The sequence below is a fragment of the Pseudomonas sp. NBRC 111133 genome (assembly GCF_001320605.1).
GTDB lineage: Bacteria > Pseudomonadota > Gammaproteobacteria > Pseudomonadales > Pseudomonadaceae > Aquipseudomonas > Aquipseudomonas monteilii.
On the sequence record NZ_BCBJ01000075.1, the window covers coordinates 1 to 56799 of the forward strand.

General features: G+C 62.1%; 52 protein-coding genes, 1 other RNA gene and 1 pseudogene (1 of these 54 only partly in view). 28 read left to right on the top strand and 26 right to left on the bottom strand.

All coding sequences use genetic code 11. The features are described 5' to 3' along the window. Positions 1-30 precede the first annotated feature (30 nt). The 14 genes from ccmA to APH36_RS17455 all read left to right on the top strand — a co-directional run bounded on the left by ccmA (position 31) and on the right by APH36_RS17455 (position 10427). A complete protein-coding gene (ccmA, locus tag APH36_RS17390) occupies positions 31-663 on the top strand; it encodes a cytochrome c biogenesis heme-transporting ATPase CcmA (protein ID WP_060499612.1) in 633 nt (210 codons plus the stop codon). Next, complete coding sequence (gene ccmB / locus APH36_RS17395) at positions 651-1328, top strand: heme exporter protein CcmB (protein ID WP_374754800.1); 678 nt, start codon at positions 651-653, stop codon at positions 1326-1328. The genes ccmA and ccmB overlap by 13 nt, the downstream gene beginning before the upstream one ends. A gap of 46 nt (positions 1329-1374) precedes the next feature. After that, complete coding sequence (locus APH36_RS17400; protein ID WP_016711759.1) at positions 1375-2142, top strand: heme ABC transporter permease; 768 nt, start codon at positions 1375-1377, stop codon at positions 2140-2142. After that, entirely contained in the window at positions 2139-2315 is a 177-nt protein-coding gene (ccmD, locus tag APH36_RS17405) for a heme exporter protein CcmD (RefSeq protein ID WP_012273475.1), read from the top strand. The genes APH36_RS17400 and ccmD overlap by 4 nt, the downstream gene beginning before the upstream one ends. Next, a complete protein-coding gene (gene ccmE / locus APH36_RS17410; protein ID WP_060499613.1) occupies positions 2312-2767 on the top strand; it encodes a cytochrome c maturation protein CcmE in 456 nt (151 codons plus the stop codon). Before ccmD ends, ccmE begins: the two co-directional genes overlap by 4 nt. Then, positions 2764-4752: a heme lyase CcmF/NrfE family subunit gene (locus APH36_RS17415; RefSeq protein ID WP_019096398.1), complete on the top strand. Its 1989-nt coding sequence runs from the start codon at positions 2764-2766 to the stop codon at positions 4750-4752. Before ccmE ends, APH36_RS17415 begins: the two co-directional genes overlap by 4 nt. Next, the gene (locus APH36_RS17420) at positions 4749-5285 is read left to right on the top strand and encodes a DsbE family thiol:disulfide interchange protein (RefSeq protein ID WP_060499614.1); all 537 of its coding nucleotides are present in this window, start codon (positions 4749-4751) and stop codon (positions 5283-5285) included. Before APH36_RS17415 ends, APH36_RS17420 begins: the two co-directional genes overlap by 4 nt. Then, the gene (locus APH36_RS17425) at positions 5282-5758 is read left to right on the top strand and encodes a cytochrome c-type biogenesis protein (protein ID WP_060499615.1); all 477 of its coding nucleotides are present in this window, start codon (positions 5282-5284) and stop codon (positions 5756-5758) included. The genes APH36_RS17420 and APH36_RS17425 overlap by 4 nt, the downstream gene beginning before the upstream one ends. Next, positions 5751-6944: a c-type cytochrome biogenesis protein CcmI gene (ccmI, locus tag APH36_RS17430; protein WP_060499616.1), complete on the top strand. Its 1194-nt coding sequence runs from the start codon at positions 5751-5753 to the stop codon at positions 6942-6944. The genes APH36_RS17425 and ccmI overlap by 8 nt, the downstream gene beginning before the upstream one ends. A gap of 12 nt (positions 6945-6956) precedes the next feature. Then, a complete protein-coding gene (locus tag APH36_RS17435; protein ID WP_060499617.1) occupies positions 6957-7373 on the top strand; it encodes a hypothetical protein in 417 nt (138 codons plus the stop codon). 455 nt (positions 7374-7828) lie between these two features. Then, a complete protein-coding gene (locus APH36_RS17440) occupies positions 7829-8617 on the top strand; it encodes a PhzF family phenazine biosynthesis protein (protein ID WP_060499618.1) in 789 nt (262 codons plus the stop codon). Between the two features lie 54 nt (positions 8618-8671). Next, positions 8672-9079 carry a GFA family protein gene (locus APH36_RS17445; RefSeq protein WP_060499619.1) on the top strand — a complete coding sequence of 136 codons (408 nt, stop codon included), beginning with the start codon at positions 8672-8674 and terminating at the stop codon, positions 9077-9079. Between the two features lie 112 nt (positions 9080-9191). Then, positions 9192-9530, top strand: coding sequence for an FKBP-type peptidyl-prolyl cis-trans isomerase (locus APH36_RS17450; protein ID WP_019099528.1), 339 nt, complete (start codon positions 9192-9194; stop codon positions 9528-9530). 234 nt (positions 9531-9764) lie between these two features. Then, entirely contained in the window at positions 9765-10427 is a 663-nt protein-coding gene (locus APH36_RS17455) for a hypothetical protein (RefSeq protein ID WP_060499620.1), read from the top strand. 95 nt (positions 10428-10522) lie between these two features. Here APH36_RS17455 and APH36_RS17460 read toward each other — a convergent pair whose 3' ends face one another. The 3 genes from APH36_RS17460 to APH36_RS17475 all read right to left on the bottom strand — a co-directional run bounded on the left by APH36_RS17460 (position 10523) and on the right by APH36_RS17475 (position 13692). After that, a complete protein-coding gene (locus APH36_RS17460) occupies positions 10523-11251 on the bottom strand; it encodes an aspartate/glutamate racemase family protein (protein WP_060499621.1) in 729 nt (242 codons plus the stop codon). 16 nt (positions 11252-11267) lie between these two features. Then, positions 11268-12800, bottom strand: a complete 1533-nt coding sequence (locus tag APH36_RS17465) for an NCS1 family nucleobase:cation symporter-1 (RefSeq protein WP_060499622.1) — start codon at positions 12798-12800, stop codon at positions 11268-11270. Positions 12801-13254: 454 nt separating this feature from the next. Next, the gene (locus tag APH36_RS17475; protein ID WP_043197208.1) at positions 13255-13692 is read right to left on the bottom strand and encodes an Lrp/AsnC family transcriptional regulator; all 438 of its coding nucleotides are present in this window, start codon (positions 13690-13692) and stop codon (positions 13255-13257) included. A 133-nt stretch (positions 13693-13825) separates the two neighbouring features. On the opposite strand from APH36_RS17475, the gene APH36_RS17480 reads away from it, so the two are divergent. Together APH36_RS17480 and APH36_RS17485 are read left to right on the top strand one after the other, a co-directional pair. Beyond that, on the top strand, positions 13826-14722 hold the full coding sequence (locus APH36_RS17480) for a DMT family transporter (RefSeq protein WP_060499624.1): 897 nt from the start codon (positions 13826-13828) through the stop codon (positions 14720-14722). 33 nt (positions 14723-14755) lie between these two features. Continuing rightward, a complete protein-coding gene (locus APH36_RS17485) occupies positions 14756-15682 on the top strand; it encodes a class I SAM-dependent methyltransferase (protein WP_060499625.1) in 927 nt (308 codons plus the stop codon). Positions 15683-15759: 77 nt separating this feature from the next. On the opposite strand, the gene APH36_RS17490 is transcribed toward APH36_RS17485, so the two are convergent. The 8 genes from APH36_RS17490 to gcl form a co-directional block, all read right to left on the bottom strand. Then, entirely contained in the window at positions 15760-16758 is a 999-nt protein-coding gene (locus APH36_RS17490; RefSeq protein ID WP_060499626.1) for a sulfate ABC transporter substrate-binding protein, read from the bottom strand. A gap of 92 nt (positions 16759-16850) precedes the next feature. Next, a complete protein-coding gene (locus APH36_RS17495; protein WP_060499627.1) occupies positions 16851-17675 on the bottom strand; it encodes an ion transporter in 825 nt (274 codons plus the stop codon). 45 nt (positions 17676-17720) lie between these two features. Further along, entirely contained in the window at positions 17721-18593 is an 873-nt protein-coding gene (locus APH36_RS17500) for an urea transporter (RefSeq protein ID WP_060499628.1), read from the bottom strand. 186 nt (positions 18594-18779) lie between these two features. Continuing rightward, entirely contained in the window at positions 18780-20195 is a 1416-nt protein-coding gene (gene pyk / locus APH36_RS17505; protein WP_060499629.1) for a pyruvate kinase, read from the bottom strand. Next, positions 20192-21466 (bottom strand): glycerate kinase, encoded by a 1275-nt coding sequence (locus APH36_RS17510; protein ID WP_060499630.1) that lies wholly within the window; start codon positions 21464-21466, stop codon positions 20192-20194. The genes pyk and APH36_RS17510 overlap by 4 nt, the downstream gene beginning before the upstream one ends. A gap of 217 nt (positions 21467-21683) precedes the next feature. Further along, positions 21684-22577, bottom strand: a complete 894-nt coding sequence (locus APH36_RS17515) for a 2-hydroxy-3-oxopropionate reductase (protein ID WP_060499631.1) — start codon at positions 22575-22577, stop codon at positions 21684-21686. A gap of 152 nt (positions 22578-22729) precedes the next feature. Beyond that, positions 22730-23512 (bottom strand): hydroxypyruvate isomerase, encoded by a 783-nt coding sequence (gene hyi, locus APH36_RS17520; RefSeq protein WP_060499632.1) that lies wholly within the window; start codon positions 23510-23512, stop codon positions 22730-22732. Positions 23513-23565: 53 nt separating this feature from the next. Further along, the gene (gene gcl / locus APH36_RS17525; protein ID WP_016711737.1) at positions 23566-25341 is read right to left on the bottom strand and encodes a glyoxylate carboligase; all 1776 of its coding nucleotides are present in this window, start codon (positions 25339-25341) and stop codon (positions 23566-23568) included. Positions 25342-25598: 257 nt separating this feature from the next. Between gcl and APH36_RS17530 the strand changes: the two genes are divergently transcribed. Beyond that, positions 25599-26039, top strand: coding sequence for a heme-binding protein (locus APH36_RS17530; RefSeq protein ID WP_028699366.1), 441 nt, complete (start codon positions 25599-25601; stop codon positions 26037-26039). A gap of 123 nt (positions 26040-26162) precedes the next feature. Here APH36_RS17530 and APH36_RS17535 read toward each other — a convergent pair whose 3' ends face one another. Beyond that, positions 26163-26774: a TetR/AcrR family transcriptional regulator gene (locus APH36_RS17535; RefSeq protein WP_060499633.1), complete on the bottom strand. Its 612-nt coding sequence runs from the start codon at positions 26772-26774 to the stop codon at positions 26163-26165. Between the two features lie 132 nt (positions 26775-26906). Between APH36_RS17535 and APH36_RS17540 the strand changes: the two genes are divergently transcribed. Continuing rightward, positions 26907-27815, top strand: coding sequence for a DUF808 domain-containing protein (locus APH36_RS17540; RefSeq protein ID WP_060499634.1), 909 nt, complete (start codon positions 26907-26909; stop codon positions 27813-27815). Here the strand turns inward: APH36_RS17540 and APH36_RS17545 are convergent. Then, positions 27805-29560, bottom strand: a pseudogene (locus APH36_RS17545) (LTA synthase family protein). The gene APH36_RS17540 and the pseudogene APH36_RS17545 sit on opposite strands and share 11 nt — an antisense overlap. 227 nt (positions 29561-29787) lie before the next feature. Here APH36_RS17545 and APH36_RS17550 point away from each other — a divergent pair. Beyond that, a complete protein-coding gene (locus APH36_RS17550; protein ID WP_225521927.1) occupies positions 29788-30027 on the top strand; it encodes a hypothetical protein in 240 nt (79 codons plus the stop codon). Positions 30028-30105: 78 nt separating this feature from the next. Here the strand turns inward: APH36_RS17550 and APH36_RS17555 are convergent, their stop codons facing one another. The 7 genes from APH36_RS17555 to puuE all read right to left on the bottom strand — a co-directional run bounded on the left by APH36_RS17555 (position 30106) and on the right by puuE (position 37043). Continuing rightward, positions 30106-30888: an outer membrane protein OmpK gene (locus APH36_RS17555; protein ID WP_060499635.1), complete on the bottom strand. Its 783-nt coding sequence runs from the start codon at positions 30886-30888 to the stop codon at positions 30106-30108. 355 nt (positions 30889-31243) lie between these two features. Then, positions 31244-32029, bottom strand: a complete 786-nt coding sequence (locus APH36_RS17560; protein ID WP_060499661.1) for an outer membrane protein OmpK — start codon at positions 32027-32029, stop codon at positions 31244-31246. A 140-nt stretch (positions 32030-32169) separates the two neighbouring features. Then, entirely contained in the window at positions 32170-33525 is a 1356-nt protein-coding gene (locus tag APH36_RS17565; protein ID WP_016711731.1) for a nucleobase:cation symporter-2 family protein, read from the bottom strand. A gap of 158 nt (positions 33526-33683) precedes the next feature. Continuing rightward, positions 33684-35003, bottom strand: coding sequence for a urate hydroxylase PuuD (locus APH36_RS17570; RefSeq protein ID WP_060499636.1), 1320 nt, complete (start codon positions 35001-35003; stop codon positions 33684-33686). Positions 35004-35048: 45 nt separating this feature from the next. Beyond that, a complete protein-coding gene (locus APH36_RS17575; protein WP_012315446.1) occupies positions 35049-35552 on the bottom strand; it encodes an ureidoglycolate lyase in 504 nt (167 codons plus the stop codon). 49 nt (positions 35553-35601) lie between these two features. Further along, positions 35602-36117, bottom strand: coding sequence for a 2-oxo-4-hydroxy-4-carboxy-5-ureidoimidazoline decarboxylase (uraD, locus tag APH36_RS17580; RefSeq protein WP_060499637.1), 516 nt, complete (start codon positions 36115-36117; stop codon positions 35602-35604). Then, positions 36117-37043, bottom strand: coding sequence for an allantoinase PuuE (gene puuE / locus APH36_RS17585; RefSeq protein ID WP_060499638.1), 927 nt, complete (start codon positions 37041-37043; stop codon positions 36117-36119). The genes uraD and puuE overlap by 1 nt, the downstream gene beginning before the upstream one ends. 400 nt (positions 37044-37443) lie before the next feature. On the opposite strand from puuE, the gene uraH reads away from it, so the two are divergent. Further along, the gene (uraH, locus tag APH36_RS17590; RefSeq protein WP_060499639.1) at positions 37444-37797 is read left to right on the top strand and encodes a hydroxyisourate hydrolase; all 354 of its coding nucleotides are present in this window, start codon (positions 37444-37446) and stop codon (positions 37795-37797) included. A gap of 180 nt (positions 37798-37977) precedes the next feature. After that, positions 37978-38748, top strand: coding sequence for an RHS repeat-associated core domain-containing protein (locus tag APH36_RS17595; protein WP_060499640.1), 771 nt, complete (start codon positions 37978-37980; stop codon positions 38746-38748). A gap of 106 nt (positions 38749-38854) precedes the next feature. Here APH36_RS17595 and APH36_RS17600 read toward each other — a convergent pair whose 3' ends face one another. After that, entirely contained in the window at positions 38855-40204 is a 1350-nt protein-coding gene (locus APH36_RS17600) for an NCS2 family permease (RefSeq protein WP_003254327.1), read from the bottom strand. A gap of 281 nt (positions 40205-40485) precedes the next feature. On the opposite strand from APH36_RS17600, the gene APH36_RS17605 reads away from it, so the two are divergent. Together APH36_RS17605 and aqpZ are read left to right on the top strand one after the other, a co-directional pair. Further along, on the top strand, positions 40486-41241 hold the full coding sequence (locus APH36_RS17605) for a GntR family transcriptional regulator (RefSeq protein WP_060499641.1): 756 nt from the start codon (positions 40486-40488) through the stop codon (positions 41239-41241). 252 nt (positions 41242-41493) lie between these two features. Beyond that, a complete protein-coding gene (gene aqpZ, locus APH36_RS17610) occupies positions 41494-42192 on the top strand; it encodes an aquaporin Z (RefSeq protein WP_060499642.1) in 699 nt (232 codons plus the stop codon). On the opposite strand, the gene guaD is transcribed toward aqpZ, so the two are convergent. From guaD to xdhA, 4 genes are all read right to left on the bottom strand, one after another. Then, positions 42189-43493: a guanine deaminase gene (gene guaD, locus APH36_RS17615; protein ID WP_060499643.1), complete on the bottom strand. Its 1305-nt coding sequence runs from the start codon at positions 43491-43493 to the stop codon at positions 42189-42191. The genes aqpZ and guaD overlap by 4 nt on opposite strands. A gap of 10 nt (positions 43494-43503) precedes the next feature. Next, a complete protein-coding gene (gene xdhC / locus APH36_RS17620; protein WP_060499644.1) occupies positions 43504-44349 on the bottom strand; it encodes a xanthine dehydrogenase accessory protein XdhC in 846 nt (281 codons plus the stop codon). Between the two features lie 145 nt (positions 44350-44494). Continuing rightward, entirely contained in the window at positions 44495-46894 is a 2400-nt protein-coding gene (xdhB, locus tag APH36_RS17625; protein WP_060499645.1) for a xanthine dehydrogenase molybdopterin binding subunit, read from the bottom strand. Next, on the bottom strand, positions 46887-48341 hold the full coding sequence (gene xdhA / locus APH36_RS17630) for a xanthine dehydrogenase small subunit (protein ID WP_060499646.1): 1455 nt from the start codon (positions 48339-48341) through the stop codon (positions 46887-46889). Before xdhA ends, xdhB begins: the two co-directional genes overlap by 8 nt. 268 nt (positions 48342-48609) lie before the next feature. Here xdhA and APH36_RS17635 point away from each other — a divergent pair, with 268 nt between their 5' ends. From APH36_RS17635 to ffs, 5 genes are all read left to right on the top strand, one after another. Then, on the top strand, positions 48610-49269 hold the full coding sequence (locus APH36_RS17635; RefSeq protein WP_060499647.1) for a GntR family transcriptional regulator: 660 nt from the start codon (positions 48610-48612) through the stop codon (positions 49267-49269). Between the two features lie 3 nt (positions 49270-49272). Then, positions 49273-52761 (top strand): chromosome segregation protein SMC, encoded by a 3489-nt coding sequence (gene smc, locus APH36_RS17640; RefSeq protein WP_060499648.1) that lies wholly within the window; start codon positions 49273-49275, stop codon positions 52759-52761. Positions 52762-52965: 204 nt separating this feature from the next. Beyond that, a complete protein-coding gene (gene zipA, locus APH36_RS17645; RefSeq protein ID WP_060499649.1) occupies positions 52966-53853 on the top strand; it encodes a cell division protein ZipA in 888 nt (295 codons plus the stop codon). A gap of 89 nt (positions 53854-53942) precedes the next feature. Beyond that, positions 53943-56273 (top strand): NAD-dependent DNA ligase LigA, encoded by a 2331-nt coding sequence (gene ligA / locus APH36_RS17650; RefSeq protein WP_060499662.1) that lies wholly within the window; start codon positions 53943-53945, stop codon positions 56271-56273. A gap of 177 nt (positions 56274-56450) precedes the next feature. Continuing rightward, positions 56451-56547, top strand: an RNA gene (gene ffs, locus APH36_RS17655) — signal recognition particle sRNA small type. Positions 56548-56575: 28 nt separating this feature from the next. On the opposite strand, the gene APH36_RS17660 is transcribed toward ffs, so the two are convergent. Next, positions 56576-56799: the 3' portion of a helix-turn-helix domain-containing protein gene (locus APH36_RS17660; protein WP_060499650.1), read on the bottom strand. It continues 196 nt past the right edge of the window; only the last 224 of its 420 coding nucleotides appear in the window; its start codon lies off the right edge, out of view; the stop codon is at positions 56576-56578.

Consider the following 56799-nt stretch of genomic DNA (forward strand, 5'->3'; position numbering starts at 1 on the left):
CCTGAAGCCCTACAAAGATAAGGCGAAACCGTGACCCTTCACCTCCAAGCCGCAGGCCTGGCCTGCGAGCGCGACTGGCGCCTGTTATTCGAGCAGCTCGATTTCGAGTTGGGTGCCGGCGACATGCTGCAGATCAGCGGCCCGAACGGCAGCGGCAAGACCAGCCTGCTGCGTCTGCTGGCCGGGCTGATGCAGCCGACTGCCGGGCAGATCCTGCTGGGCGGTAAGCCACTGGCTGAGCAGCGCCATGCCCTGGCCAGCATCCTGTTGTGGATCGGCCACGCCGCTGGCATCAAGGACCTGCTCACCGCTGAAGAAAACCTTACCTGGCTGTGCGCCTTGCACCAGCCGGCCAGCCGCGAGGCGATCTGGGCAGCGCTGGAGGCCGTCGGCCTGCGGGGTTTCGAGGACGTACCCTGCCATACCCTGTCAGCCGGCCAGCAGCGGCGCGTGGCCTTGGCCCGGTTGCACATGGCCTGCCCGCCGCTGTGGATTCTTGACGAGCCGTTCACGGCGCTGGACAAGCAGGGCGTGGCACAGCTGGAAGCACACCTGGCGACCCATTGCGAACAGGGTGGTACGGTGGTGTTGACCACTCACCACACGCTGGAACGCAAGCCCTCCGGTTACCGTGAACTGAACCTGGGGCAATGGGCGGCATGAGCGTATTCGTCTTGTTGTTGCGCCGCGAAGCGCGCCTGCTGTTCCGCCGTCCGGCCGAGCTGGCCAACCCGCTGGTATTCTTCGCCATCGTTGTGGCGTTGTTCCCGTTGGCGGTCGGCCCGGAAAGCCAATTGTTGCAAACCTTGTCGCCTGGGCTGGTCTGGGTGGCGGCATTGCTGGCGGTGCTGTTGTCGCTGGACGGCCTGTTCCGTAGCGATTTCGAGGACGGCTCGCTGGAACAGTGGGTGCTGTCGCCGTACCCGCTGGCGCTGCTGGTGCTGGCCAAGGTGCTGGCGCACTGGATCTTTTCAGGGCTGGCGCTGGTATTGTTGGCGCCGCTGCTGGCGCTGATGCTGGGGCTGCCGAGCCATTGTCTGCCGGTGCTGATTGGCTCGCTGCTGCTGGGTACGCCGGTACTGAGCCTGCTGGGTGCGGTGGGCGCGGCGCTGACGGTTGGCCTCAAGCGCGGTGGTTTGTTACTGGCGTTGCTGATTCTGCCGTTGTATATCCCTGTATTGATCCTGGGCAGTGGTGCGTTGCAAGCGGCGTTGCAAAATATGCCGGCAACCGGCCACCTGCTCTGGCTTGCCAGCCTCACGGCCCTGGCCGTGACCCTGGCACCCTTTGCGATAGCGGCCGGCCTGAAAATCAGCGTTGGCGAATAACGAGTCCCGGGCTTTCAAGCCCGGCCAATACCCTGGATGTACCCTGATGAAAATAAGCTGGACGTGGTTCCACAAGCTGGGCTCCCCCAAATGGTTCTATGCCATCAGCGGCCGCATGCTGCCATGGCTGGCCGGTGCTGCCGTGCTCCTGCTGCTGGTCGGCATCACCTGGGGCCTGGCCTTCGCCCCACAGGACTACCAGCAGGGCAACAGCTTCCGCATCATCTACATTCATGTGCCGGCGGCAATGCTGGCACAGTCCTGCTACGTGCTGCTGGCGGTGGCCGGGGTGGTGGGGCTGGTGTGGAAAATGAAAATCGCCGATGTCGCCTTGCAATGCGCCGCGCCGATCGGCGCCTGGATGACCGCCGTGGCGCTGGTCACTGGCGCCATCTGGGGCAAGCCGACCTGGGGCAGCTGGTGGGTGTGGGATGCCCGCCTTACGTCCATGCTTATCCTGCTGTTCCTGTACTTCGGCATTATTGCGTTGGGCCAGGCGATCAGTAATCGTGACAGTGCGGCCAAGGCCTGCGCGGTGCTGGCGATTGTCGGTGTGGTGAACATCCCGATCATCAAGTACTCGGTGGAGTGGTGGAACACCCTGCACCAGGGCGCCACCTTCACCCTTACCGAAAAACCGGCGATGCCCGCCGAAATGTGGCTGCCGTTGCTGTGCACGGCGCTGGGTTTCTACTGCTTCTTCGGTGCCGTGCTGCTGTTGCGCATGCGCCTTGAAGTGCTCAAGCGCGAGGCGCGCGCCAGTTGGGTCAAGGACGAAGTGTTGAACAGCCTGGGGCGGAGGGCCGCACAATGAGCTTTGCCACCTTTGGTGACTTTCTTGCCATGGGCCACCATGGCCTGTACGTGTGGTCGGCCTATGGCATCTGCCTGGCCGTGCTGGCGCTGAACGTTGCTGCGCCGCTGCTGGCCCGCCGTCGCTACCTGCAAGAAGAGGCGCGCCGTTTGCGCCGGGAGAACAACCAGTGAATCCGCAGCGCAAGAAACGCCTGTTGCTCATCGTCGGCCTGCTGGTCGGCGTCGGGGTTGCCGTCGGCTTTGCCTTGAGCGCACTGCAGCAGAACATCAACCTGTTCTACACCCCCACCCAGATCGCCAATGGCGAAGCACCGCTGGACACGCGCATCCGCGCAGGCGGCATGGTCGAGAAAGGCTCGGTGCAGCGTTCGTCCGACTCGCTGGATGTGCGCTTCGTGGTCACCGACTTCAACAAGTCTGTACCGATCACCTATCGTGGCATCCTGCCTGACCTGTTCCGCGAAGGGCAGGGCATTGTCGCCCTGGGCAAGGTCAACGCCGACGGTGTGGTGGTGGCCGACGAAGTGCTGGCCAAGCACGATGAGAAGTACATGCCGCCCGAGGTCACCAAGGCCCTGAAGGAAAGCGGCCAGGCCGCCACGGGTGCGGAGGCCAAGCCATGAACGCGGCGCTGGTAATCCCCGAACTGGGCCAGCTGGCGATGATCCTGGCCATCTGCTTCGCCGCCGTACAGGCCAGTGTGCCGCTGCTCGGCGCCTGGCGTGGCGACAGCCTGTGGATGAGCCTGGCGCGGCCGGCGGCATGGGGGCAGTTCGCGTTCCTGGCGTTTGCCTTCGCGTGCCTCACTCATGCCTTCATGACCGACAATTTCTCGGTTGCCTACGTCGCCAGCAACTCCAACAGCGCCTTGCCCTGGTACTACAAGTTCAGCGCTGTGTGGGGCGCCCACGAAGGGTCGTTGCTGCTCTGGGCGCTGATCCTGGGCGGCTGGACCTTTGCCGTGTCGGTGTTCTCGCGCCAGTTGCCGCAGGTGATGCTGGCCCGCGTGCTGGCGGTGATGGGCATGATCAGCGTGGGCTTCCTGAGCTTCCTGATCATCACCTCCAACCCGTTCCAGCGCCTGCTGCCGCAGGTGCCGACCGATGGTCGCGACCTCAACCCGCTGCTGCAGGACTTTGGCCTGATTGTTCACCCGCCGATGCTGTACATGGGTTACGTGGGCTTCTCGGTGGCCTTCGCCTTCGCCATCGCTGCCTTGCTCGGCGGCCGCCTGGATGCTGCCTGGGCGCGCTGGTCGCGGCCGTGGACCATCGTTGCCTGGGCCTTCCTTGGCGTGGGCATCACCCTGGGATCGTGGTGGGCCTACTATGAGCTGGGCTGGGGGGGCTGGTGGTTCTGGGACCCGGTGGAGAACGCCTCGTTCATGCCCTGGCTGGTAGGAACGGCGCTGATCCACTCGCTGGCAGTGACCGAAAAACGCGGGGTGTTCAAGAGCTGGACAGTGCTGCTGGCCATTGCCGCGTTCTCGTTGAGCCTGCTGGGGACTTTCCTGGTGCGTTCCGGTGTGCTGACCTCGGTGCACGCCTTTGCCGCCGACCCGTCGCGGGGCATTTTCATCCTGATCTTCCTGCTGTTCGTGGTCGGTGGTTCGCTCACCCTGTTCGCCCTGCGTGCCCCAGTGGTCAAGAGCCAGGTCGGCTTCGCCCTGTGGTCGCGCGAGACGCTGCTGCTGGCCAACAATCTGGTGCTGGTGGTGGCTGCTTCGATGATCCTGCTCGGCACCCTGTACCCGCTGGTACTCGATGCCCTCACCGGGGCCAAGCTGTCGGTCGGCCCGCCGTACTTTGATGCCTTGTTCCTGCCGCTGATGGCGCTGTTGATGGTGGTGCTGAGCGTGGGGGTGGTGGTGCGCTGGAAGGACACCCCGGGCAAATGGCTGGCCAGCATGATGACCCCGGTGCTGATTGGCAGCGCCATCCTGGCCCCTGTGGCCGGCTTTATCGTCGATGACTTCGACTGGCCGACCCTGACCGCCTTCGCCCTGGCCGCCTGGGTAGTGCTCGGCGGGCTGCGCGACATCCTCGACAAGACCCGCCACAAAGGCCTGCTCAAGGGCCTGCCCGGCCTGGGCCGCAGCTACTGGGGCATGCAGCTGGCGCACCTGGGCCTGGCGGTGTGCGCGCTGGGCGTGGTGCTGTCGAGCAACAACAGCGCCGAACGCGACCTGCGCATGGCCCCGGGCGAAAGCGTGGAACTGGGTGGTTACCACTTCCTGTTCCAGGGCGCCAAGCACTTTGAAGGGCCGAACTTCATCTCCGACAAGGGTACCGTGGTGGTCAGCCGTGATGGCCGTGAAATTACCACCCTGCACCCGGAGAAGCGCCTGTACACCGTGCAGCAGTCGATGATGACCGAAGCCGGTATCGATGCAGGCTTTACCCGCGACCTGTACGTCGCCCTGGGCGAGCCGCTGGAGAACGGCGCGTGGGCCGTGCGCGTACATATCAAGCCTTACGTTCGCTGGATCTGGCTGGGCGGTCTGCTGACTGGCCTGGGTGGGTTGCTGGCGGCCCTCGACCGGCGTTACCGCGTCAAGGTCAAGACCCGGGTGCGTGATGCCCTGGGCGTGTCTGGAGCAGCTGCATGAAGCGTTGGATCATGGTAGTCCCCCTGGCAGTGTTCCTGCTGGTGGCGGTGTTCCTCTACAAAGGGTTGTTCCTCAAGCCCGACGAGCTGCCTTCGGCAATGATCGGCAAACCGTTCCCGGTGTTTTCGCTGGCCTCGACCCAGGGCGACCGCACCCTGACCCAGGCCGACTTGCAGGGCCGCCCGGCGCTGGTCAACGTGTGGGCCACCTGGTGCCCGTCGTGCAAGGTCGAGCACCCGTACCTTAACCAGCTGGCCCAGCAGGGCGTGGTGATTCTCGGGGTCAACTACAAGGACGACAATGCCGCCGCGCAAAAATGGCTGGCCGAGTTCCACAACCCTTATCAGCTGGATATCCGCGACGAGCAGGGCAGCCTGGGCCTGGACCTGGGCGTGTACGGCGCGCCGGAAACCTTCCTGATCGACGCCAAGGGCATCATTCGCTACAAACACGTGGGCATTGTCGATGCCACGGTGTGGCGCGAACAGCTCGCCCCGCTTTACCAGGGCCTGGTCGATGAGGCCAAACCATGAGGCGTTGGCTGGCGGCTGCCGTGCTGGGCATGAGCTTGGCCGGCGTGGCCAAGGCGGCCATCGACACCTACCAGTTCCGCGACGAGGCCGAGCGCGAGCGCTATCAGCAACTGACCAAGGAACTGCGCTGCCCCAAGTGCCAGAACCAGGACATCGCCGACTCCAACGCGCCGATTGCCGCCGACCTGCGCCGGGAAATCTTCCGCATGTTGGGCGAGGGCAAGAGCAACCAGCAGATCGTCGACTTCATGGTCGACCGCTATGGCGACTTCGTGCGCTACAAGCCGGCGCTCAGCGGGCGCACTTGGCTGTTGTGGTTCGGCCCGGGGATTCTGCTGGCCGGCGGTTTCGTGGTGTTGGTGGTGATCGTGCGCCGGCGCCGCGGTACGGCTGTGCAGGGCGGCAATGAATTGTCTGCCGAAGAACGCGAGCGTCTCGCCAAACTGCTGGAAAAAGAACAGACCCATGATTGAATTCTGGCTTAGCGCGGGCCTGCTGCTGCTCGCTGCCCTCAGCTTTTTGCTGATCCCTGTCCTGCGTGGCCGTCGTCGTCAGCAGGAAGAAGACCGCACCGCCCTGAACGTGGCCCTGTACCAGGAGCGTGTTGCCGAACTGGCCGCCCAGCAGGCTGCGGGCGTGCTTGACGAGGCGCAGATGACCAGGGGCCGTGACGAGGCTGCCCGCGAATTGCTGGCCGATACCGAAGGCGCCGAGGCACCGCGCCAGGGCCACTTGGGCAAGGCCTTGCCGCTGCTGGCGGCTGTGCTGGTACCGCTGATGGCGCTTGGGCTGTACCTGCATTTTGGTGCGGCCGACAAGGTGGCCCTGACCCAGGAATTCGCCGAGGCGCCCAAGTCGATGGAAGAAATGACCACGCGTCTGGAGCGCGTGGTGCAGGCCCAGCCGGATTCGGCCGAGGCCATGTACTTCCTGGGCCGCGCCTACATGGCCGAGCAACGCCCGGCTGATGCGGCGCGCACCTTCGAGCGGGCCGTGGCCTTGGCCGGCCGACAGCCCGAGCTGCTGGGGCAATGGGCTCAGGCCCTGTATTTTGCTGCTGACAAACAGTGGAGCCCGCAGTTGCAGGTGCTGACTGACGAAGCCTTGAAAGCCGACCCCAACGAGGTGACCAGCCTGGGCCTGCGCGGCATTGCGGCCTTCGAAGGGGAGCGTTACCAGGAAGCCATCGACTACTGGAAGCGCCTGCTGGCGCAGCTGCCGGAAGGTGACGCATCGCGTGACGCCCTGCAGGGCGGTATCGACCGCGCCGTCGAGCGCCTGGGGGGGGCTGTGGCGGAAGCTCCCCCCGCACCTGCAGCGGCCCGCCTGAAAGTACGGGTGGAGCTGGCGGCGGCGCTGAAAGACAAGGTCAAGCCGGGCGACACCGTGTTCATCTTTGCCCGCGCCAGCAATGGCCCGCCCATGCCGCTGGCGGCCAAGCGGGTGACGGTGGCGCAGTTGCCGATCGAGGTGGAGTTGTCTGATGCTGACGCGATGATGCCGCAGATGAAACTGTCGCAATTTGCCGAAGTCCAACTGGTTGCACGTGTATCGCGCGCTGGCCAGCCTACCCACGGCGAATGGATTGGCCAGGGAGCGCCACTGCCCAGCGCCACCCAGGCTACCCAGCGCCTGACCATCGACAGCCCCGACCAGTAAGAGAGCAATGCCATGCACAGCACCGTCCGCCTGACCCTGATTACCCTGGCCCTGGGTTTGTCTGCGTGTACGGTGCATCAGCCGTATGAGCAGCCTGAACCCCCGATTGAACGCGTGCCGCCACAGGGGCCGGTGGTCAAGCCGTTGCCGGGCGGGCAGCCATCGTCCCAGCCGAGCAAGCCGGCGGCGATTCCCAAACCGATGCCGCGTACCTCGGCCAGCTTTGCGCCACCGCCTGGTGGGGCGAGCCATTGGGACCCTAAACTGGGTGTATATGTGTTGGAGAAACAGCCCAATACCTTCTACCGGCAGCGTACGTATTACCGGTTTGATAACGGTTGGAGCTGGTCGTTGAGCCCGAATGGTCCGTGGCAAGAAACGGATAGCAGTGGTGTGCCAGGGGGGTTGGGGCGGGCGTTCGCTCAATAGTGGGCTTTTGGGGTTTGTCTTGAGTTTTTTGGGGTGTTCGAGATCGAGCGCCGCCCGCGCCTACGTTCATTTCGGGCCAGTCCGTCCCCAGTCCGTCCTATGAGATTCGCGCGCGAACGCATTGGCGCATGGCACAGTATCGAGTTGTACAAACAAGGCGGTCGCGCGCGTCTGTCACAGGCATAACTGGCCCGAAACAAGCGTAGGAGTGAGCGCAGCTCACGATGCGCCGCGCGCGCGGCGCTCGATCTCCCAGGCGTCATGTAATCTCGTCTTACATCTATCGATACAGTACAGTTTTCCGCGAAATTACCAATTGACTGTACTGTATGGTCACTCCGCATAATCCCCACCTGCAGGCGTTCTTTGCAGGTGAGCCCGTCTTGACCCCGGTTCGCGCGTGAATCTCTATCAGCCATCTGCCTGGCAACACCCGGGCAACAAGGAGTGTGTGCATGCAACTCGAAATCTTCCAGGTCGATGCCTTTTCCGCCGAACCGTTCGGTGGCAACCCGGCCGCCGTGATTCCGCTGCAAAGCTGGCTGCCGGACGATGTGCTGCAGCGCATCGCCGAAGAGAACAACCTGTCGGAAACCGCCTATTTCGTGCGCAATGGTGAAACTTACGACCTGCGCTGGTTCACCCCGACCGTGGAAGTTGACCTGTGCGGCCACGCCACCCTGGCGTCCGCCTATGTGCTGTTCGAGCAACTGGGCGAGCAGGCGCAGGTGCTCCGCTTCAACACCCGCAGCGGCGAGTTGCGCGTCAGCCGTGGCGCTGACGGGTTGCTAGCGATGGATTTCCCGGCCAAGCAGCCGGTTGCGGTGGATATTCCGGCAGGGTTGCTGCAAGCGCTGGGTTTGAACCAGGCACAGGCGTTGTACCAAAGCGACGACTATGTGGTGGTGATCGACGATGCGTTGATCCTCGACACCCTGACGCCGGACTTCGTAGCGTTGAACACGTTCGACGTGCGTGGTATTGCCGTGACGGCAGCAGGGCGTGGTTTTGATTTCGTCACCCGCTGGTTCGGCCCTCGGGTTGGCGTGAATGAAGACCCGGTAACCGGTTCGGCGCACACCTCGCTGGCACCGGTGTGGGCGGAGCGTCTGGGCAAGCGGGTACTAAGCTGTGAGCAGGGCGGGGCGCGCAAAGGGCAGCTGCAGTGCGAAGTGCCGGGCAATGGCCGGGTAATCATCAGCGGGCGGGCGGCGTTGTACCTGCGCGGTACCGTCTACTTCTGAGGCCCGTTCAGGCATCTATACTGGCTGGCTCTTTCCCTGTTCAAGGAGCCAGCCATGGCCCTGGAAAAACAAGGCACTTGCCTGTGTGGTGCCACCACGCTCAAGGTCACTGTAGACAACACCCATGTCAGTGCCTGCCATTGCAGCATGTGCCGCAAATGGACTGGCGGCCCGCTGCTGGTTGTGGAGTGCAGCCGGCCCCCGGTGATCGAAGGGCGTGCACCCTCGGTGTATGAGTCGTCTGACTGGGCTCAGCGCGCGTTTTGCGGCCAGTGCGGCACGCACCTGTATTACCGGCTCAAGGCCAACGACTTCCATGCCGTGCCGGTCGGCCTGCTCGACGGTGACCAGGCGTGGGATTTCAACCTGCAGATTTTCGTGGAAGAAAAACCCGCCTGGTACTGCTTTGCCAACCAGACCAAGGAACTGACTGGCCAAGAGGTGTTCGAGCAGAACAGCTGATTGCTCAGCGCGGCCCGGTTTGAAGCGGCGGCATGAAACACCGCGCAAACTTGCAAAACCGGTGCATTCCTGAGAAAAGGGCGGCTTTGTTTTCCCGCGTTGGAGCGTGCCCATGAGCCAAGAACTGCAGATCATCGACCTGGTGGAGGGTGATGGCAAAGCCGCCGTCAAAGGCGCCCTGATCACCACCCAGTACACCGGCTGGCTGGCCGACGGCAGCGAGTTCGATTCGTCCTGGTCACGCGGTAAGCCGTTCCAGTGCGTGATCGGCACCGGCCGGGTGATCAAAGGCTGGGATCAAGGCCTGATGGGCATGCGTGTGGGTGGCAAGCGCAAGCTGCAGGTTCCAGCACACCTGGGCTATGGCGAGCGCAGCGTGGGGGCGATCCCGCCGAATTCGGACCTGACCTTCGAGATCGAATTGCTGGAAGTGCTGACGCGGGATGATTGAACTGCTGCATTGCAACCTCAGGTTCTTGCCGCTTACACAATTGCGCAACACCCATCCCCTAACCTAGGCCTTGCCTAGGGAACGGCATCTACCTCCAGGGAGGAACCAAACGGGTTCAGGGCACTCTGACCCTCACTCGTTGCCAAGGATGGCATTCACTACAAGGGCGCCCAGCAGCTGATGAGGCGATGTGGCGGGTTGATCCGATTTTCTTTGCCACACGAGCCTGCCTTGATGAAGTTGCCAACATTCTTCCGCCGTCGCCGTCACTTGCTGCTGAGCCTGGAGCTTACAGCTGTCGCCGTACCGCTGGCGTTGGAGGCTGTCGAAAGCCGTGCGCAAGCGGTGGATGGCACCCAGACCCTGGTGTTCCTGCGCCATGCCGAGAAGCCGGGCGAGGGGCTGGGCCAGTTGAACTGCCAAGGCCTGAACCGTGCGCTGGACCTGGCCACTGTGCTGCCCGAGCGCTTTGGCAAGGCCGATTACGTGTTCGCTGCCAACCCTTCGCGGCATGTCGAGGAAGGCAGCAAGGACGAAAGCTACAGCTACATCCGCCCGTTGATGACCATTACCCCCAGCGCCATCCGTCTGGGCCTGCCGGTGAACATCGACTATGGCGCCAACGACACCGACGAACTGGCTGACGAGCTGCTGAGCGACAAGTACCGCAATGCAACCATCTACACCGCCTGGTCGCATGGTTACCTCCCGGAGTTGATCAATACCGTGGCCGGCAAGGCGCTGGGTGAAGAGCGGGTGATTACCGATGACTGGAACGGCGATGACTTCGATACCCTCTATGTACTGACCCTGACCTGGCACGACGGCAAGGCCAGCCTGCTCAGCCGTAACGTACGCCAGGGCCTGAATGACGGTGCGCACAGCTGCCCGACCTGAGATTATAGTGCAGCGTTAGCCCGAATGATGAGCTGACCTGTACCGGCCTCTTCGCGGGTTTACCCGCGAAGAGGCCGTTAAAGGCAGCTAAAGACTCAGCGCCCGAACCGCATCGGCCAACCCACCACTTTCTTCGCCCGTGGCGTGGCATAGGTGCGCACCTTGGAGGTACTCAAGCCCATGCGCACCAGCGACTCGGCAATGGTCACCGCCGCGCTCACCCCATCCACCACCGGCACGCCGGTGCGTTGGCGGATCTGCTCGTCCAGCCCGGCCATGCCGCCGCAACCCAGGCAGATCACCTCGGCCTTGTCATCACGCACGGCTCGCTCGGCCTGCTCCACGATGGCTTCCACTGCACGCTGCGGGTCTTCTTCCAGTTCCAGCACGGCCAGCCCGCTGGCCCTTACCGAGGCGCAGCGGTCGTACAGCCCGGAGAGCTTCAAACGGTCCTCTATCAGCGGTACGGTGCGGTCCAGGGTGGTCACCACCGAGTAAGCATGGCCCAGGTACATCGCCGTGCTGGCGGCTGCATCGGTAATGTCCACTACCGGTACGTTCAGCAGCTCCTGCAAGCCTTCACGGCCGTGTTCGCCATAGCCGGCCTGGATCACGGCGTCGTAGGGGCCTTCATAGGCCAGCACCCGGTCCATCACGGCGATGGCAGCCAGGTAGCTCTCGAAATTGCCTTCTACCGACTCGGCGCCAAACCAGGGGGTGAGGCCAATGATCTCGGTGCCGGGGGTGGCGACACTGCGCGCCTGTTCGGCAATGGCCTCGGTGATGGCTTCGGTGGTGTTGACGTTGGCAATCAGAATACGCATGGGTAGGCTTCCTTGATCAATGGCTGCTGTGGTCGACAGCGATGCACTCGCCGCTGACGTCGTGGTAGTGGCGGTTGCGAGGTGCGATCAGCAGGTACAGGGCGGCGGCGATGCCGGCCCCGATCAGCCAGGAGAACGGCGCCACATGCTGGAAGTGGGGTACCAGCGCCAGGACAATGGCCAGCAGTGCGGCCGGCATGAAGGCTGCCACGGCGCGCAGGTTGATGCCCTTGGTGTAGTGGTAGGCACCGGCCGGGTCTTCGCTGTAGAGCTGCGGCACGTTGATGCAGCCTTTGCGCAGCAACCAGTAGTCGGACATGATCACCCCGTACAGCGGGCCGAGCAGGGCGCCCAGGCCCGACAGGAAGTACACGATCACCAATGGGCTGTTGTACAGGTTCCACGGCAGGATCAGCACTGCCACGGTGGCACTGATCAACCCGGCGCGGCGGAAGTTGAGGTGACGCGGCGCCAGGTTGCTGAGCACGAAGGCCGGGGCGACGAAGTTGGCCATGATGTTCACCGCCACGGTGACGATCAGGAAGGCCAGGCAGCCAAGTACCAGGAAGGATGTGCTCGGGATGGCCGCGACGATCTGCGTCGGGCTGTCGATGATCTGGCCGTTGATCTGGAACTGTGCGCCGCTCAGCACCACGGTGATGATGGCAAATACCAGGATGTTCACCGGCAGGCCCCAGAAGTTGCCCACGCGAATCGTCTTGCGGCACGGCGAGGAGCGGGCGAAGTCACAGAAGTTCAGCACCAGGGTGCCGTAAATCGCCAACCACAGCGCACCGCCGGCAAAGATGTTGCGCCACATCTCGTAGCCAGTCAGCGGCTCGGCCACCGACCAGGCGATGCGCGTGTCGGCCTGGAAGTACATGAATACCGCCAGGGCCGAGACGGTCAGCAGGATCACCGGGCCTGCGAAACCCTCGTAGCGGCGCACCATCTCCATGCCGTACGCCAGGATCACCAGCTGCACCAGCCAGATCGACACGAAGCACACCCAGCCCAGGCTTGAAAGGCCGAGGATGCTGTCGTGATCGTAGGCTGCCATGTGCGGCCACACGGCGGTCAGGAGCACGCGCAGCACCACGGAGGCGAGGTAGGTCTGGATGCCGAACCAGGCAATGGCAATGACGGCGCGGATCAGCGCCGGAATCTGCGCGCCGTGGATGCCGAAGGCGATGCGGCTGATGACCGGGAAGGGAACGCCGGTTTTCTGCCCCATGTAGCCGGACAGGTTCATGAAGAAGTACACCAGCGCCGCGCCAATCGCCAGCGACAGCAGGATTTGCCAGCCACCCAGGCCAAGGGCGAACAAGCCCATGGCGAACGAATAATTGGCGATATTGTGCACATCGTTTGTCCACAACGCGAAGATGCTGTATCCACCCCAGCGGCGGCCTTCGATACGGGTAGGTGCAAGGTCGCGGTTATGCAGGCGCGGGCTCAGGGCCAACGCTGGCTGGCTGCCGTCAAGTGTGGAAGCAGGGTGGGTGCTGGCGACGGATAGTTCAGGGGCAAGGTCGAGGCTGCTACTCATTCCGGCGGGCTCCTGATGCACATGGACTGCGATGAGCGGGCATGCGCACGGGCTCGCCATCTCGTCGGTGCAGCTTGGCATCACAGGGTTCTGGGCGCGGCGGCCGGGATTGGACCGGCGTCGCGGGTTATTGTGTATTTATGTTTTGTTTAGTTTGTATACAAAACACGAAGACACAAAAGCGAGTTCCATGCCAAGGAAAGAGCAAGCGTTAAAGGGCTGTCATTTCGAATCCAGGGCTTCGAAAGATAAGCTCATGAAATTCAGGAATTATAAGTTGACCAAATAAACAGGTTTAAATTTTTAGGAAGATAATTAGTTGATCGAATGGTCAAAATTAGTTGCAGGGTAGTGTGTAACGTATTGGGGCGTAACCGGATAAAGTGCACACAAAAATGGCACTTAAGGTGACATTTTTGTGCACAAAAAATAGTCAGGTTTCCTGTGGTACCTCTCAATCCATTGGCGGCAACCGCCGCTTCACCGGGCTCTTCTTGATGATTGCGGTGTTGGTCTCGGCCAGCACATTGATGCGATCGAGCAGGGTATCCAGTTGCTCCATCGAGCGCACATGCAGCCGGGCAATGAAGCAGTCTTCGCCAGTAACCTTGTCGCACTCGGTGAACTCAGGTATCGCAATGATCTGCCGCTCCACCTCCTGCAGCTGCCCCGGCAGCGGGCGGATGCGCACGATGGCCTGCAACTGGTAGCCAAACGCGCGCGGGTCGACCTCCACGGTGTAGCCGCGCAGCACGCCGCGCTCCTCCAGCCGGCGCAGGCGCTCGCTGACGCTGGGTGCGGACAGCCCGCTCACCTGCGCCAGGGCCTTCAGCGAGCGGCGCGAGTCCTCCATCAGGGCATTGATCAGGAGTTGGTCGATAGCGTCAGTCATGGTCACCTCAATAGGTAATTTGCGTTATTTGCCTTGATAGTAAAGGCGCGTATGACAATCTGCCTTCGTTATCCGCTGGATGGCACCCCGGTATCCTTTGCATACTGTTGCCATCGTCAACGGGAGGTGTGAGATGGACAGTTCATTGCGCCGTGGCTCGCTGGAAATGGTTGCTGCCATGCTGATTTCCGGGACCATCGGCTGGTTCGTGCTGGTGTCCGGCCAGCCCGTGCTTGAGGTGGTGTTCTGGCGCTGCGTGTTCGGCGCCGTGACCTTGCTGGTGATCTGCGCCGTTTTTGGCTTTCTGCGGCCGGGAGTGATCAGCCGCACGGCGTTCTTGCTGGCGATTGCCAGTGGGGTGGCGATTGTCGGCAACTGGTTACTGTTGTTTGCCTCGTACTCACGGGCGTCGATTGCCATTGGCACGGCGGTGTACAACGTGCAGCCGTTTCTGCTGGTGGGGCTGGCGGCGCTGTTCCTGGGCGAGAAGATTACCTTGGCCAAGGTGACCTGGCTGAGCGTCGCCTTCCTCGGCATGTTGGCCATCGTCAGTGCCCATGGCACGGGGCAGGGTGGCGGTGAGGATTATCTGCTGGGAATTGCCCTGGCGCTGGGGGCGGCGTTCTTGTACGCAATCGCTGCACTGATCATCAAGCGCCTGAGTGGCACGCCGCCTCACCTGATTGCATTGATCCAGGTGACCACCGGTGTGCTGATGCTGGCACCCTGGGTCAGGCCTGGCGGGTTGCCCGGAGAAATGCCGGCGTTGGCCAGCTTGTTGGCACTGGGCATGGTGCACACCGGCCTCATGTATGTGCTGCTTTACAGTGCCATCCAGCGTCTGCCCACGGCGCTGACCGGGGCGCTGTCCTTCATCTACCCGATTGCGGCGATTCTGGTGGACTGGGTGGCATTCGGGCATCGGCTGGCGCCGCTGCAGTGGCTGGGCGTGGGGTTGATCCTGGTGGCGGCGGCGGGGATGCAGCAGGGCTGGTGGTTCCGTTCTGCACAAGTGGCGGTCAAGGGGTAGAATGGCGGCCTTTTCATTTGTTTGCGACCCACCATGACTTCGCCGATCCACACCCTTGAGCAACACCTGCTCGCCGCGTTCGACCCTGCCCCGCAGGAAACCCGCCGACTGTTCCACGGTCGTGGCCGCTGCTGGGTGGGCCTGGAGCAAGTGACGGTCGACTGGTTGCAGGGTGTGCTGTCGGTCGGCTTGTTCCGCGAGCCACCCGAAGGCCAGCTGGCTGAACTGGAAGCCATGTTGCGTGCCTTTGCCGAACGCCCGCAGTGGTCCGGCCAGGCGATCCTCATTCAGCACCGCTACCTGCCCGACAGCCCGGGCCAGTGGCTGCTGGGCGAGCCGTGCCAGCAGCGTGAGGTGGTCGAGGATGGCCTGACCTACCTGCTGGATCTGGGCGTGCGGCAGAACAATGGCCTGTTCCTCGACATGCGCTACGGCCGGCGCTGGGTGCGCGAGCAGGCAGCCGGCAAGCGTGTGTTGAACCTGTTCGCCTACACCTGCGGCTTTTCGGTGGCGGCGATTGCCGGTGGCGCCGAGCAGGTGGTGAACCTGGACATGGCCAAGTCGGCGTTGTCCCGTGGCCGTGATAACCACCGCCTGAATGGCCACGATGCATCGCGGGTGGCCTACCTGGGGCATGAGCTGTTCAAATCGTGGGGCAAGGTGCGCAAGTACGGGCCTTATGACCTGATCATCATCGACCCGCCCACCTTCCAGCGCGGCAGTTTTGTGCTTACCCAGGATTACGCGAAGATCCTGCGGCGGTTGCCGGAGTTGCTGAATGTGGGTGGCACAGTGCTGGCGTGCGTGAACGACCCGGGGATCGGGCCGGAATTTCTGATCGAGGGGATGGCGGAGCAGGCGCCTTCGCTGGCGTTTGTCGAGCGGTTGGAGAACCCGCCGGAGTTTCCCGATGTGGACCCGGCCGGGGGGCTGAAGGCTTTGGTCTTCCGCCAGGTTTGATGTTGCTCTTGCCGGCCTCTTCGCGGCTAAAGCCGCTCCCACAGGGATCGCGATGAGGCCGGTAAGGCTTACCTCAATTATTGACCGCTATAAATCTGGTCAAACACGCCGCCATCATTGAAGTGGGTCTTCTGCACGGTGCGCCAGTCACCAAAGGTTTTCTCCACCGACAGGAAGTCCACTTTCGGGAAACGGTCGGTGTACTTGGCCAGTACCGTCGCATCCCTTGGGCGCAGGTAGTTGTTGGCGGCGATCTCCTGAGCTTCTGGCGACCACAGGTACTTCAGGTATTCCTCGGCCACGGCCTGGGTACCCTTCTTGGCCACCACCTTGTCCACCACGCTGACAGGTGGCTCGGCCTCGGCCGACACGCTTGGGTAAACCACTTCGAACTGGTCGCGACCGAACTCGCGGGCGATCATTTCGGCTTCGTTCTCGAAGGTGACCAGCACGTCGCCGATCTGGTTGGTCATGAACGTGGTGGTGGCAGCACGGCCACCGGTATCCAGCACCGGCGCTTGCTTGAACAGCTTGCCAACGAAGTCACGGGCCTTGGCCTCGTCACCGCCTTGCTTGAGCACATAGCCCCAGGCGGACAGGTAGGTGTAGCGGCCGTTACCCGAGGTTTTCGGGTTGGGCACGATCACCTGCACACCGTCCTTCAGCAGATCGGGCCAGTCTTTCAGGGCTTTCGGGTTGCCTTTGCGCACGATGAACACGGTGGCCGAGGTGAACGGCGCGCTGTTGTTCGGCAGGCGGGTTACCCAGTTGTCCGGCACCAGCTTGCCGTTGTCGGCCAGGGCGTTGATGTCGGTGGCCATGTTCATGGTGATGACGTCGGCCGGCAGGCCATCGATCACTGCACGCGCCTGCTTGCTGGAGCCGCCGAAGGACATCTGCACGTTGACCTTCTCTTTGTGCTCGGCTTCCCAGTGCTTCTGGAAGGCCGGGTTGTAGTCCTTGTAGAAGTCGCGCATCACGTCGTAGGAAACGTTCAGCAGGGTAGGGGCGGCCTGGGCGAGGTTGCCCAGGGCCAGGCCTGCGGCGAGCAGCGAGGCGGTGAACAGTTTTTTCACGTTGCTTCCTTGTTATGGTTCAGATGTTTGGCGATGTGCCAGCGACTATAGCGTTTGGTTCTTGGGGCTTTAAAGACGAAATGGCTCTTTGCTTATTCGGTTTTCGGGAACAGCACATTCCCACACCGGGAACAGAACGCCGCGCCATGCTCATGGGTCTTCTTGCTGCAAGTCGGGCAATCATGCTGCAGCTGTTCACCACGCATGGCATTGGCCAGCTCGGCGGTAAAGATGCCGGTCGGCACTGCAATAATTGAGTAACCCGTAATCATCACCAGCGACGACAGCACCTGGCCCAGGGGCGTCTTCGGCACGATATCGCCAAACCCCACGGTAGTGAGTGTGACGATAGCCCAGTAGATGCCTTTGGGGATGCTGGTAAAGCCATGCTCCGGTCCTTCAATCACATACATCAAGGTGCCGAACACGGTTACCAGGGTCGAGACCGTGACCAGAAACACGATGATCTTCTGCTTGCTGCCGCGCAGTGCCTCCATCAGGTAATGGGCCTGCTTGAGGTACGGGCTGAGCTTGAGCACGCGGAAGATCCGCAGCATCCGGATCACCCGGATGATCAGCAGGTACTGGGCGTCGCTGTAGTACAGCGCGATGATCCCCGGCACGATCGCCAGCAAGTCGACCAGGCCGTAAAAGCTGAAGGCATAGCGCAGGGGCTTGGGCGAGCAGTACAGGCGGGTGAGGTACTCGGCCAGGAAGATCGCGGTAAAGCCCCATTCGATGGCGGCGAGCAGGCCGGCGTAGCCTTGGTGTATTTCGTCGATGCTGTCGAGGATCACCGTGACCAGGCTGGCGAGGATGATCAGCAGGAGGATTTTGTCGAAGCGTCTTCCAGCCATGGTGTCGGTCTGGAAGACGATAACGAAGAGCCGTTCACGCAGGCTCGCAGGGTTGTTCATTGGCTCGGTCCACAAAAGCGATGGGCTGAGCCTAGGGGTTGCGTTTCAGCTGTGCAAGCGGCTGGCATTGCGCTGTCTGGGCTGGGCCAGATGGTTGCCCGCATGCATCAGCCAGCAGGCGGCGACAAAGGGCGCAGTCAGACCTGCCACAGGCAGCAGCGTGAACACCGGTTGCAGCAGCAGGGCCAAGGCAATTGCCAGCATTGTTACCCACGGTTTCTCACCCTGCCTGCTGAAGGCCAATGCCGCCAGTGCCGCATTGAAACCGTACAGGCCCATCCACGCAGTCTGCGCTTGGTCCGCGAGCAGTGCCACGCCGCCGCCGATGGCCGAACCAATCACTGCCCAGAGCGCTGCATAGGGGTTGGCGATGAGCATGCCGACAATAATCAGCAAGCCGGCCAAGGGCTGATCGAGCAGGAAAATCTGGCCCACACCCCGCGCCAGGGCATAGAGCGGATCGGCCTCGACGAAGCCGCTTGGCGAGGGGCTGGCGAACAGCAGCACGGCCCAGCCCAGCAACACGAACGGCGCGGTATAGGCGATCAGCAATTTGCCGCCGCGCTTGCGCCACTGGTGGGTGATGATGCTGGATAAACCGCCGGCGGCGAGGATCAGTGGCGGCAGCATGACCGACCACGGCAGCACGGCGCTGATCAGCAGGCCAATCAGCACACCGTTGTAGCAGTACAGCCCGGCCTGGCGGTCGGCGCGGTCGTAACCACGGGCCTGGGCGGTGATCAGGCCGGCCAGGGCGCCGAGCAGGGCACCACCGACCAGGTCGGGGGCGGTCAGCAGGATGGCCAGCAGGCAGCACAGGCCGCACAGGGGGTTGCGCAGCAGCAGCACCTGGCTGAAGCCGTTGAGTAACGCCGTGGCCCAGTCGGGGCACGGGTTGACGAAATTTTTGGTGTACATGGGGCAGTCAGTGAGGTTGAAGGAACGCGGTGGGCCTCTTTGGGCCTCGGGTTTTCCGCCGTTGTGTGCAACACCTCTAACCCTGTGGGAGCGGGCTTGCCCGCGAATGCGTCAGTTCAGACAACAGGGTTGTCCCTGCTGGCCTCTTCGCGGGCAAGCCCGCTCCTACAGGAGAGGTGTGATTGCTTAGATCAAGGTCTCGATCCGCAGCGTGTTAGTCGACCCCGGCTTGCCAAAAGGCACACCGGCCGTGATCAGCAGCGTATCGCCACGGCTGGCCATGCCTTGCGCCTGGGCAATCTCCAGCGCAGTCGACACCACCTCGTCCACCTGGCGCAGGCGGTCGTTGACCACCGAATGCACGCCCCACGCCACGCTTAGACGGCGAGCGGTGTTCAGGTTTGGCGTCAGGTTGAGGATCGGTGCCCGTGGCCGCTCGCGCGCAGCACGCAGGGTGGAGGCGCCCGATTCGCTGTAGTTGACCAGCACCGCCACCGGCAGGATGCCGCTGATACGGCGGATGGCGCAGCTGATGGCGTCCGACACCGTGGCTTCGGCTTTCGGCCGGCCAACGTCGAGCTGGGCCTGGTAGTCCGGGCCGTTTTCCACCTGGCGGATGATCTTGCTCATCATCTGCACAGCTTCCAGCGGGTAGTCGCCCGAGGCGGTCTCGGCCGACAGCATCACCGCATCGGCACCTTCGGCCACGGCGTTGGCCACGTCGGTGACTTCGGCGCGGGTCGGTGCCGGCGAGAAGCGCATGGATTCGAGCATCTGCGTGGCCACCACCACTGGTTTGCCCAGCTGGCGGCAGGTGCCGATGATGCGTTTCTGGATCTGCGGCACGCTTTCGGCGGGTACTTCCACACCCAGGTCACCACGGGCCACCATGATGGCGTCTGCCAGTTCGGCGATGGCTTGCAGCTGTTCGACGGCCGATGGCTTTTCGATCTTGGCCATCAGGTAGGCGCGGTCGCCAATCAGTTGGCGGGCTTCGACGATGTCTTCCGGGCGCTGCACGAACGACAGGGCCACCCAGTCCACGCCCAGTTCCAGGCCAAAGGCCAGGTCGTGGCGGTCTTTTTCGGTAAGCGGGGAGAGGTCGAGTACTGCTTGCGGCACGTTCACGCCCTTGCGGTCAGACAGCTCACCGCCGTTCAGCACGGTCGTGTCGATGGCATCGGCGTGCTTGGCGGTCACCCGCAGGCGCAGGCGGCCGTCGTCTACCAGCAGGTCCATGCCCGGCTCCAGCGCGGCGATGATTTCCGGATGGGGCAGGTTGACCCGCTCGCTGTTGCCTGGCGTCGTGTCCAGGTCCAGGCGCAATGACTGACCACGCTGCAGTTGCACCTTGCCTTCGGCCAGGCGGCCAACACGCAGCTTGGGCCCTTGCAGGTCCATGAGGATGCCCAGCGGGTAGTTGAGTTGCTGCTCGACTTCGCGGATCCACTGGTAGCGCAAGGCGTGGTCAGCGTGTTCGCCGTGGCTGAAGTTGAGGCGGAAGATGTTTACCCCGGCCTCGACCAGCTGGCGGATGTCGTCTTTGCCTTTGATCGCAGGGCCGAGGGTGGCGAGGATCTTTACTTTTTTATCAGGCGTCATGATTGGGCAGTCTCAAGGATCAGGATGGCGCGGAAATCGTTGACGTTGGTGCGGGTTGGTTCGGTGACGATCAGCGCATCCAGCGCGGCGAAATAGCCGTAGCCGTTGTTGTTGTCCAGCTCGTCGCTGGCCGACAGGCCCAGGGCCTCGGCGCGGGCGTAGCTGCCTGGGGTCATGAAGGCACCGGCGTTTTCTTCCGAGCCGTCGATGCCGTCGGTGTCACCGGCCAGGGCGTACACACCCGGCAGGCCTTTCAGGCTTTCGGTAAGGCTGAGGAGGAACTCGGCGTTGCGCCCGCCACGGCCGTTGCCGCGCACTGTCACGGTGGTTTCGCCGCCAGACAGGATCACGCAGGGGGCTTTCAGCGGCTGGCCGTGCAGCACGATCTGCCGGGCGATACCGGCATGCACCTTGGCCACTTCGCGCGATTCGCCTTCCAGGTCACCGAGGATCAGCGGGCTGAAACCGGCCTGTCGGGCTTTCACGGCGGCGGCTTCAAGCGACTGCTGGGGCTTGGCGATCAGCTGGAAGTGGCTGCGGGCCAGGGCCGGGTCGTCGGCTTTGACGGTTTCCGAGGCTGGGTTGTTCAGCCAGTCGATGACCGCTTGCGGCGCTTCGATGCTGTAGCGCTTGAGGATGGCCAGGGCATCGGCCGAGGTGCTCGGGTCGGCCACGGTGGGGCCGGAGGCGATGACCGTTGCCAGGTCGCCCGGTACATCGGAAATTGCATAGGTGTAAACGGTGGCAGGCCAGCAGGCCTTGGCCAGGCGGCCGCCTTTGATCGCCGAGAGGTGCTTGCGCACGCAGTTCATCTCGCCGATGGTAGCGCCGGATTTGAGCAGTGCCTTGTTGATCTGCTGCTTGTCGGCCAGGGTCAGGCCCTCGGCCGGCAGCGCCAGCAGGGCGGAACCACCGCCAGACAGCAGGAAGATGACGCGGTCGTCTTCGTTGAGGTTGCTGACCAGGTCCAGCACGCGCTTGGCCACGGCCAGGCCGGCGGCGTCGGGGACCGGGTGGGCGGCTTCGACCACTTCGATTTTTTGGCAATTGGCGCCGTGGCCGTAGCGGGTGACGACCAGGCCAGAGACTTCGCCCTGCCAGCTTTTCTCGACCACTTCGGCCATGGCGGCTGCGGCCTTGCCGGCGCCGATGACAATCACCCGGCCGCTACGGTCGGCGGGCAGGTAGGGTTCGAGGACTTGACGGGGGTGGGCGGCAGCGATGGCTGTGTCGAACAGCTCGCGGAGAATTTTTTGCGGATCGACCGACATGGCAGGCTCCCAATTATTGTTGTTCTGCAGAATCAAAAACGCCCCTGGAACTGCCTCCGTGCAGGCCGAACCAGGGGCGGGTGTTGCTCGGTGTCACTGGCTGACCTGTGGTCGCAGGTCAGTCAGCGTGTGCTTCAATCGCGAGCTTTGCTCGCTCCTACGGGCCTTACGCTGATCTCGTAGGAGCGAGCGCAGCTCGCGATGAGGCCGGTAGGTTTTATTTCTCGTCGCGGATCGAGAAGTTGGCCATGTGCTCCAGGCCTTTGATCAGTGCCGAGTGGTCCCAGTTGCCGCCGCCCAGGGCCTGGCAGGTGTTGAATACTTGCTGGGCATTGGAGGTGTTGGGCAGGTTGATGCCCAGTTCCTTGGCACCTTGCAGGGCCAGGTTCAGGTCTTTCTGGTGCAGGTTGATGCGGAAGCCCGGGTCGAAGGTGCCTTTGATCATGCGCTCGGCATGCACTTCAAGGATTTTCGACGAAGCGAAGCCGCCCATCAGGGCTTCACGTACCTTGGCCGGGTCGGCGCCGTTTTTGGCAGCGAACAGCAGGGCTTCGGCAACAGCCTGGATGTTCAGGGCAACGATGATCTGGTTGGCCACCTTGGCAGTCTGGCCGTCGCCATTGCCACCTACGCGGGTGATGTTCTTGCCCATGGCTTCGAACAGCGGCAGGGCGCGCTCGAAGGCTTTCGGGCAGCCACCGACCATGATGCTCAGGGTCGCGGCTTTGGCACCGACTTCCCCGCCGGATACCGGAGCGTCCAGGTAGGCGGCGCCGGTAGCCTTGATTTTTTCGGCGAAGGCTTTGGTGGCGGTAGGGGAGATCGAGCTCATGTCGATCACCACCTTGTTCGGGCCTGCGCCTTCGGCCACGCCGTTTTCACCGAACAGGACGCTTTCGACCTGCGGGGTGTCCGGGACCATGACGATGATGAATTCGGCTTCCTGGGCCACTTCCTTCGGGTTGGCCAGGGCCACTGCACCGGCGGCGATCAGCTCGGCTGGCGCGGCGTCGTGATGGGTGGAAACGAACAGGCTATGACCTGCTTTCTGCAGGTTCTGGGCCATGGGCTTGCCCATGATGCCGGTGCCGATGAAACCGATTTTAGCCATGACAATGTGCCTCTTTGTATTTGTGATATCTCAAGCAAGCCTTGGCCCCCTGTGGGAGCGGGCTTGCCCGCGAAGCAGACAACTCGGTGGATGGCACCGGCTTCGCCGGTGTTCGCGGGCGAGCCCGCTCCCACAGGGTTCCGAGTTGTTTTTTAGATTGCGTTGTGCGTTTTCAGCCAGCCCAGGCCCGCTTCGGTGGTGGTCTTGGGCTTGTATTCCGCGCCCACCCAGCCCTGGTAGCCAATGCGGTCCAGGTGCTCGAACAGGAAGCGATAGTTGATCTCGCCGGTACCTGGCTCATGACGGCCGGGGTTGTCGGCCAGCTGGACGTGGTTGATCAGTGGCAGGTTGGTTTCCAGGGTGCGCGCCAGGTCACCTTCCATGATCTGCATGTGATAGATGTCGTACTGCAGGAACAGGTTGTCGCTGCCCACCTCGGCCTGGATTTCCAGCGCCTGTTGAGTGGTGTTCAGGTAGAAACCCGGGATGTCGCGGGTGTTGATCATTTCCATGACCAGGCGAATACCGGCGGCTTTGAGCTTGTCGGCGGCGTAGCGCAGGTTTTCCACGAAGGTCTTGCGCACGGTGGCGCAGTCCGGGCCTTGCGGGCGGATGCCGGCCAGGGCGTTGACCTGGGTGTTGCCCAGCACCTTGGCGTACTCGATGGCTTTGTCGACACCGGCACGGAATTCTTCAATGCGGTCGGGGTGACAGGTGATGCCACGCTCACCTTTGGCCCAGTCACCGGCAGGCAGGTTGAACAGCACCTGGGTCAGGCCGTTGGCCTCCAGCTGCTGTTTGATTTCGGCAGCACTGAAGTCGTACGGGAACAGGTATTCGACACCGCTGAAACCAGCGTCGGCGGCAGCCTTGAAGCGGGCCAGGAAGTCCTGTTCGGTGAACAGCATGGACAGGTTGGCAGCGAAGCGAGGCATGGGTTGTCTCCTTGCGTTGAAGGCCCCCAGGTAGGCCTGGGGGCGTCAGGCGATCAGTCCAGCAGCGAGATGGCGGTTGGCGCGTCGTTGCCGACCAGGGCCAGGTCTTCGAACTCGTTGACCGCGTTGATCTCGGTGCCCATGGAAATGTTGGTTACACGCTCGAGAATCACTTCGACCACCACCGGCACGCGGAACTCTTCGGCCATTTTCTGTGCCTTGATCAGGGCAGGGGCGATTTCTGCCGGCTCGAACACACGGATGGCCTTGCAGCCCAGGCCTTCGACCACGGCGACGTGGTCGACACCGTAGGTGGCAGCGTCGGTGGAATTGATGTTCTCGAACGCCAGTTGTACACAGTAATCCATGTCGAAGCCACGCTGCGCCTGACGGATCAGGCCCAGGTAGGCGTTGTTCACCAGTACGTGTACGTACGGCAGGTTGAACTGCGCGCCCACGGCCAGCTCTTCGATCATGAACTGGAAGTCGTAGTCACCCGACAGCGCAACGACTTTGCGTTTCGGGTCGGCCTTGACCACGCCGAGGGCGGCAGGGATGGTCCAGCCCAGCGGGCCGGCCTGGCCGCAGTTGATCCAGTGGCGTGGCTTGTACACATGCAGGAACTGCGCGCCGGCAATCTGCGACAGGCCGATGGTGCTGACGTAGCAGGTGTCCTTGCCGAACACCTGGTTCATTTCTTCGTATACGCGCTGCGGCTTGACCGGCACGTTGTCGAAGTGGGTCTTGCGCTGCAGGCTGGCTTTGCGCTGCTGGCAGTCTTCCAGCCAGGCCTTGCGGCACTTCAGCTTGCCGGCGGCTTTCCACTCGCGGGCCACTTCCAGGAACACGTCCAGCGCCTTGCCAGCGTCGGAAACGATACCCAGGTCCGGGGTGAACACGCGGCCAATCTGGGTGGGTTCGATGTCGACGTGCACGAATTTGCGGCCTTCGGTGTAAACGTCGACCGAGCCGGTGTGACGGTTGGCCCAGCGGTTACCGATACCGAACACCAGGTCGGATTTGAGCAGGGTGGCGTTGCCGTAGCGGTGCGAAGTCTGCAGGCCGACCATGCCGACCATTTGTGCGTGGTCGTCCGGGATGGTGCCCCAGCCCATCAAAGTCGGGATGACCGGCACGCCGGTCAGCTCGGCGAACTCGACCAGCTTGTCGCTGGCGTCGGCGTTGATGATGCCGCCACCGGCCACCAGCAGTGGACGCTCGGCGTCATTGAGCAGGGCCAGGGCTTTTTCGGCCTGAACGCGGGTGGCGGACGGCTTGTTGATGGCCAGCGGCTCGTAGGCGTCGATGTCGAATTCGATTTCGGCCATCTGCACGTCGAACGGCAGGTCGATCAGTACCGGGCCTGGGCGACCGGTGCGCATTTCATAGAAGGCCTTCTGGAAGGCGTAAGGCACCTGGCCTGGCTCCAGAACGGTGGTCGCCCACTTGGTCACCGGCTTGACGATGTTGGTGATGTCGACCGCCTGGAAGTCTTCCTTGTGCAGGCGGGCACGCGGGGCCTGGCCGGTGATGCAGAGAATCGGGATGGAGTCGGCCGAGGCGCTGTACAGGCCGGTGACCATGTCGGTGCCGGCCGGGCCGGAAGTGCCGATGCACACGCCGATGTTGCCCGGGTTGGCACGGGTGTAGCCCTCGGCCATGTGCGAGGCACCTTCGACGTGACGAGCGAGGACGTGATCGATGCCACCGACTTTCTTCAGGGCCGAGTACAACGGGTTGATGGCAGCCCCCGGGATGCCGAACGCGGTATCTACACCTTCACGGCGCATGACCAGAACGGCTGCATCGATTGCTCTCATTTTGCTCATGGTTTGTGCCTCATCGATTTTGTAATTGTATACAACTTGCGTTGCGACAGAGTGTATTCACGGCTGACGCCTCAGGTCAATGGGTTTTCATCGGCTAAGCTGGCTTTCGCCAGAGCGCCAGTGAAAACGGCGATTTGCACCATCGCATACGATCGTTTCAAAATATTGTATACAAAAATACATCTCGTTGTGTTCTATTTGCTCTATCGGTTTTCAACTGCCCTCAGGGCTTCTCACAACAAGAAGAGGACCTTTTCATGAACGCTTTGAACCTGAACGTTGCTGTCAGCCTGGTGAATGCCGCACTGGCGGCGGGCCGCAAGATCAACGCCGCGCCGTTGACCGTAGCGGTGCTGGATGCCGGCGGGCACTTGCTGGCGCTGCAGCGCGAGGATGGCGCCAGCCTGATCCGGCCTGAGGTGGCCACGGGCAAGGCTTGGGGTGCGATTGCGCTGGGCAAGGGGTCGCGTTTGCTGGCGCTGGATGCACAGCAGCGGCCAGCGTTTTTTGCGGCGCTGAACGGGATGGGCGAACGGCCGGTGGTGCCGGCGCCGGGTGGGGTGCTGATTCGTGATCAGGCGGGCAAGGTGCTGGGTGCTGTCGGGATCAGCGGGGATACATCGGACATTGACGAGCAGTGTGCGATCAGTGCGATCGAGGAAGTGGGGTTGCGGGCGGATGCCGGGGTAGCTGCCTAAATCTCTATTGGCTGTACGGGCCTATTCGCGGGCAAGCCCGCTCCCACAGGTTCTCCACAATCTTCAGGCATGTGGTGATCTTGTGGGAGCGGGCTTGCCCGCGAAAGAGGCCAGCGCCGAGGCTCAGGCCACCTCAGGCTCACAGCCCTTGAGCACCATGCGAATGATGGTCTCCGCCGCCGCGTCATAATCACTGTCGGCCAGCTTGGCCTTACCCGTCACCGCAGAAATCTGCCAGTCGAAATCTGCATAGGTCTGTGTCGCCGCCCAGATGCTGAACATCAGGTGGTGCGCGTCCACATGGGCAATCTGCCCACGGTCGATCCAGCGCTGGATGCACTCGATGTTGTGCCGGGCCTGCTCGTTCAACTGCTCAACCTGGTTCGGCGACAGGTGCGGGGCGCCGTGCATGATCTCGCTGGCGAACACCTTGGAGGCGTGCGGCAGGTCACGCGAAATGCGGATCTTCGAACGAATGTATGAACTTAGCACTTCCTTCGGATCGCCGTCGGCATTGAACGGCGTCGACGCCTGCATGATTGGCGCGATGATGCTTTCCAGGACCTCGCGGTAGAGGTTGTCCTTGGACTTGAAGTAGTAATACACGTTTGGCTTGGGCAGGCCGGCCTTGGCCGCGATATCGCTGGTCTTGGTGGCGGCGAAGCCCTTGTCGGCGAATTCCTCGCTGGCCGCGCGCAGGATCAGTTCCTTGTTGCGCTCGCGAATGGTGCTCATGGTCAGGGATCTTCCTCGTGTCTGGCCACCTCTAAGAGGGATCGGGCATGGTAGCACCGGGCTCGACGGGGGCTCAAGGCAGCGGCTTTGGGCTAGAATCGATGGCACCTACACATCTGGATACAGGCAAACATGGCAGGAAGCAGTCTACTGGTACTGATCGACGACATCGCCACGGTGCTTGATGACGTCTCGGTGATGACCAAAGTGGCAGCGAAAAAGACCGCAGGCGTGCTGGGCGACGACTTGGCGCTGAATGCCCAGCAGGTCACCGGTGTGCGTGCCGAACGCGAAATCCCGGTGGTGTGGGCGGTGGCCAAAGGGTCGATGGTGAACAAGGCCATCCTGGTGCCGGCGGCGCTGTTGATCAGCGCGTTCATCCCTTGGGCGGTGACGCCGTTGCTGATGGTGGGCGGTGCCTACCTGTGCTTCGAGGGTTTCGAGAAGCTGGCACACAAGTTCTTGCACAGCAAAGAAGAGCATGAGGCTGAGCACGAAGCCCGTAAGGAGGCGGTGGCCGATGCCAATGTCGACCTGGTGGCGTTCGAGAAAACCAAGATCAAGGGCGCGGTGCGCACCGACTTCATTCTCTCGGCGGAGATCATCGCCATCACCCTGGGCACCGTGGCCGATGCGCCGCTTACCCAGCAGATCATCGTGCTGTCGGGCATTGCCATTGTCATGACCATCGGCGTTTACGGGTTGGTGGCGGGTATCGTCAAGCTGGATGACCTGGGGTTGTGGATGACCCGGAAGGCTTCGCGTCTGGCTCAGGTGTTGGGTAACGGCATCCTGCAGACAGCGCCGTACATGATGAAGAGCCTGTCGGTGATCGGTACGGCGGCGATGTTTCTGGTGGGTGGCGGCATTCTGGTGCATGGCATCGCGCCCTTGCATCATGCCATTGAGGCGTTCAGCGAAGGGCGCGGTGGGGCGCTGACCGGTGCGCTGCTCAACGGCGTGGCCGGGGTGGTGGCCGGTGCCGTGGTACTCGCGGTGGTCAGCGCGATCTCTAAGGTTTGGCGTGCGGTCAGGGGCTGACCGCCACGCCTTTGTCCTCATCGCTGGCTGCCGGTTGCCAGGCGAGTAGGCCTTTGCTGAAATCGTTGGCCGCACTCTGGTAGTAGGCGATGGCCCGGCGTACCAATGGGTTGTCGGTGTTTGCGGTCATTTCTCGGCTGTTACCCAATGCATCCTGATGCACACGCATGCCGCCGCGCGGGCTGAGGATTGCCAGGTCCTTACCGTCGAACAGGCCCAGGTGCTGATAGTTTCCGATCAGTACCCGCGGCGGCAGGGCGTCTTCACGCAGCAGGTCGCGGCCGAAGAAGGTCGAGGTGTAGCTGAGATTCAGCAGGCCGAGCAAGGTCGGTGCAAGGTCGATCTGGCTGGCCAGTTGGGCGTCCTCGCGCGGGGCGATCAGCTTGGGGGCGTAGATCCACAGCGGGATCTGGTAATTGTTCACCGGCAGGTCCTCCATGCCGGCGCTACCGGCGGTGTGGTCGGCCACGAAGACGAACAGGGTGTTGTCGAACCATGGCTTGCCCTTGGCTTCGCGCAGGAACTGCGCGATGGCATGGTCGGTGTACTTCACCGCACCTTCACGGCCTTCACCCGAAGGGATGTCGATACGGCCGTCCGGGTAGGTGTAAGGGCGGTGGTTGGAGGTGGTCATCAGTTGCAGCAAGAACGGCTGCTGCTTGGCATGGTCGGCATCGGCCAGTTTCAGGGCCTGCTTGTACAGGTCTTCGTCGGCCATGCCCCAGGCATTCTTGAAGCTGATTTCGCTTTCATCCACGCTGCTTTGGTCGACGATACGGTAACCGTTGCCGCTGAAGAAGGCGTTCATGTTGTCGAAGTAGCCACGCCCGCCATAGACAAACACGGGGTCATAGCCGACAGCAGCCAGTTGCTGGCCCAGGCTGCCGTAACCGCTTTCGCGGCCGATGCGTTTGACGATGGAGCGGCCCGGTGTTGGCGGGATCGACAGGGTGATGGCCTCCAAGCCACGGTCGGTGCGGGTACCGGTGGCGTAAAAGTTGTTGAAGTACAGGCTTTCGCGGCGCAGGGCGTCCAGGTTGGGCGTGAGGTTGCGCGGGTCGCCGTTGCTGCCCATGTACTTGGCGCTGAAGCTTTCGATGGTGACCAGGATGATGTTGGGCTTGCGTGGCTCGCCGCTGGCGCTGATATGGCGGCGGATGTCCTCGGGCTCGCTGGCCTGGAACCGTGCGTTGGGCTCGGCCAGCTCCTGGTGCATCTGCGCACCGGCTTCGCTGGCATCGAGGGTGGCGTAGAACTGGCTGTAGTCCAGTTCGTTGTTACGGAACGCGGCAAAGAACTGGTACGGGCCGTTGCTGGCCAGTTCGCGTTGGTAGGCGTTGCCCCCCTGGCCGCGGGGGAACTGTTGGTCTACCAGTAGCACACTTAGGCCGCCCAGTAGCGCCAGCACGGCAATGCCGCCAAGGCGCTGGCCTAAGGTCAGGCCGGGCGCTGCGAGCGCTTGCGTCAAGGGCCTGCGCAGGACCAGGGCAAGTAGCACGGCGATGCCAACGAGTGCGCCACAAGGCTGCCGGGCACAAGGCCAGGTACAGCCCCAGCGGCAGGGCGGCGTAGGTGAGGAAGCTCAGGTCGTACAAGGCACCACTGAAGAACATTGAGACGTAGTCGCCATGTACTTCATCCAGATGAGTGGCCAGCAATACCAGTCGGGTCAGCAAGAAGATACCGAACCACAGTGAGCAAACTAACAGAAGATATCGCCACGGGGTGGCGAGGGGCGTGCGCATTAAGTAGGCCTGCTTTCTTTTTTGAATGCGAGAATCCAAGCCTGCTAAAGGGCAAAGTGCAAAAATTTTGTCAAAAATTTTCGATGTTTGAGTGGAAGGCCTGGCCTTATAGTCAGTACTTTGCTTTTTCCTACAGCTCGGGAGGGGAAAACCATGTTTGGTAAAGTATTGACTTACGATGTGTACCACCTGGCGCTTTATCTGGGCGCGGTCATGGCCTGGGGGCGTTGGGCCTGTGGCTGTTACTGCGTGGGGCGGGCGTCGAGGCTTTGTACAAGGGCTGTGCGATGTTCGGTCTGGCATTGATAATCAGCAGCATCATGCTCGTGCTGGACATCTTTCGAGTGATTGAACACTGGCAGGTAGAAGCGGGGCTTTTGCTGTTTGGTGTGTTATTGCCTTGCCTGGTTGCTCTGACTTTCAAGGCAACTTTAAATGAAAGTAGGATTGATCTGAATAAGCTGTAGGAAATTACTTACATGCAGCTCAGGGCATTGCACGTGACAGCGCGTTGTTAATGCAACGCGCTGTCACGTTTCAGCGCATCAGAAGTGCACTTTCACCAGGAAACTCATGGTGTTCTGGTCAGTGGTGAACGCATCGCTGTCCTTGATGCCGTACTTGTTCTTCCAGTAGTCATACTCCACACCCACGTACAACTGCTTCTCACCCAAGTGCAATGCCTTGCCCAGGTCATACTTGATCTGCGGGTTGAAGTGCAGGTTGGCGTGGTAGGTGCCGCGGCGGTTTTCGTCGTTGTCCACCACCCAGTCCATGAAGCCGTCGATCAGCACGTCGGAATCGCCCACCGGAATGGTGTACGACCACACCGGGGTGATCTGCCACACGTTGTCGCCGGCGCGGCTGCCGTCGGTGGTGCGGTTGTAGAAGTTCAGCTGGAAGTAGTCGAAGCCGGGGATGGCTAGGTCGAAGCCTGGGCCGATCAGGTACGACTCGGTGTCACCCTCGCCAAACTCGTAGGTCATGGCCAGCAGCACGTCCTTGACCGGGCCGAACTCCAGCTTCTGGTCGAAGATCTTGCCGAACGACAGGCGTGGGCTGAACTCACCGTAGTAGGTGTTGGGACCGTTGCTGGCGTCCTTCTTGCCCTGGTAGAAAATCTTGTCGACGAAGAAGAAGTTGTCGCCGTACTTCCACGCGTCAGCGTGCTCGAAGGTGAAGGTTTGCTGGGTTTCCGGGTTGACCTTGAAGTTCTTGCCCCACAGGTAGGTCAGGCTGTTGTTCTGCCATTGCAGCAGGTCGCCGCCGAAGGTGGTGCCACAGGCCAGCAGGCCGCCGGCGAGGATCAGGCTGTTGATGGTACGCATTGCGAGTGTCGCTCCCTTGATTGATCTGTTGTCAGCGCTCGGTATTGGCGCTTTTTTGTTGTCTTACGAGTCAGCTTTTTTCGATAGGCCACAGCTGTTTGGCAAGGGTCGGGCCAACTTTCCTGGGTTGGCAAAACCTTCCTGCTCGACTTCGTTCTGAACGGATGAAAAGGGTATTTCAGGCTGGCAACACGTTGGCCAACCGCCCGTATTCATTGACTGAGCGGTCAGTAAACGCAGGCAGAATCCGTTCTGCCCTGATCGAGGGGGCGCGCAGATTACTGGCTTGCGCGCCGGGCCTCAAGTGCTCCGTCCTGGAGCGGGGTGGTACAAACTTGTGCGTTTGGTCAGTTTTCTAGAAGTGCACTTTGATCAGCGCACTGGCGACACTCTGGTTGCTGTCCAGATTGCCGCGGCTGTCGATGCCGTACTTGTCCTTCCAGTAGCTGTACTCAAAACCCACGTACAGCTGCTTGGCGCCCAGGTTCAGCGCCTTGCCCAGGTCGTACTTCACCTGCGGGTTGAAGTGCAGGTTGGCGTGATAGGTGCCACGGCGGGTCTGGTCGTTGTCGGTGACCCAGTCCATGTAACCGTCGATCAGAATGTCAGACCGGCCCACGGGGATGGTGTAGGACCAGCCGGGGGTAATCTGCCAGACGTTGTCACCGGGGCGGCTGCCCTCGGTGTTGCGCACGTAGAAATTCAGGGTGAAATAGTTGAAGCCGGGGATGTCGAGGTCGAAGCCGGGGCCGATCAGGTAGGCCTCGTTGTCGCCTTCGCCGCGCTCGTAGGTCATGGCCAGCAACACGTCCTTGACCGGGCCGAAGGCCAGTTTCTTATCGAAGATCTTGCCGAACGACAGGCGCGGGCTGAACTCGCCGTAGTAGGTGGTCACGCCTTTGCTGGCGTCGGCCTTGCCGTTGTAGAAGATTTTGTCGACGAACATGAAGGTGTCGCCGTACTTCCATTTGTTGGCGTGCTCGAACGTGATGGTCTGCTGGATATCAGGGTTGACCTTGAAGTCCTTGCCGTACAGGTAGGTCAGGCTTTCGCCGTGCCATTGCAGCCATTCGCCTGCATGCGAGGGGAGGGTGGCCAGCAGGCTGCTGCCCAGCAACAGTGACGTGGTGATGCGCTTCATGTTGTGATTCCCGGACTTATTGTTTTTGTTGGCGGTTTTTTTGGCGCGCAGGCGCCCCGGGCGGCCCATTCCGGCGGGCCGACGGTGTTGCGTTTACTGCTTATATGAATGCGGGGCGGTCATGCGCCGCCCCGTCTGGCTCAATGCTGGTGACAAGCGTCGTTGTGCACCGCGCGTTCGGCGCCACCGAGGATGTTGAACAGTACGTTCAACACCAGGGCACTGACCGTGGCCATGGCGATACCACTGTGGGTGATGGGTTCCATCCACTGTGGCATCTGGGCGAAGAACTCCGGTCGCACCACGGGGATCAGCCCGAAGCCGACGCTCACCGCCACCAGCAGCTGGTTGCGGCGGTCGCCGATGTCCGCTTCCTGGAGAATCTTGATCCCGGTGGCGGTGACCATGCCGAACATGGCAATGGACGCGCCGCCCAGTACAGCGGGTGGGATCGAAGCAATCAGGAAGGCCGCCTTGGGCAGCAGGCTGAGCACAATCAGCAGTGCACCGGCCACGATGGTGACAAAGCGGCAGCGCACCCCGGTCATCTGCACCAGGCCGATGTTCTGGGCGAACGAGGAGTGGGTGAAGGTGTTGAAGAAGCCGGCGATGAACGATGCACCGGCATCGCACAGCAGGCCGCGGCGCAGCATCCCTGGGGTGACTTCGCGATCGGTCACCTTGCCCAGGGCCAGGAACATGCCCGTGGACTCGACGAAGATGATCACCACCACCAGGCACATGGACAGGATCGGCGCCAGGCTGAAGGTCGGCATGCCGAAGTGCAGTGGGGTGACCACTTGCAACCACGGTGCGTCTTTCAGGCCCGACAGGTCGACCATGCCGATGGAACCGGCCAGGATGTAGCCAAGGCCCATGCCCACCAGTACCGACACGTTGACCCAGAACCCGCGCATGAAGCGGTTGATCAGCAGGATGACCGCCAGCACCAGGCCGGCTACCAGTAGGTAGATCGGCGAGCCGAAGGTTTCTGCTTCATGGCCGCCACCGGCCCAGTTGACCGCCACCGGGAACAGCGACAGGCCAATCGAGGTAATCACCGTGCCGGTGACCAGCGGCGGGAAGAAACGCACGACCTTGGACATGAACGGCGCGATCAGCATGCCGAAGAACCCGGCGGCGATGGTCGCGCCGAAGATCCCCTGCAGGCCCACGCCGGGCATGCCGGCCATGGCCACCATGCTGCCGACGGCAGCGAAGCTGGCCCCCATCATCACCGGCATGCGGATGCCCACCGGGCCGATACCGAACGACTGGATAATGGTGGCGACACCAGCAACCAGCAGGTCGGCGTTGATCAGGAAAGCGACTTCTTCACGGGACAACCCGGCGGCCTGGCCAATGATCAGCGGCACGGCGATGGCGCCACCGTACATCAGCAGAACGTGTTGCAGGCCAACCAGGATCAGTTGGAACAGGGGCAAGGGCTCGCGCGGCGGCGCAATGGGGATGTACGCCTTGCGTGACTCGGACATGCAGCACCTCGAGTTTTGTTTTTATTCTCGGATCCAAGCGCCAGGCTCCAGGCGGCAAGCTTCACGTAGAAGCTTGGTGGTCCGCGTTGGAGCCTGACGCTCGATGCTTGCTTGTTACCTACGACTTACAGCTTGAGGCTTGAAGCTTGCGGCTTCGATCAGTTGACCGGGGCACCTTTGGCGATCCAGTCACCGACGAGCTTGCGCTCCTCGGTGGTCATCTGGGTGATGTTGCCCAGCGGCATGATCTGGCTGGCGACCGCTTGCGCCTGGATGCGCGCGGCCTGGGCCTGGATCTGCTGCGGGGTGTCGAACATCACGCCGGCAGGGGCGGCGCTGAACAGTGGGCTGGTCGGCTTGGACGAGTGGCACACGGTGCAGCGTTCCTGGATGACGTTGTGGATCTTGTCGAAGCTGTCGCCGCCAGCCTGGGCAGTCGCCTGGGCAGGTGCTTCAGCCGGTGCTTCGGCAGGTTTGGCTGCTTCTTCGGCACGCAGTTCGGCGGCGGTCTTGCCACCGACGGCAGTAGCCGGCAGTGGTTGGTACTCGACTTTCGCTGCGGCTTGCTCCGGCGATACAGCCATCGGCTTAGGGCCGGTAACGTAGGCCAGGCAAATCATTGCCAGGGCGCCGACCGGCAGGGTCCAGGCGTACTTGTTGCTGTCGTGGCGGGTGTTGAAGTAGTGGCGGATCAGAACCGCGGCGACTGCAATGCCGGCCAGGATCAGCCAGTTGTACTGGCTACCGTAGGTGCTCGGGAAGTGGTTGCTGATCATGATGAACAGCACCGGCAGGGTGAAGTAGTTGTTGTGACGCGAACGCAGCAGACCCTTGGCCGGCAGTACCGGGTCGGGCGTCTGGTTGTTCTCGATCGCCGCCACCAGCTGGCGCTGGGCCGGCATGATGATGCGGAACACGTTACCCACCATGATGGTGCCGATGATCGCGCCGGTGTGCAGGTAGGCGCCACGGCCACTGAACACCAGGCTGAAACCGAAGCAGGCGGCAATGATCAGGACGAACAGTACGGCACCGAGCAGGGCAGGTTTTTTACCCAGTGGCGAATCGCACAGGAAGTCGTAGATGAACCAGCCGGCCACCAGCGAACCGATCCCGATGGCCACGCCTTCGGCACCGCTCAGGGTGCTGCCAGGGGCCAGCAGGTACAGGGTCGGGTTCCAGTAGAACACCACGCACAGCAGGGCGATACCGGACATCCAGGTGAAGTAGGCTTCCCATTTGAACCAGTGCAGGTTCTCGGGCATTTTCGGGGGGGCGAGCTTGTATTTCTCCAGGTGGTAGATACCACCGCCGTGAATCGCCCAGAGATCACCCGACAACCCATCGCGCGGGTTGCTTCGGTTCAGGTGGTTCTCCAGCCAGACGAAGTAGAACGATGCACCGATCCAGGCGACACCGGTGATCATGTGAACCCAGCGAATGCTCAGGTTCAGCCATTCGTGAAGGTGTGCTTCCACAGTATGTACCTCTGCCGATCACCGTGAACGATGACCGACCTTTTCTTATTGGTGGGGATTGAGGATCAGCATCTGTTCCTCGGTGAAGTAATGCTCATCGCAGTTGTTGCCAGAACCGCTGCGATCAACCACCAGGAAGTCATCCCGCTTTTCGATCGTCAGCACCGGGTGGTGCCAGACGCCGCGATGGTAATTAACGCCCTGCCTGCCATTACTGCGGAAGGCCCGGACCAAGCCTGATACAGGTGCATCGCCAACGGGCGCGACCACGATCAGAAAGGGGTTGCCGAGCAGCGGGATGAAAGCCTGGCTGCCCAGCGGATGGCGTTCCAGCATGCGTACGGTCAGCGGCATGTCCAGCGCGTCGGCGCGGAAGATGCTGATGATCGCCTTGTCTTCAGGCTCGGCGGTTTCGACCGTGGCGAGCTTGTGAAAGCGCATGGTCGAGCCGTTGTTGATCATGAAGTGGTCGCTGCCGTCGGTTTCGATCACGTCACCGAAGGGGGCGAAGGCTTCTTTGGTCAGGGGCTCGATCATCAGGGTGCGCATGCGGGTCTCTCTTATCTATTCGTTGTACTGAAAAAGGTTCGGCTGTTGCTTACAGCTGCAGCAGGCGGAACAGGGCGATCAGGTTGATCTGCGCCAGGGCTTCCTTGAACTCGGTATCGGCATCGTTGTGGATGCGCTTCTCGAAGGCGGCGAGGATCTGGTGCCGGTTGCTGCCCTTCACCGCCATGATGAACGGGAACTGGAACTTAGCCTTGTAGGCGTCGTTCAGCTCGGTGAAGCGGGCGAACTCTTCGGCGGTGCACTGGTGAATGCCGGCACCGGCCTGTTCGTTGGTGCTCGATTCGGTCAGCTCGCCCTGGATGGCGGCCTTGCCGGCCAGGTCCGGGTGAGCGTTGATCAGTGCCAGCTGGTCGGCGTGGTTGGCGCTGAGCAGAATGTCGCTCATGCGCTGGTGCAGGGCTTCGATTTCGTCCAGCTCGCCCAGTTGGCCCAGGTCATAGGCCTTTTCGGCCACCCACGGCGAGTGCTCGTAGATGTCGGCGAAGGCGCTGACGAAGGCGTCACGGCCCAGGGCGGATGGCTTGAGGGTGTTGAAGGCGGTCATCAGGCGTTCTCTTTCTTGTACGGGTGGGTGGTGTGCCAGTGGCGGGCGATGTCCACGCGACGGGCGAACCAGACCTGGTCATGGCTTTTTGCGTAATCGACGAAGCGCTTCAGGGCGGCCAGGCGCGCCGGGCGGCCGACCAGGCGGCAGTGCAGGCCGATGGACAACATTTTCGGTGCTTCGGCGCCTTCGGCGTACAGCACATCGAAGGCGTCTTTCAGGTACTGGAAGAACTGCTCGCCGCAGTTGAAGCCCTGTACCTGGGTGAAGCGCATGTCGTTGGTGTCCAGGGTGTAGGGGATCACCAGGTGCGGCTTGCCGGTAGGGTTGTTCGGCTCCCAGTAGGGCAGGTCGTCGTCGTAGGTGTCGCTGTCGTACAGGAAACCACCTTCCTCCATCACCAGGCGACGGGTGTTCGGGCCGGTGCGGCCGGTGTACCAGCCCAGCGGGCGTTCGCCGGTGAGTTCGGTGAGGATGCGGATGGCTTCGAGCATATGCTCGCGCTCCTGGGCCTCGTCCATGTTCTGGTAGTCGATCCAGCGGTAGCCGTGGCTGCAGATCTCGTGGCCGGCTTCGACCATGGCACGGATGACATCGGGGTGGCGCTGGGCGGCCATGGCCACGGCGAAGATGGTGAGCGGGACGCCGCTGTCCTTGAACAGCTTCAGCAGCCGCCACACGCCGGCACGGCTGCCGTATTCGTACAGCGACTCCATGCTCATGTTGCGCGCGCCCTGCAGTGGCTGGGCGGCTACCATTTCGGACAGGAAGGCTTCGGACTCCTTGTCACCGTGCAGGATGTTGCGTTCGCCGCCTTCTTCGTAGTTGAGGACGAAAGACAGCGCGATGCGAGCGTTGCCCGGCCATTGCGGGTGAGGAGGGTTGTTGCCGTAACCGATCAGGTCGCGAGGGTAGTCAGCGCTCACTGCAGTCTTCCTTCTTGTGCGTTTGTGCGGGGGGGTGGGCGGGCCGCGTCGGGATGTCGCACCACCGGATGGGCTGATTGTATACAACTTCTGAAATCTTTTGTAAGCCTGTTTTTCCGCATTTCTTTCCTTTTGTCGCCGCGCAGCGACCTGGAAACACAGTGCAAGAAACCTGCCTGATTGGTCAGCTAATGACATTGGGGTCGTTACAGTGCCTGTATTTGCGACCGATGGGTCGTTTATAGGCAGGAAACGCCGGGTGCGACGGATGGGTACAAAAAATTGTGTACAATTTTACGGAGGAATGTCTTAATGGCGTCATTCCCGCCTACCGCAGGCCCTGTTTGGGTGCATAGGCTGAGTATTTCTTGCCCACAGATTGAACAAGAGGCGACACGCAATGGGACGTTTGACCACACACGTACTGGATGCCGCGCATGGCTGCCCGGGCAGCTCGATCAAGGTCGAGCTTTACCGTGTCGAGGGCCAGCAGCTGGAGCTGGTGAACACCGCCCTGACCAACAGCGATGGCCGCGTCGACGCGCCGCTGCTGCAGGGTGACGACTACCGCACTGGTGTGTACCAGTTGCAGTTCAGCGCTGGCGATTACTACCGCGCTCGTGGCGTGCAGTTGCCGACCCAGGCGTTTCTGGATGTTGTGGTGCTGCGTTTTGGCATCGACGAGGCGCAAGAGCACTACCACGTGCCGCTGCTGATCTCGCCGTACAGCTATTCGACCTATCGTGGAAGCTAGTTGGTCGCTAGAAGAATCTTCGTAGGTCCTTTGGCCCGCTCTCACACTGGCGGGCTTTTTTTCGTCTGGTGTTTTGTATTTTCATTTGAAATCAGCCCTTCGACTGACATTTTTGTCAGTAGACATTTATGGGCTCAGTTGAAAAAAATGGACTTCGTGTGGCGCCTGAGGGTTCGTCCGATGAGCACAACCAACGTGTATTCGCCTTATGGTTACCGAAGCGCTAAAACGGCGTCGACCGACGCATTAGGCTTCAATGGTCAGTTTTTTCAGGCTGCACTGGAAGGCTATGCGCTCGGAAATGGTCACCGGGTATACAGCCCTCGCCTCATGCGATTTATCAGCCCGGATAGCTTGAGCCCATTTAACAAAGGCGGAATCAACGCCTATGCGTACTGCCTGAATGATCCTGTCAACGGGCAGGATCCCAGTGGAAAAAATCCCTTCAGGCGAGTCGCTAGAAGATTTTGGGGTGTTGTTGAGCAGACAGCCAGCCGTTTCAAATCGCTTGCCGTGGAAGATGGGCTCACGAACAATCAATACTGGAATATGGGCGAAGAGATGAACTATGCGAGTAAGCAAGTAAAACAGAGCACGACCTTATTCAGGGAGATAACCAGCAAAAACGGCTTCGCGCAGCTCGAGCCGGGGTGGAACCACAAATTTGTACTCACCAAAGAGAGCCGGTTGGTCGTGTTCAGCAGCAAGGATGACCTCACAATGCCAAGTCACGGCAGCCTCGCTGAATTTTCTGGGCTGGGTTTTGGCACAAAGGGTCTTGGCGAGAGCGTAAAGTGCGCTGGATACATCATCCTGGGTGACGGTGATCAAATTTCTTTCAATAATCATTCTGGCCACTTTCAGACCCGCTTCGAGAACCTATATGAATTGAATGATGTCTTGGAAAAGCTCGGTGTTGATGCGAATTTCATCCGAGCCTTTGGCTCTTGACACTATTTGGCAGCCGGCTGCGCTTCGAGTGCCTTGTCCGCGTAATAATCGGTGCAAACTGAGTTTTGGCAATGGGCGCCAAAGCACCCATTGCGCAGGCTAGGCTTCAGAGGAAGACGAACTTCGCAATGAAGATTGCGCATAGGACCCACAGGCTGGCCGAGATTTCCTTGTATTTGCCAGTACCTGCCTTCAGTGCCACATAGCTGATGAAGCCCAGGGCAATACCATCCGCTACCGAGAAGGTCAGCGGCATCATGATCACCGTGACAATCGCCGGAATGCTGTCGGTGGCTTCATCCCAGTGAATGTGCGCCATGCTGCCCATCATCAGCATCGCCACATAGATCAGCGCACCGGCCGTTGCGTAGGCGGGGATCATCCCGGCCAGTGGGGCGAAGAACATCGCGGCGATGAACAGCAGGCCGACCACCACCGCAGTCAGGCCAGTACGGCCGCCCGCCGCCACACCCGCAGCACTTTCCACATAGCTGGTGACCGGCGGTACTCCCACCACCGCACCGAACACGCTCGAAGCGCTGTCAGCCTTCAACGCCTTCGACAGGTTTTCGATACGCCCGTCCGGCGCAACCAGGTTGGCCCGCTGCGCCACCCCCATCAGCGTGCCGGCGGTGTCGAACATGTGCACGAACAGGAACGCCAGCACCACGCTGATCATGCTGACGTTGAACACGCCCGCCACGTCCATGGCCATCCAGGTCGGTGCCAGGCTTGGCGGCATCGACATCACCCCGCCGAACTTGACCAGGCCCAGGCCCCAACCCGCCAGGGTGACACCAATAATGCTGATCAGGATCGCACCAAACACCCGCTTGTAGCTGAGGATGGCAATCAGCAGGAAGCACACGGCTGCCAGCAGCGGCCCAGGTTCATGCAGCGAACCCAGCTTGATCAGCGTGGCGGGGCTGTCGACGATGATGCCTGCCGTCTTCAGGCCGATCAGCCCGAGAAACAATCCGACGCCGGCCCCCATGGCATGGCGCAGGCTGACCGGAATGCTGTTCAGCAGCCACTCGCGCACTTTCGACAAGGTCAGGAACATGAACAGCACGCCCGAGACGAACACCGCCCCCAGCGCCGTTTCCCAGTTGTAGCCCATGGTGCCAACCACGGTGTAGGTGAAGAAGGCGTTAAGCCCCATGCCCGGCGCCAGGCCCACTGGCCAGTTGGCGTACAGGCCCATCAGCAGGCAGCCCAGCGCGGCGGCGATGCAGGTGGCGACGAAGGCGGCACCATGGTCGATGCCGGCGTCAGCCATGATGTTGGGGTTGACGAAGATGATGTAGGCCATGGTGATGAAGGTGGTCACCCCGGCGATCATTTCGGTTTTGACGGTGCTGCCGTGTTGCTTGAGTTTGAAAATCCGCTCCAGCCAGCTCGTTTCGAGCGGTGGGGCAAGATCCAGCGTAGGGGCTTCGGATTTGCGGCTTTCCACAGCGAGTACTCCTCAAGTCTTTCTTGTTGTTATGGAGCCATTCCTGAGCGATGCACTTGGCGGCCCCGTGAGGGAAGGCAGACGTCTGACCGTTTTGTTGACTTAAGGGTCAAGAAGTTGCTCGGTGGATTATGCTTTTGTGTACAAAGAATGCAAATAATGTTTTATGTTTTGTGCGCGCAATGCGTCGTACAACGGCTATATAGGTAAAACGCCCCCTGCGGAATCGCCTCAGCCTGTGTACAATGGCGCCATACTTTCTCTTCGTGCCTCGAGAGCCCATGAACGAACAGCTGCAACCTCTGAAAAAACCTGCACGTGTCGGCAAGGCCGGCCGCAGTGGTACCCAGGACGATATCGTCTACGCGCATATTTTCGAGGCCATCCTTGAGCAGCGCCTGGCGCCGGGCACCAAGTTGAGCGAGGAAGCGCTGGGCGAAATCTTTGGCGTCAGCCGCACCATCATTCGCCGCGCGCTGTCGCGCCTGGCCCACGAAAGCGTGGTGCTGCTGCGGCCAAACCGCGGTGCGGTAGTGGCCAGCCCGACGGTGGAAGAAGCGCGCCAGGTGTTCTTCTCGCGGCGCATGGTGGAGCGGGCCATTACCGAGCTGGCCGTGCAGCACGCCACCCTGGACCAGCTCAACGAGCTGCGGCAGATGGTGCGTGAAGAGCGCGACAGTTTCTCGCGCGGTGACCGGGGCGCCGGCATTCGTCTTTCCGGCGAGTTCCACCTCAAGCTGGCCGAGGCGGCGGGCAATGCGCCGCTGGTAAGCTTCCAGCGCAGCCTGGTGTCGCAGACTTCGCTGATCATTGCCCAGTACGAAAGTGGTAACCGCTCGCACTGCTCGTATGACGAGCACATGCAGCTGATCGATGCCATCGAGGCGCGCGATGCCGAACAGGCCGTGAGCCTGATGATGCACCACATGGACCACATCGACAGCAAGCTGAACCTGGACGAGGAAAGTGCCTCGGACGACCTGCATGCGGTGTTCTCGCACCTGTTGAAGAAGCCCAAGGCTTCGGCCAAGGGTTGATCGTTTGCCTGGGTAGGCACACCTCTTTCAGGTACATGCAATCCTGTGGGAGCGGGCGTGCCCGCGAAGGAGGCGACGCGGTGGATGGCACGGGCTTCGTCCGTGTTCGCGGGCACGCCCGCTCCCACAGGGACCTTGCACACACTCATTAGTGGCCATTGACCAAAGGTCTGCTAAATTCTTGTGAGCAAACCTTCATCAAGCAGTTGGGCTTGCGCATTCGTTGCGTTCAACTTCTTGAGGAATGGAGTCATGAGCATGTCCCTCGGCAAACGGATGGGGGCCGAACTGGTCGGCACCTTCTGGCTGGTCCTCGGCGGCTGTGGCAGTGCGGTACTCGCAGCCAGTTCCCCTGTCGGTATCGGCGTTCTCGGTGTTGCTTTCGCCTTCGGCCTTACTGTGTTGACCATGGCGTTTGCCATCGGTCATATCTCCGGTTGTCACCTCAACCCTGCCGTCTCGTTCGGGTTGGTGGTGGGTGGGCGTTTCCCGGCCAAGGAGCTGCTGCCCTACGTCATCGCACAAGTGATCGGCGCCATTCTGGCCGCAGGCGTGATCTATCTCATCGCCAGCGGCAAGGCCGGTTTCGAGCTTTCTGCAGGGCTGGCTTCGAACGGTTACGCCGACCACTCGCCCGGCGGCTACACGCTGGGGGCGGGCTTTATCAGTGAAGTGGTGATGACCGCCATGTTTTTGGTGGTGATCATGGGGGCGACCGACTCCCGGGCAACGGCAGGGTTCGCACCGATTGCCATCGGCCTGGCCCTCACCCTGATCCACCTGATTTCCATTCCCGTGACGAACACCTCGGTCAACCCCGCGCGTAGCACGGGGCCGGCCTTGTTCGTCGGCGGTTGGGCCCTGCAACAGCTGTGGCTGTTCTGGGTGGCGCCGCTGATCGGGGCTGCAATCGGCGGCGCGCTGTACCGGGGCCTGGCGAAAGAACCTTAGCGCTGGTGTACACACCGCCCGGCCGCGTAGGTTTCGCGCACGGTGCGGTCGTCGCCCAGGGTGGTGAGCACGAACAGGGTCTCTTCGATGCTGTTGGACTGCTGAATACGGTAGTCCAGCAGCGGCGTTGCCTTGTAGTCCAGCACCACGAAGTCGGCATCGTTGCCCGGGCGCAGGCTGCCGATGCGGTCGTCCAGGCGCAGCGCACGGGCGCCGCCGAGGGTGGCCAGGTACAGTGACTTGTACGGGTGCAGACGCGCGCCTTGCAGCTGCATCACCTTGTACGCTTCGTTCAGGGTGTTGAGCAGCGAGAAGCTGGTACCAGCGCCCACGTCGGTACCTAGGCCCACGTTGACCTTGAAGCGCTCAGCCTGGGGCAGGTTGAACAGACCGCTGCCCAGGAACAGGTTGGAGGTGGGGCAGAAAGCCACGGCCGAGCCGGTTTCGGCCAGGCGCTGGCATTCGTCGTCGCACAGGTGCACGCCGTGGGCGAACACCGAGCGCTCGCCCAGCAGCTCGAAGTGGTCGTAGACGTCCAGGTAACCCTTCTGCTCGGGGAACAGCGATTTGACCCAGTCGATTTCCTTAAGGTTTTCCGACAGGTGCGTGTGCATGTAAACGCCCGGGTGTTCTTTGAGCAACTGGCCGGCCAGGGTCAGCTGTTCCGGTGTGCTGGTTGGGGCGAAACGTGGGGTGACGGCGTAATGCAGGCGGCCCTTGCCATGCCAGCGCTCGATCAGCGCCTTGCTCTCGGTATAGCCGGATTCGGCAGTGTCGGTCAGATAGTCCGGCGCGTTGCGGTCCATCATCACCTTGCCGGCGATCAGGCGCAGGTCCAGGCGCTCGGCCTCTTCGAACAGGGCGTTGACCGATTCCGGGTGCACGCTGCCGAATACCAGCGCGGTGGTGGTGCCGTTGCGCAGCAGCTCTTTGAGGAAGATCTTCGCTACCTGGTCGGCGTGCGCTTTGTCGGCGAACTGCTTTTCGCAGGGAAAGGTGTAGGTGTTCAGCCAGTCCAGCAGTTGCTCGCCGTAAGAGCCGATCATGCCGGTTTGCGGGAAATGGATATGGGTGTCGATGAAACCCGGGGTGATCAGCGCGTCCTGGTAGTGCTCTACCGGGATGCCGGCGTCCAGGGTTGGCAGCAGCTCGCTGGCATGGCCGATGGCGCTTATGCGGCCATCGTCGACCACCAGCAGGCCATCTTCGAAGTACTCATGGGAAGCCTCCAGGCCCACCTCGGCCGGGTCGGCGATGCTGTGCAGGATGGCGGCACGGTAGGCTTTGCGGGTAACGGTCATAACACACTCGTCAAATGGCTTGGCTGCGCCGGGAGGGCGGCAGCAACTGGGCAATGGGGCCGGCATTGGCGGCAGCATCGTGCTGGCCGAAGCAGGCGTTGTAGGTGGCGATGATTTCACCGGCGATGGACACGGCAATCTCGATGGGCAGCTTGCCCTTCACGTCAGGCAGGCCCATCGGGCAGCGCATGCGTGCCAGCACGGCATCGTCGTAGCCGCGTTCGCGCAGGCGATGCTCGAACTTGACCCGCTTGGTCTTCGAGCCGATCAGGCCGAACCAGGTGAAGTCGTTGCGCTTGAGAATGGCGGCGGTCAGTTCCAGGTCGAGCTGGTGGTTGTGGGTCATGACAATGCAGTAGCAGCCTGGCGGCAGGTCTGCGACTTCGTCGACCGGTTCTTCACTGACGACCTTGGTCACCCCGTTGGGGATGAATTCGGGGAATTCCTGTTCGCGCGAGTCGATCCAGCGCACCCGGCAGGGTAGCGCGGCGAGCAAGGGTACCAGAGCACGGCCGACATGGCCCGCGCCGAACACGGCGATGTGCGCCTGCACGGCGGCCATGGGCTCGAACAGCAGCACGGTAGCGCCGCCGCAGCACTGGCCCAGGCTGGCGCCGAGGCTGAAGCGCTCCAGGTGTGGGGTAGTGCGCTGCTCTTCGAGCATCTGCCGGGCGATGTGCAGGGCCTTGTATTCCAGGTGGCCGCCACCGATGGTGTCGAACAGGCCATTGGCGCTGACGACCATTTTCGAGCCGGCGTTACGCGGGGTGGAGCCGCGTTCTTCGATGATGGTCACCAGTACGCAGGCTTCCCCACGGGACTGGTGGTCGGCGAGGGCGTTGATCCATTGGTGCATGATGCAACCTCTCTATGTTGCGCCGCAGACTCTGTGGGAGCGGGGGTGTCGAGGCGTCGAACCGCCGCGAACACCGGCAGAGCCGGTGCCATTCACGGTGTTGCCTTCTTCGCGGGCGCGCCCGCTCCCACAGGGTTCCTCGCTGTCAGTGGGTGACGGTTTCCAGTTCTTGTTCGGCAGTCTGTTGCTGAGCCACCGCCTTGCGCATCTGCTCACAGCCCCACAGCACCCGCTCTGGTGTCGCCGGTGCGTCGATGCTCGGCTGTACCCGGTAATCGGCAAGGCTCGCCACGGCATCCTTGATCGCACACCAGGCGGCGATGCCGAGCATGAACGGCGGCTCGCCCACGGCCTTGGAATGGAACACGGTGTCTTCGGGGTTCTTGCGGTTTTCCACCAGCTTCACCCGCAGGTCCAGCGGCATGTCAGCCACCGCCGGGATCTTGTAGCTGGCCGGGCCATTGGTCATCAGCTTGCCCTTGGCGTTCCACACCAGTTCTTCGGTGGTCAGCCAGCCCATGCCCTGGATGAAACCGCCTTCCACCTGGCCGATGTCGATGGCCGGGTTCAGCGAGTCGCCCACGTCGTGCAGGATATCGGCGCGCAGCATCTTGTATTCGCCGGTCAGGGTATCGACGATCACTTCCACGCAGGCGGCGCCGAAAGCGAAGTAGTAGAACGGCCGGCCGCGCGCCTGGCTGCGGTCGTAGAAGATCTTCGGCGTGCGGTAGAAACCGGTGCTGGACAGCGACACCTGGGCGAAGTACGCCTGTTGCACCAGATGCTCGAAGCTGACGATCTGGTCGCGTACACGCACATGGCCATTGCGGAACTCGACGTCTTCCTCGGTCACGTTGTAATGCCGCGCCGCGAACTCGGTCAGGCGCTTCTTGAGGATTTCGGCAGCGTTCTGCGCCGCCTTGCCGTTCAGGTCGGCGCCACTGGAGGCTGCGGTCGGCGAGGTGTTGGGCACCTTGTCGGTGTTGGTGGCGGTAATCTGGATGCGGCTGAAATCGACCTGGAAGATCTGCGCCACCACCTGCGCTACCTTGGTGTTCAGGCCTTGGCCCATCTCGGTGCCACCGTGGTTCAGGTGAATGCTGCCGTCGGTATAGATGTGGATCAGTGCACCGGCCTGGTTGAGGAAGGTCGCGGTGAACGAGATGCCGAACTTGACTGGCGTCAGTGCCAGGCCTTTCTTCAACACTGGGCTGTTGGCGTTGAAGCGGCGGATCGACTCGCGTCGCTCGGCGTAGTCGCTGCTGGCTTCCAGGTCGGCGGTCATCTCATCGAGCATGTTGTGCTCGACGGTCTGGTAGTAGTGGGTGACGTTGCGCTCGGTTTTGCCGTAGTAGTTGGCCTTGCGCACCGCCAGTGGGTCGCGGCCCAGGTGACGGGCGATGTGGTCCATCACCTGTTCGATGGCAACCATGCCCTGCGGGCCGCCAAAGCCGCGGTAGGCGGTGTTGGAGGCAGTGTTGGTCTTGCAGCGGTGACCATGCACGGTGGCATCGCCCAGGTAGTAGGCGTTGTCGGAGTGGAACATGGCGCGGTCGACGATCGAACCGGACAGGTCGGGGGAGTAACCGCAGTTGCCGGCCAGGTCGAAGTTGATGCCGTGCAGGCGACCGTTGTCGTCAAAGCCCACGTCATATTCCACATAGAACGGGTGGCGCTTGCCGGTCATGGTCATGTCTTCGACACGCGGCAGGCGCATCTTGGTGGGCTGGCCGGTCAGGCGGGCCACCACGGCACACAGGCACGCCGGGCTGGCAGCCTGGGTTTCCTTGCCGCCAAAACCGCCACCCATGCGGCGCATGTCCAGCACCACCTTGTTCATCGGCACGTCGAGCACTTCGGCCACCAGCTTCTGCACTTCGGTGGGGTTTTGCGTGGAGCAGTAGACGATCATGCCGCCATCTTCGGTGGGCATCACCGAGGAAATCTGCGTTTCCAGGTAGAAGTGTTCCTGGCCGCCGATGTGCAGGGTGCCCTGAATGCGGTGCGGGGCGCTGGCCAGCGCGGCAGCGGAATCGCCGCGTTGGTGGGTGTGGCTGTCGAGCACGAAGTGCTTCTTGCGCAGTGCATCGACCACGTCCAGCACCGGCTCCAGGTCTTCATATTCGACGATGGCGGCCATGGCTGCACGGCGCGCGGTTTCCAGGTCGCGGGCTGCGACGGCGAGCACTGGCTGGCCGAAGAACTCGACCTTGTCGATGGCCAACAGCGGGTCGCCGGCCACCACCGGGCCGATGTCTTTCAGGCCGGGGATGTCTTCGTGGGTGATGGCGATGCGCACGCCTTCGAAGGCATAGCACGGCGTAGTGTCGATACGCAGGATACGCGCATGGGCACGGTCGGCGGTGCGTGCATAGACGTGCAACTGGTTGGGGAATTCCAGGCGGTCGTCGATGTACAGCGCCTCGCCGGACACATGCTTGTCGGCGCTGTCGTGCTTGACGCTGCGGCCGACCCCGGTGGTCAGGTCCTGGCTGAACAGCTCGGCCATCTCGGCCTGGCTTTTGGCTACGTGATGGTTAGACATAAGCGGTCACCCGGGTTTCGATGTACGGCGTTTGCTGTTCGATGAAGTACTTGCGCAGCAGGTTCTGTGCGGTCAGCAGGCGGTATTCCTTGCTGGCGCGGAAGTCGCTGAGCGGGGTGAAGTCCTCGGCCAAGGCCTGGCAGGCGCGCTCGATGGCAGCCTGGTCCCACGGCTTGCCACGCAGCGCCGCTTCGCAGGCACGGGCGCGTTTGGGGATGGCGGCCATGCCGCCGAAGGCGATGCGCACACCGCTGACCACGCCGTCTTCGATGCTCAGGTTGAACGCCCCGCACACGGCGGAGATGTCATCGTCCAGGCGTTTGGACACCTTATAGGCGCGGAACGCCCAGTCGCGGGTGGCACGCGGCACGATGATCTTCTCGATGAACTCGCTGTCCTGGCGGGCGGTAATGCGGTAATCGATGAAGTAGTCTTCCAGTGGCATTACCCGCTGACGCTCGCCTTGGCGCAGCACGACCTGCGCGTCCAGGGCGATCAGCAGGGGTGGCGAGTCGCCGATCGGCGAGGCGTTGCCGATGTTGCCTCCAAGGGTGCCCTGATTGCGGATCTGCAGCGAGGCAAACCGGTGCAGCAAGGCACCGAAGTCCGGGTACTCCTCGTTCAGCGCGCCGTAGCAGTCGGTGAGCGGGGTGGCAGCGCCGATTTCCAGGTGGCTGGCGGTTTTCTCGATGCGCTTGAGCTCGGCCACGTGGCCGACGTAGATCATCACCGGCAATGTCTTGTGGAACTGAGTCACTTCAAGCGCCAGGTCGGTACCGCCGGCCAGCAGGCGGGCTTCGGGGTGCGAGCTGTAAAGGTCGGCCAGATCGGCCACGGTCAGCGGCACCAGGCAGCGTTTGTCGCCGCTGTTCAGTTCGCCGGTCTGGGTCGGCGTAATGGCCTTGAGGCGGCTGATGGTTTGCGCCTGCTGGGCATCGAACTGGTCGCGGCAGGGCTGGCGGCAGCTCTGTTCGGCGGCGTCGAGGATCGGGCGGTAGCCGGTGCAACGGCACAGGTTGCCGGCCAGGGCTTCCTGGGCCTGGTGCAGGTCGGGGCCGCTGCTGTTCTTTTGCAGGGCGAACAGCGACATCACGAAACCGGGGGTGCAGAAGCCGCATTGCGAACCATGGCAATCGGCCATGGCTTGCTGCACGCTGTGCAGCTGGCCCTTATGCTTGAGGCCTTCAACGCTGATCAATTGCTTGCCGTGCAGCGACGAGACAAACGTCAGGCACGCGTTGAGGCTGCGATAACGCAGGCTGTCGTTGCCCAGGTCGTCCTGGGTCAGTTCGCCGACCACCACGGTGCAGGCGCCGCAGTCACCACTGGCGCAGCCCTCCTTGGTGCCGGGTTTGCCCAAGTGCTCGCGCAGGTACTGCAGCACCGTCATGTTCGGGTCCAGGGCGTGCTCGCTGCGCAACTCCTGGTTGACGAGAAACTGGATCACGGGGATGGCCTCGCAATGGTTTTATTGTTGTTGGGCGGACTCTAAGCAAGACCTGTCTAGCAGGTCAATATTTTTCTGACTCAAAGGTCAAGAAATTGCTCATGTCTACGCCCGGCCGAACACATTGCCTATGGAACAAGCATAGATCGCGCCGGGCGCGCGGCTGTCTGGCAGGTCAAATAAACCGCCTGGCCCCTCTGCGCGATTACCGCCCAAGTACGCTACAATCCGCCCCTTGTGCCCAGTTCAATGATTTTGAAGGAAAACCATGACGTTCAAGGCCCCGGACAGCCTCTCCGAGCAGATTGCCGATTACCTGGCCGAACGCATCATCCGCGGCGAGCTGGCGCCAGGCGAGCGTATCCAGGAGCAGAAGGTTACCCAGGCGCTCAATGTCAGCCGTGGCTCGGTGCGCGAAGCGCTGCTGATCCTCGAGCGCCGCCACCTGGTGGCGATTTTGCCGCGCCGAGGTGCCCATGTAACCGAGCTGGACGAGCGCAGCGTGCGCAGCCTGTGTTCGTTGATGGGCGAGTTTTACATCCTGCTGGGCAACGCGGTTGCGCAAAAATGGCGCACCGAAGCCGACCTGCGCCCGTTTCTGGAGATTCAGCAGCGCCTGCAGCGTGCCCATGACCAGCTCGACATCAAGGCCTTCGTCGCCGACAGCTTTGCGGTCATGCGCGCGGCTTATCCGTTCGCCGACAACCCGTTCCTGCAGAAAACCGTGGAAAACCTCCAGCCCGCCATGAGCCGTGCCTACTACCTGTCGCTGGACCAGCGCCAGGCCAACATGATCGACTACCTCGACTTGTTCGCCCGCCTGCTCGAAGCCGTGGTCGCCCGCGACCTGCCGAGCATTCGCGAGGTGCTCACCGCCTACGGCCAGCGCAGCTGCGAACTGGTGCTGGCGGCGCTGGCCCGAGGCTGACCGATGCGCCTGAAGTGCATTCGCCTGGCCGGGTTCAAGTCGTTCGTCGACCCGACCACGGTCAACTTCCCCAGCAACATGGCGGCGGTGGTCGGCCCCAACGGCTGCGGCAAGTCCAACATCATCGACGCAGTGCGCTGGGTGATGGGCGAAAGTTCGGCGAAGAACCTGCGTGGCGAGTCGATGACCGACGTCATCTTCAACGGCTCCAGTGGCCGCAAACCGGTCAGCCAGGCCAGCATCGAACTGGTGTTCGACAACAGCGAAACCACCCTGGTCGGCGAGTACGCCGCCTACGCCGAGATTTCGATCCGCCGCAAGGTCACCCGCGACGGGCAGAACAGCTATTACCTCAACGGCACCAAGTGCCGCCGGCGCGACATTACCGATATCTTTCTGGGTACTGGCTTGGGGCCGCGCAGCTACTCGATCATCGAGCAGGGCATGATCTCCAAGCTGATCGAGGCCAAGCCTGAGGAACTGCGCAACTTTATCGAGGAAGCCGCCGGCATTTCCAAGTACAAGGAACGCCGCCGCGAAACCGAAAGCCGCATCCGCCGCACCCAGGAAAACCTGGCCCGGCTGACCGACCTGCGCGAAGAGCTGGAACGCCAGCTGGAGCGCCTGCACCGCCAGGCACAGGCGGCTGAGAAGTACCGTGAGTACAAGGCCCAGGAACGGCAGATGAAGGCACGCCTGTCGGCCTTGCGCTGGCGTGACCTGGATGAGCGGGTGCGCCAGCGTGAGTCGGTGATTGGCGACCAGGACGTGTCCCATGAGGCGCTGGTGGCCGAGCAGCGTAATGCCGATGCCAGCATCGAGCGCTTGCGCGACGGCCATCACGAACTGTCCGAGCGCTTCAATCAGGTGCAGGGCCGCTTCTATTCGGTGGCCGGTGATATTGCCCGGGTCGAGCAGAGCATCCAGCATGGCCAGCAGCGCCTGCGCCAGCTGCAGGACGACTTCAAGGAGGCCGAGCGCACGCGCCTGGAAACCGAGTCGCACCTGGGCCACGACCGCACCTTGCTGGCCACCCTTGGCGAAGAGCTGGCCATGCTCGAACCCGAGCAGGAGTCGACCTTGGCCGCTGCCGAAGAAGCCGCCGCCACGCTGGAAGAAGCCGAGTTGGGCATGCACGGCTGGCAGGAGCAGTGGGACAGCTTCAACAGCCGCTCCGCCGAGCCGCGCCGTCAGGCCGAGGTACAGCAGGCGCGCCTGCAGCAGCTGGAAGCCAGCCTGGAGCGTCTGGCCGAACGCCAGCGCAAGCTGGGCGAGGAGCGTGAGCAACTGGGTAGCGACCCGCAGGATGCCGCCATGCTCGAACTGGCTGAGCAGTTGGCCAGCAGCGAAATGCTGCTGGAAGAACTGCAACTGTCCGAAGAGCAGGTGGTCGAGCGACTGGAAGGCGTGCGCGAGCAGCTGCAACAGGCCACCCAGGCACAACAACAGGCGCAAGGTGACCTGCAGCGCCTGGGCGGCCGTTTGGCTTCGCTGGAGGCTTTGCAGCAGGCCGCGCTGGAGCCGGGTGCAGGTGCTGCTGACTGGCTGCAAGGCCAAGGCCTGGAGCAGCAGCCGCGCCTTGCAGAAGGCCTGCGGGTGGAGCCGGGTTGGGAGCTGGCTGTGGAGACGGTGCTTGGCGCCGACCTGCAAGCCGTTCTGGTGGACGACTTCGGCAGGCTCGATTTTGCCGGCCTGGAGCAGGGCGAGTTGCGCTTGCTTCTGGCCAGCGCTGACAACGCATCCTTGCCCGACAGCCTGCTGGAAAAAGTTGAAGGCCCTATCGACCTGGCGCCTTGGCTTGGCCAGGTCAAACCGGTAGAAAATCTGGCCGAGGCGCTGGCCCGGCGGGCGTCCCTTGCTGAAGGGCAAAGCCTGGTCAGTCGTGACGGTTATTGGGTTGGCCGGCATTTCCTGCGGGTTCGTCGTGGTGGTGAGGCCGAAGGCGGGGTTTTGGCACGCGGCCAGGAAATCGAACGGTTAGGTCAAGAGCAGCTGGAGCAGGCGGCGGCGCTGGAGCAACTGGAACAGCAGCTGCAAACCCTGCGCGAGCAGCAGCTGGACCTGGAAGAGCAGCGCGAACAACTGCGCCGCCGCAGCCAGGAAGAAAACCGCCTGCATGGCGAACTGAATGCCAGCCTGTCTGCCAGCCGTGCCCGTGCCGAACAGGTCGAGCTGCGGCGTCGACGTCTGCAGGAGGAGTTGGCTGAGCTGGAAGAGCAGCGTGCCCTGGAACATGAGCAACTGGGCGAATCACGCCTGCTGCTGCAAGAAGCCCTGGAGCTGATGGCCCAGGACACCGAGCAGCGCGAGCAGTTGATGGCGCGCCGCGACACGCTGCGTGAAAGCCTCGATCGGGTGCGCCAGGAAGCCCGTCAGCACAAGGACCACGCCCACCAGCTGGCCGTGCGCCTGGGCTCGCTGCGTGCCCAGTACGACTCCACCCGTCAGGCTCTGGAACGCCTGGAGCAGCAGGCCGCGCGCCTGACCGAGCGCCAGGAGCAACTGAGCCTGAACCTGGAGGAGGGCGAGGCCCCGCAGGAAGAGCTGCGCCTCAAGCTTGAGGAACTGCTGGAGCGGCGCATGAGCGTCGACGAGGAAATGCGCAAGGCCCGCCTGCACATGGACGAAGCCGACCGCGAACTGCGCGATGCCGAAAAACGCCGCACCCAGGCCGAGCAGCAAGCGCTGGTGTTGCGTGGCCAACTGGAACAGTTGCGCCTTGAGTGCCAAGGTTTGGATGTGCGGCGCAAAACCTTGCAGGAGCAGCTGCTGGCCGATGGCTATGACCTGCAAGGCGTGCTCGCCACCCTTGAGGCCGAGGCCAGCGAGCAGGGTACCGAGCAGGAGCTGGAGCAGCTTGAAGCACGCATCCAGCGCTTGGGTGCGATCAACCTGGCGGCCATCGAAGAATACGAGCAGCAGTCCGAGCGCAAGCGCTACCTGGACGCGCAAGACGCTGACCTGGTCGAAGCCCTGGAGACCCTGGAAAACGTCATCCGCAAGATCGACAAGGAAACCCGTAACCGCTTCAAGGATACCTTTGATCAGATAAATGCCGGATTACAGGCACTTTTCCCAAAAGTTTTCGGGGGCGGCAGCGCTTATCTGGAACTGACGGGTGAAGATCTACTCGATACAGGGGTGACGATCATGGCACGGCCACCGGGCAAGAAGAACAGCACCATCCATCTGCTGTCCGGCGGCGAGAAAGCACTGACCGCTTTGGCGCTGGTGTTTGCCATTTTCAAGTTGAACCCCGCACCGTTCTGCATGCTCGACGAAGTCGACGCGCCGCTGGACGATGCCAACGTCGGGCGCTACGCCCGTCTGGTCAAGGAAATGAGTGAAAGCGTGCAGTTCATCTACATCACCCATAACAAGATTGCCATGGAGATGGCGGATCAATTGATGGGGGTGACCATGCATGAGCCCGGTTGTTCACGTCTTGTTGCAGTTGATGTGGAGGCGGCCATGGCCATGGTCGATGCGTGATACGCGACGATGGGGCACATTCTGTAGCGAAATGCCCCCGCCATGTGCGACAGACGGTGTAAAGTTGTCTTTGGTCGTGCTAGCTTAATGTCACTCGTTTTTTGCGTGGGTAAAACGCCTGTCAGAACATAGAGTTGGCGCCACGTGTTAAAGGGCTTTGAACCCTTTGTTTTCAAGCATATTTTTATAGAGGCACGGGATTACATGGAAATCGGTCTGCGCGAGTGGCTGATCGTCATCGGCATCATTGTCATTGCCGGGATTCTTTTCGACGGCTGGCGCCGCATGCGCGGCGGAAAAGGCAAGTTGAAATTCCGTCTGGATCGCAGTTACTCCAACCTGCCGGACGAAGAGGGCGGCAGTGCTGAAGTGCTCGGCCCGTCGCGGGTGCTGGATACCCACAAGGAGCCTGAGCTGGACGAAAGCGACCTGCCGTCGCTCAGCGCTTCTGCGCGAGATCGCGAGCGCGAGCCCAAGCCGGTCAAGGCCGGCAAGCGCGGCAAGCGTGCGGCCGCCGACCTGCAGCAGGGCGACCTGAACCTCAGTGCCGAGCCGCGTGAGCCGGATCTGTTCGCCGAAAGCGACGACGACTTTGCCGCCGACAACACCCGCAATAGCGGTGCGGCGCCTGCCAGCAGCAGCGTGAAGGAGCTGCCGCCGGCCGAGGAAGTGCTGGTCATCAGCGTGATCTCCCGCGACGAGGGCGGCTTCAAGGGCCCGGCACTGCTGCAGAACATTCTGGAAAGCGGCCTGCGCTTCGGCGAAATGGACATCTTCCACCGCCACGAGAGCATGGCCGGCCACGGTGAAGTGCTGTTCTCCATGGCCAACGCGGTCAAGCCTGGCGTGTTCGACCTGGACGACATCGACCACTTCAGCACCCGTGCCGTCAGCTTCTTCCTCGGCTTGCCGGGCCCGCGTCATCCGAAGCAAGCCTTCGACGTGATGGTGGCTGCGGCACGCAAGCTGGCCCACGAACTGAACGGTGAGCTCAAGGACGACCAGCGCAGCGTGCTGACCGCCCAGACGATTGAGCACTACCGTCAGCGTATCGTCGAGTTCGAGCGCCGCGCGCTGACCCAGAAGCGCTGATGTGCCCAAGTGGGCAGACCTCTGTCCACCCTGTTTCAAGCGCAAGAGCAGCCAAGGGCTGCTCTTTTGCTATGCAAGAGAACCTGAAAATGACCGCCGAAACCCGTATCCACGAACTGCGTGCCGAGCTCGACCAGCACAACTACCGCTACTACGTGCTCGATGAGCCCAGCGTGCCTGATGCCGAATACGACCGCCTGTTCAATGAGCTCAAGGCGCTTGAGGCTGAACACCCGCACCTGGTAACCCCCGACTCGCCCACCCAGCGCGTCGGCGGCGCTGCCTTGGCCGCGTTTAGCCAGGTGCGCCATGAAGTCCCTATGCTCAGCCTGGGTAACGCCTTCGAAGAAACCGACCTGCGTGAGTTCGGCCGCCGCGTTGTAGAAGGCCTCGATCAGCCCGGCGCGGTCGACTACAGCTGTGAACCCAAGCTCGACGGCCTGGCCGTGAGCCTGCTGTACCGCGATGGCCAGCTGGTGCAGGGCGCTACCCGTGGTGATGGCACCACCGGCGAAGACATCAGCGCCAACGTGCGCACGGTGCGCAACATCCCGCTCAAGCTGCAGGGTGAGGGCTGGCCGTCGGTGCTGGAGGTGCGCGGCGAGGTGTACATGAGCAAGGCCGGTTTCGACCGGCTCAATGCCGCCCAGGCCGAAGCCGGTGGCAAGACGTTCGCCAACCCGCGCAACGCCGCCGCCGGTAGCCTGCGCCAGCTGGATTCGAAAATCACCGCCAGCCGCCCGCTGGAGTTCTGCTGCTATGGCGTTGGTCAGGTGTCTGAAAGCATTGGCGACAGCCATATCGGCATCCTTGAGCAGCTTAAAGCCTGGGGGATGCCGATCAGTCGCGAGCTCAAGCATGCGGCAGGCATCGAAGAATGCCTGGCCTACTACCGCGATATCGGCGAGCGACGTAACAGCCTGCCGTATGAAATCGATGGTGTCGTGTTCAAGGTCAACAGCCTGGCCGCCCAGCGCGAGTTGGGCTTCCGTGCGCGTGAGCCACGCTGGGCGATTGCCCACAAGTTCCCGGCCATGGAAGAGCTGACCGAGGTGCTGGACGTCGAATTCCAGGTTGGTCGCACGGGGGCGGTAACGCCTGTAGCGCGCCTGAAGCCGGTCAAGGTTGCGGGTGTGACCGTGTCCAACGCCACCTTGCACAACATGGACGAAATCGCCCGCCTGGGCCTGCGCATCGGTGACACGGTAATCATCCGCCGTGCCGGTGACGTGATCCCGCAGGTGATGCAGGTGGTGCTGGAGCGTCGCCCGGAAGATGCCCGCCCGGTCGAAGTGCCGAGTGCGTGCCCGGTGTGTGGCTCGCAGGTCGAGCGTACGCAACTGGTCAAACGCAGCAAGGGCAAAGAAACCACCAGCGAAGGCGCGGTGTACCGCTGCGTTGGCCGCCTGGCCTGTGGTGCCCAGCTCAAGCAGGCGATCATTCACTACGTGTCGCGCCGTGCCATGGACATTGATGGCCTGGGCGAGAAGAGTGTCGAGCAACTGGTGGACGAAGGCCTGATCGGCTCGCCGGCAGACCTGTACAAGCTGGAATTCGACCAGATCGTTGGCCTGGAAGGTTTCGCCGAAGTGTCCAGCAAGAAGCTGCTGGATGCCATCGAGGCCAGCAAGCGCCCGGCCTTGGCGCGCTTCATCTACGCCTTGGGCATTCCGGATGTAGGCGAAGAGACTGCCAAGGTGCTGGCCCGCTCGCTGGGCAGCCTGGCGCGCGTGCAGCAGGCATTGCCGCAGGTGCTCACCTACCTGCCGGACATCGGCCTGGAGGTTGCCTACGAGATCCACAACTTCTTTGAAGACGAGCACAACCAGAAGGTGATTGAGCAGCTTCTGGCCAGCGGCATGCAACTTCAGGACGAAGGCGAACTGGCTGCCGAATTCGCCGCCAGTACCACCCTCGCCGGCATGATTGCCAAGCTCGACATTGCCTCGGTCGGCCCGACCGGTGCCGAAAAGCTGGTGGCCAAGCTCGACACTCTGGACAAGATCATCGCCGCCGACGGCATCGACCTGCGCCAGGCCCTTGCGGCCAAGCAGGCGGATGCCGTGCGTGAGTTCTTCAAGGATGAAGCGAACCAGAAGCTGGCGCGGGACATCGAAGCGCAGTTGCTGGCGTTCGGCATGCACTGGACCAGCGAGAAGAAAGTGGCCGAAGGTTTGCCGCTGGCAGGCCAGACCTGGGTGCTCACCGGCACCCTGGAGCGCATGAGCCGCGACATCGCCAAGGACAAGCTGGAAAGCCTGGGGGCCAAGGTGGCAGGTTCGGTGTCTGGCAAGACCCATTGCGTGGTGGCCGGGCCAGGGGCGGGGTCCAAGCTGGCCAAGGCTGCCGAGCTGGGTGTGAAGGTGTTGGACGAAGATGCCTTCGTCACCTTCCTGGCCGGGCAGGGGATCACGGTTTAAAGACCGGTGCGAGTTTCTTGTGGGGGCGGGTTTACCCGCGAAGAGGCCGGGCCTGCCGCCCACTCCCGTCAAGTCATTGAGAAATGATGACTTTTTCTCCCGCTAGAGGTTGTATCTGCCCCCAAGACCGGTACAATGGCGCCACTCGCTGCTCAGCGAGGCATGTAGTGGTGGCCCCATCGGTCCCCCCGCATTGATTACCCGTTAACCTGGTCAGGCCCGGAAGGGAGCAGCCATAGCGGGAACATCGAGTGCCGGGGTGTGGCTGGTGGGGCCGCCTCCATTTTCGGGGTCAGAAAGCCTTAAGCTGCGGCGAACGCCTTCTTACTTGCCTGCTTATCGCTCAGTTCCCCTGCCGCAGACAGCTTCATCAGCCTTTGGAATTTCGGGCATGCCAAATGATCCTCTTCCGGGCATTGTGCTGCGTGCCGCAAGCCCTTGCTCATCGCCTGTAATCGCTTGATTCGCGCATCCAGCTCGTCCGCCTTGGCCATCAGCATCTGCCGGTTCACTTGCAGGTCCACCA

Bases quoted from the DNA above. Each gene is read 5' to 3' on its own strand.
- ccmB (WP_374754800.1), top strand. From the start codon at position 651: ATGGGCGGCATGAGCGTATTCGTCTTGTTGTTGCGCCGCGAAGCGCGC.
- APH36_RS17400 (WP_016711759.1), top strand. From the start codon at position 1,375: ATGAAAATAAGCTGGACGTGGTTCCACAAGCTGGGCTCCCCCAAATGG.
- ccmD (WP_012273475.1), top strand. From the start codon at position 2,139: ATGAGCTTTGCCACCTTTGGTGACTTTCTTGCCATGGGCCACCATGGC.
- APH36_RS17415 (WP_019096398.1), top strand. From the start codon at position 2,764: ATGAACGCGGCGCTGGTAATCCCCGAACTGGGCCAGCTGGCGATGATC.
- APH36_RS17420 (WP_060499614.1), top strand. From the start codon at position 4,749: ATGAAGCGTTGGATCATGGTAGTCCCCCTGGCAGTGTTCCTGCTGGTG.
- APH36_RS17425 (WP_060499615.1), top strand. From the start codon at position 5,282: ATGAGGCGTTGGCTGGCGGCTGCCGTGCTGGGCATGAGCTTGGCCGGC.
- ccmI (WP_060499616.1), top strand. From the start codon at position 5,751: ATGATTGAATTCTGGCTTAGCGCGGGCCTGCTGCTGCTCGCTGCCCTC.
- APH36_RS17435 (WP_060499617.1), top strand. From the start codon at position 6,957: ATGCACAGCACCGTCCGCCTGACCCTGATTACCCTGGCCCTGGGTTTG.
- APH36_RS17440 (WP_060499618.1), top strand. From the start codon at position 7,829: ATGCAACTCGAAATCTTCCAGGTCGATGCCTTTTCCGCCGAACCGTTC.
- APH36_RS17445 (WP_060499619.1), top strand. From the start codon at position 8,672: ATGGCCCTGGAAAAACAAGGCACTTGCCTGTGTGGTGCCACCACGCTC.
- APH36_RS17450 (WP_019099528.1), top strand. From the start codon at position 9,192: ATGAGCCAAGAACTGCAGATCATCGACCTGGTGGAGGGTGATGGCAAA.
- APH36_RS17455 (WP_060499620.1), top strand. From the start codon at position 9,765: ATGAAGTTGCCAACATTCTTCCGCCGTCGCCGTCACTTGCTGCTGAGC.
- APH36_RS17460 (WP_060499621.1), bottom strand. From the start codon at position 11,251: ATGCGTATTCTGATTGCCAACGTCAACACCACCGAAGCCATCACCGAG.
- APH36_RS17465 (WP_060499622.1), bottom strand. From the start codon at position 12,800: ATGAGTAGCAGCCTCGACCTTGCCCCTGAACTATCCGTCGCCAGCACC.
- APH36_RS17475 (WP_043197208.1), bottom strand. From the start codon at position 13,692: ATGACTGACGCTATCGACCAACTCCTGATCAATGCCCTGATGGAGGAC.
- APH36_RS17480 (WP_060499624.1), top strand. From the start codon at position 13,826: ATGGACAGTTCATTGCGCCGTGGCTCGCTGGAAATGGTTGCTGCCATG.
- APH36_RS17485 (WP_060499625.1), top strand. From the start codon at position 14,756: ATGACTTCGCCGATCCACACCCTTGAGCAACACCTGCTCGCCGCGTTC.
- APH36_RS17495 (WP_060499627.1), bottom strand. From the start codon at position 17,675: ATGAACAACCCTGCGAGCCTGCGTGAACGGCTCTTCGTTATCGTCTTC.
- APH36_RS17500 (WP_060499628.1), bottom strand. From the start codon at position 18,593: ATGTACACCAAAAATTTCGTCAACCCGTGCCCCGACTGGGCCACGGCG.
- pyk (WP_060499629.1), bottom strand. From the start codon at position 20,195: ATGACGCCTGATAAAAAAGTAAAGATCCTCGCCACCCTCGGCCCTGCG.
- APH36_RS17510 (WP_060499630.1), bottom strand. From the start codon at position 21,466: ATGTCGGTCGATCCGCAAAAAATTCTCCGCGAGCTGTTCGACACAGCC.
- APH36_RS17515 (WP_060499631.1), bottom strand. From the start codon at position 22,577: ATGGCTAAAATCGGTTTCATCGGCACCGGCATCATGGGCAAGCCCATG.
- hyi (WP_060499632.1), bottom strand. From the start codon at position 23,512: ATGCCTCGCTTCGCTGCCAACCTGTCCATGCTGTTCACCGAACAGGAC.
- gcl (WP_016711737.1), bottom strand. From the start codon at position 25,341: ATGAGCAAAATGAGAGCAATCGATGCAGCCGTTCTGGTCATGCGCCGT.
- APH36_RS17530 (WP_028699366.1), top strand. From the start codon at position 25,599: ATGAACGCTTTGAACCTGAACGTTGCTGTCAGCCTGGTGAATGCCGCA.
- APH36_RS17535 (WP_060499633.1), bottom strand. From the start codon at position 26,774: ATGAGCACCATTCGCGAGCGCAACAAGGAACTGATCCTGCGCGCGGCC.
- APH36_RS17540 (WP_060499634.1), top strand. From the start codon at position 26,907: ATGGCAGGAAGCAGTCTACTGGTACTGATCGACGACATCGCCACGGTG.
- APH36_RS17555 (WP_060499635.1), bottom strand. From the start codon at position 30,888: ATGCGTACCATCAACAGCCTGATCCTCGCCGGCGGCCTGCTGGCCTGT.
- APH36_RS17560 (WP_060499661.1), bottom strand. From the start codon at position 32,029: ATGAAGCGCATCACCACGTCACTGTTGCTGGGCAGCAGCCTGCTGGCC.
- APH36_RS17565 (WP_016711731.1), bottom strand. From the start codon at position 33,525: ATGTCCGAGTCACGCAAGGCGTACATCCCCATTGCGCCGCCGCGCGAG.
- APH36_RS17575 (WP_012315446.1), bottom strand. From the start codon at position 35,552: ATGCGCACCCTGATGATCGAGCCCCTGACCAAAGAAGCCTTCGCCCCC.
- uraD (WP_060499637.1), bottom strand. From the start codon at position 36,117: ATGACCGCCTTCAACACCCTCAAGCCATCCGCCCTGGGCCGTGACGCC.
- uraH (WP_060499639.1), top strand. From the start codon at position 37,444: ATGGGACGTTTGACCACACACGTACTGGATGCCGCGCATGGCTGCCCG.
- APH36_RS17595 (WP_060499640.1), top strand. From the start codon at position 37,978: ATGAGCACAACCAACGTGTATTCGCCTTATGGTTACCGAAGCGCTAAA.
- APH36_RS17605 (WP_060499641.1), top strand. From the start codon at position 40,486: ATGAACGAACAGCTGCAACCTCTGAAAAAACCTGCACGTGTCGGCAAG.
- aqpZ (WP_060499642.1), top strand. From the start codon at position 41,494: ATGAGCATGTCCCTCGGCAAACGGATGGGGGCCGAACTGGTCGGCACC.
- guaD (WP_060499643.1), bottom strand. From the start codon at position 43,493: ATGACCGTTACCCGCAAAGCCTACCGTGCCGCCATCCTGCACAGCATC.
- xdhC (WP_060499644.1), bottom strand. From the start codon at position 44,349: ATGCACCAATGGATCAACGCCCTCGCCGACCACCAGTCCCGTGGGGAA.
- xdhB (WP_060499645.1), bottom strand. From the start codon at position 46,894: ATGTCTAACCATCACGTAGCCAAAAGCCAGGCCGAGATGGCCGAGCTG.
- APH36_RS17635 (WP_060499647.1), top strand. From the start codon at position 48,610: ATGACGTTCAAGGCCCCGGACAGCCTCTCCGAGCAGATTGCCGATTAC.
- smc (WP_060499648.1), top strand. From the start codon at position 49,273: ATGCGCCTGAAGTGCATTCGCCTGGCCGGGTTCAAGTCGTTCGTCGAC.
- zipA (WP_060499649.1), top strand. From the start codon at position 52,966: ATGGAAATCGGTCTGCGCGAGTGGCTGATCGTCATCGGCATCATTGTC.
- ligA (WP_060499662.1), top strand. From the start codon at position 53,943: ATGACCGCCGAAACCCGTATCCACGAACTGCGTGCCGAGCTCGACCAG.